We start from the raw sequence: 57,671 nt of genomic DNA, 5'->3' as shown, positions 1-57,671 counted from the left end.
AAAATGGACATGACTCTGGAAATCGAACTGGGTTGCACCGGTGGTGAAGAAGACGGCGTGGACAACAGCCACATGGACGCTTCTGCACTGTACACCCAGCCAGAAGACGTTGATTACGCTTACACCGAGCTGAGCAAAATCAGCCCACGCTTCACCATCGCAGCGTCCTTCGGTAACGTACACGGCGTTTACAAACCAGGTAACGTGGTTCTGACCCCGACCATCCTGCGTGATTCTCAGGAATATGTTTCCAAGAAACACAACCTGCCGCACAACAGCCTGAACTTCGTCTTCCACGGAGGTTCCGGTTCTTCTGCTCAGGAAATCAAAGACTCCGTAAGCTACGGCGTAGTGAAAATGAACATCGATACCGACACCCAGTGGGCAACATGGGACGGTATCCTGCAGTACTACAAAACCAACGAAGCTTACCTGCAGGGTCAGCTGGGCAACCCGAAAGGCGAAGACCAGCCGAACAAGAAATACTACGATCCACGCGTATGGCTGCGCGCTGCCCAGACTTCAATGATTACTCGTCTGGAGCAGGCATTCAAAGAACTGAACGCGGTAGACGTTCTGTAATTTGAGCTGCTAACAGCATCAGAAGGCCCGCAAATGCGGGCCTTTTTTTATGCTTTTTCAATACTCTGCCAGGCCGGTTTTTGTGATCTGTTTGGCAAACCCGGCGCTTTTTGTTTACCCTTTACGGACCTGCCTGTCTCCATGGGGGATGGATTTTGTGTTTTGGTTTAACAAAAGGAAGAATAAATGGAACAACTCGATGTTGTAGACAGCATCAATAACGCCGGTAACTGGCTGGTGCGCAACCAGGCGCTGTTGCTGAGCTATGCCGTCAATATCGTCGCGGCGATTGCCATCATCATCGTCGGGATGATCGTGGCGCGCATTGTATCGAACACGGTTAACCGCGTAATGCTGGCCCGTAACATTGACGCCACGGTGGCTGACTTCCTCTCCGCGCTGGTGCGCTACGGCATTATCGCCTTTACGCTGATTGCGGCGCTGGGCCGTGTGGGCGTGCAGACCGCTTCCGTCATTGCCGTTCTCGGTGCCGCCGGTCTGGCTATTGGTCTGGCGCTGCAGGGTTCGCTGTCAAACCTGGCGGCTGGCGTTCTGCTGGTCACCTTCCGTCCGTTCCGCTCCGGCGAATACGTTGACCTTGGCGGCATTGCCGGAACCGTGCTGCAGGTGCAGATTTTCTCAACGACCATGCGTACCGTCGATGGCCGCATCGTGGTCGTGCCGAACGGGAAAATCATCGCGGGCAACATCATTAACTTCTCCCGTGAACCTGTGCGTCGTAACGAGCTGATTATCAGCGTGGCGTACGACTCCGACATCGATCAGGTGAAGTCGCTGATTAGCAACATCATTGCTTCAGACGATCGCATTCTGAAAGACAAAGAGCAGACGGTTCGCCTGAACGAGCTGGGCGCTTCCTCCATTAACTTCGTGGTGCGTATCTGGAGCAAAAGCAGCGATCTGCAAAACGTGTACTGGGACGTGCTTGAGCGCATTAAGCGCGACTTCGATGCCAACGGCATCAGCTTCCCGTACCCTCAGATGGACGTAAACGTCAAAAAAGTCAAAGAAGCCGAATAACTTCTTGCAGGCCCGGTAAGCGCTAGCGCCACCGGGCTTTATTTTCATAAGCGCTGCTAATCCCCAATTAATATTATCAATTTCCTCTAATGTAATTCGCGCAGTATAGTCTCCTTCCAGAACAACACTGTGAGAATTTCGTCATGTTATCTTATTACTTTCAAGGGCTTGCCTTAGGTGCGGCCATGATCCTTCCCCTTGGCCCGCAAAATGCGTTTGTGATGAACCAGGGCATTCGCCGCCAGTATCATCTGATGATTGCCCTGCTGTGCGCGGTAAGCGATTTACTGCTGATCTGTGCCGGAATTTTTGGCGGCAGCGCATTGCTCATGCAGTCTCCCTGGCTGCTGGCGCTGGTCACCTGGGGCGGCGTGGCGTTTTTGCTCTGGTACGGTTTTGGTGCCCTGAAAACGGCGATGAGCAGCAACCTCGAACTGGCGAGCGCGGAAGTCATGAAGCAGGGCCGCTGGAAGATTATCGTCACCATGCTGGCGGTCACCTGGCTTAATCCGCATGTTTATCTGGACACCTTCGTGGTGCTGGGCAGCCTGGGCGGGCAGCTGGACGTTGAGCCGAAACGCTGGTTTGCGCTGGGAACGGTCAGCGCCTCTTTCCTCTGGTTCTTTGGTCTCGCCATTCTGGCCGCATGGCTGGCTCCTCGTCTGCGTACGGCCAAAGCCCAGCGCATCATTAATACGCTGGTGGGGCTGGTGATGTGGTTTATTGCTTTTCAGCTGGCAAAAGAGGGGATTCACCACGTTCAGGAATTGTTCAACTAATCCTTGTCTTATGGACAACTGAACAAGACCCGCTAAGCTTGCTGGCATGCGCCCTGTTAATGGGCACTCTTCGCAACATGGAGGAATAACAGTGAAGTTTAAGGTGATGGCCCTGGCGGCATTAGTAAGTTTTGGTGCGGTGTCGGTGCAGGCAAGTGAACTGCCGGATGGCCCGCACATCGTCACTTCAGGCACCGCAAGCGTGGACGCGGTACCCGATGTCGCAACGCTGGCAATTGAAGTCAATGTATCTGCGAAAGATGCGGCATCTGCCAAGAAGCAGGCTGACGATCGTGTTGCGCAATACCTCTCTTTCCTCGAGCAGAACGGTGTCGGTAAAAAAGATATCAACTCCGCGAACCTGCGTACTCAACCCGATTACGACTACCAGAATGGTAAAAGCATCCTGAAAGGCTACCGTGCCGTGCGTACCGTCGAAGTGACCGTGCGTCAGCTGGATAAGCTTAACTCGCTGCTGGATGGCGCGCTGAAGGCGGGTCTGAACGAAATTCGTTCCGTGTCGCTGGGCGTTGCGCAACCGGAGAAATACAAAGACGAAGCGCGTAAAGCGGCGATTGATGATGCCATTCACCAGGCGGAACAGCTGGCTTCTGGCTTTAAGAGCAAGCTCGGCCCGGTTTACAGCGTGCGTTACCACGTCTCTAACTACCAGCCAAGCCCGATGGTGCGGATGATGAAGGCTGATGCAGCCCCGGTGTCTGCTCAGGAAACTTACGAGCAGCCAACCATCCAGTTTGACGATCAGGTGGATGTGGTGTTCCAGCTGGAGCCAACTCAAACTCAGCAAACTGAGGCGGCTAAGGCGCAGTAATTTGCCCTCACCCTAACCCTCTCCCGCAGGGAGAGGGAATTCAATCGATTAATCCTGTCTCAACACCTTGTGCCCGTAGGCCAGCAGCGCGTCGGTGACGTTGCGCATCATGCGGCTTTCTGGCGCAAACCGGTGCCAGTAGAGCATCCGGCGCTGATATAGCCCCGGCGTGAGGTCAATCAGCTCACCGCTTTTCAACTCTTTCTCAATCTGCAGATGCGGGATCATGCAGCAGGTGGTGCCCTGACGCGCAAGCTGCACAAAGGCTTCAGACGAGTTGACGATATGGCACGGCACGCTGCCCGGCGGCAGATCGAAGTTTTGCTGCAGGAACGCCTGATGCATATCGTCCAGATGGTCGAACGCCACGGCAGGGGCTTTCAGCAGCGCGGCGCGGGTGACGCCGTTCGGGAAGTAGCGCTCGGCAAAGGCTTTTGAACCCACAAACAGGTAGTCCAGCGCGCCCAGCTGATCGACAAGACAGCTTGGCAGCGCCTGAGGCTGAATACTGACCGCCCCAACCACTTCACCGCGACGCAGGCGTTCCTGGGTACGGGTTTCATCTTCCACCTGGAGATTCAGGCGGATAGGGGAGTCCGCTAATACCGGCGCAAGGGCCGGCAGCAGCCAGGTTGCCAGGCTGTCGGCGTTGACCGCCAGAGAGAGCAGCAGCGGCGTAGAGCCCGTTTGTTCGTCACCCAGCCACTCGTCTTCCAGCAGTTCAACCTGGCGCAGCAGGGCGAGAAGCTTTTGCCCTTGCTCGGTTGGACGTGGCGGCACGGTACGCACCAGCAGCGGCTGGCCGAACATGTTTTCAAGCTGTTTGATACGCTGTGATACGGCGGACTGGGTGATGCAAAGCTTTTGCGCCGCGCGCTCAAAACCGCGTTCACGAATAACTGCATCAAGTGCCTGTAGTGTTCTGTAGTCCGGACGTTTCATTGCTCTGGCTGGCTCCTTAATTTTGCTTATTCTGCACTATGACACAATTTTCCCTTCGTGGCAGACGAATTCCATTCGACGTGTTCTATAATGCGCCCTGAGTTTTCACACCACAGGCAAAACGATCATGACGCAGGATGAACTGAAAAAAGCAGTAGGATGGGCCGCTCTCCAGTACGTGCAGCCGGGTACCATTGTTGGTGTCGGTACGGGATCAACCGCGGCACACTTTATCGATGCGCTGGGCACGATGAAGGGGCAAATCGAGGGCGCGGTTTCCAGCTCTGATGCTTCCACGGAAAAGCTGAAAAGCCTCGGCATTACCGTTTTCGATCTCAACGAAGTGGATCGTCTGGGGATTTACGTTGATGGTGCGGATGAAATCAACGGCCACATGCAGATGATCAAAGGCGGCGGCGCGGCGCTGACGCGCGAGAAGATCATCGCCTCCGTTGCGGACAAGTTCATCTGCATCGCGGATGCCTCCAAGCAGGTCGACATTCTGGGTAATTTCCCACTGCCGGTCGAAGTGATCCCAATGGCGCGTAGCGCGGTTGCCCGTCAGCTGGTGAAGCTGGGCGGTCGTCCGGAATACCGTCAGGGCGTAGTCACCGATAACGGTAACGTGATCCTCGACGTTCACGGTCTGGAAATTCTTGACGCGATTGCGCTGGAAAATGCCATCAACGCTATCCCAGGCGTAGTGACCGTAGGGCTATTCGCCAACCGTGGCGCGGATGTGGCGCTGATCGGCACCGCTGACGGCGTGAAAACCATCGTAAAATGATCTGACGGGGGGAGTCCTCCCCCCGCTAAAAAATTTTTGAAAAGCTAAATTCGGTGACTTGTGTCACGTTTTTACGCCTCATTTGCCGATCCTGCCGCGTTTGTAAATTTCCATAGCATTTTCCTCTGACATTTTGCTCTGTATGACTTTTCTTCAGAGTGCCGACGCAAACGTTCATATTGCTGCAATAGTTTTTTTTGATATGTTGGCTACAGCGGATTCATATCCAGCACAACATCAGTTCAGACAAAAACAGGGTCGGGTAAATGGCAAAGGTATCACTGGAGAAAGACAAGATTAAATTCCTGCTGGTCGAGGGCGTGCATCAAAAAGCAATCGATAGCCTTCGTGCGGCAGGTTACACCAACATCGAATTTCACAAAGGCGCGCTCGATACCGAAGAGCTGAAAGCGTCCATCCGTGATGCCCACTTCATTGGCCTGCGATCCCGTACTCACCTGACTGAAGAGGTTATTGCCGCGGCGGAAAAGCTGGTGGCTATCGGCTGCTTCTGTATCGGTACCAACCAGGTTGACCTGAATGCTGCCGCCAAACGTGGTATTCCCGTCTTCAACGCCCCGTTCTCCAACACCCGTTCCGTGGCGGAGCTGGTGATTGGCGAACTGCTGCTGCTGCTGCGCGGCATTCCTGAAGCGAACGCCAAGGCGCACCGCGGCGTGTGGAACAAGCTGGCGTCTGGCTCTTTCGAAGCGCGTGGTAAAAAGCTGGGGATTATCGGCTACGGCCACATCGGTACGCAGCTCGGTATTCTGGCGGAATCCCTGGGCATGCACGTGTTTTTCTACGATATCGAAAGCAAGCTGCCGCTGGGCAATGCGACCCAGGTTCAACACCTGTCTGACCTGCTGAACATGAGCGATGTGGTGAGCCTGCACGTTCCGGAAAATGCGTCCACCAAGAACATGATGGGCGCGGAAGAGCTGGCGCTGATGAAGCCGGGCTCACTGCTGATCAACGCCGCGCGCGGTACGGTTGTCGATATCCCGGCCCTGGCGGATGCGCTGAAGCGTAAGCACCTGGCGGGCGCGGCCATCGACGTCTTCCCGACGGAGCCAGCGACCAACAGCGATCCGTTTACCTCTCCGCTGTGCGAATTCGACAACGTGATCCTGACGCCGCACATCGGCGGCTCTACCCAGGAAGCGCAGGAGAATATCGGCCTGGAAGTAGCGGGTAAGCTGAGCAAATATTCCGACAACGGTTCTACGCTCTCTGCCGTGAACTTCCCGGAAGTGTCTCTGCCGCTGCACGGTGGTCGTCGTCTGCTCCACATCCACGAGAACCGTCCTGGCGTGCTGACCGCCATCAACCAGATCTTTGCAGAGCAGGGCGTCAACATTGCCGCGCAGTATCTGCAAACGAACTCGCAGATGGGCTACGTGGTCATTGATATCGAAGCGGATGACGATGTTGCTGAGAAAGCGCTGCAGAGCATGAAGGCGATTCAAGGGACGATTCGCGCGCGTCTGCTGTACTGATGGTGCGAGATAAATGCAAAACGGTAACGATAGTTACCGTTTTTTATGTTTTCACCCTCTCCCTGTGGGAGAGGGCTGGGGTGAGGGCATCACGCCGCACGTTTGATTCACCACTCCCACAACTTTGATGGCGTCACTACCGCCGGCAACGGCACATCCCATTTCTCCACCGGCAACGCCTCTACGCCCTGACAATCATGCGCATAACCCACCGGCTGCAACCCGTACTGCTGCCAGTTTTGCAGCGTCCGGTCGTAAAAACCGCCGCCCATCCCTAAACGCTGGCCCTGTTCATCAAACGCCACCAGCGGCGTGATCAGCACATCCAGCTGTGACAGCGGGAGCACGTCGCGCACGTCGAGTTTCGGCTCGGTGATTTTCAGGCGATTCACCACCAGCTCGCTGTGGGGGTGATAGTGCAGAAACAGCAAATTACCTTCGCTGAACGGGTGCAGCACCGGCAGATAGACCTTCTTCCCGGCGCGCCAGAGCTGCTCTATCAGCGGTTGGGTATCCAGCTCTCCATCAAATGACAGAAACAGCGCAACGGTGTGCGCCATCACTACAGGGGGATACGCCATCATACGGGCGGCGGCCTGCTGGGCAAAATGCGCTTGCTGATCGGCGGTTAACGCACGGCGGCGCTGACGAATTAACTGACGGATGTCCTGGCGTGAAGCAGAAACTTCAGGGAATTGGGTCATGGTAGTCGGTAGAAGAAAAGAGAGGGAATCTCCGAGATGCCGCCGCAGGCTGTAACCCTTGAACCCTTGGTTCAAGGTGAATGTGTCGTCATAGTTTTAAGGCTTCTCGGACGGACCGAGCATGCTCACCAACCATGGAGCGCCACATTCTTGTGGTATGAAATATCGGCTCAGGGGACTGGCCCGCTTGCGAACATCTCAGAGAAATTTTGTCTTCACAGTTACTCTACCATAGTCAACTGAGAAGTGTTATTCAAACTTTGGTCCCGGTCTTTCGGGATTGCGACCTTGATCAAGCAATGCCTGTTCTATGGTCTGCTGGAGCATTTTAATGCGCTGCTCCATGCTTGCCGCGTAGTCGCGGGTCTTTGCTTTTTCCTGAGCCAGTTCATAGCTGATGTTCAACGCGGCGATGAAAACCAGCTGCTCAGTATTTGTGACTCTAGTGCGTTCTTTTAGATCTTGCAACCGCTGATTCAAATCGTCCGCTGCCTGATTCAAAGCATCCCTTTGTTCAGGCGGACAATTCACTCGCAGTGAACGGCCAAAAATCTGGAGATCGACGGGTTGTGCAGACATGCCACCTTCCTGCTGATTGACTGCGCTGCCTTCGCTTATTGCCCCGGGGGCTGCGAAGGGGCGACACTATAGCTACCCTGATGTGAAGATACAAGCCCTTTTCTGGTATCACCAGGGTCCAAAGTGGTAGCATATCATGAAACTTCCCCCCTTTGATGACGAATGCTCATGTCTATACAGAACGAAATGCCTGGTTACAAGGATTTAAACCAGTTACTGAACCAGCAGGGAGTTGGTTTAACCCCTGCCGAAATGCACGGTCTGATCAGTGGCATGCTGTGCGGCGGAAACAGCGACAGCTCATGGCAGCCGCTGATCCACGACCTCACGAATGAAGGGCTGGCGTTTGGTCACGAGCTGGCGGAAGCGCTGCGTAAAATGCACGCCGCAACCAGCGATTCGCTGGAAGACGATGGCTTCCTTTTTCAGCTTTATCTGCCTGAAGGCGACGACGTCAGCGTGTTCGATCGCGCCGATGCGCTGGCCGGCTGGGTAAACCACTATCTGCTGGGGCTCGGCGTGACGCAGCCTAAACTGGATAAAGTGACCGGCGAAGCGGGTGAAGCGATCGACGACCTGCGTAACATCGCCCAGCTCGGTTACGATGAAGACGAAGACCAGGAAGAGCTGGAAATGTCTCTTGAAGAGATTATCGAGTACGTGCGCGTGGCGGCACTGCTGTGCCACGATAACTTCACGCGCTCTCAGCCGACCGCGCCGGAAGTCCGCAAGCCAACCTTACATTAAGAAAAATAACGCACAGGAGGGTGTCATGGTTATCTCGAGTCAAGAGTATTCGCGCCGCCGTCAGGCGCTGCTGGCAACAATGCAGCCGGGCAGCGCCGCGCTGATTTTTGCTGCGCCCGAAGTCACGCGCAGCGCCGACAGCGAATACCCCTATCGCCAGAGCAGCGATTTCTGGTACTTCACCGGCTTTAACGAGCCGGAAGCGGTGCTGGTGCTGATTAAGAGCAATGACACCCACAACCACAGCGTGATTTTCAACCGCGTGCGCGATCTGACGGCCGAAATCTGGTTTGGCCGCCGCCTGGGCCAGGAGGCCGCACCGACGAAGCTGGGCGTTGACCGCGCGCTGGCGTTTAGCGAAATCAACCAGCAGCTCTATCAGCTGCTTAACGGCCTCGACGTGCTCTATCACGCGCAGGGTGAATATGCCTACGCCGATGAGATTGTTTTCACCGCGCTGGATAAGCTGCGCAAAGGCTCGCGGCAGAACCTGTCCGCGCCGGCCACGCTGACGGACTGGCGTCCGGTGGTGCATGAAATGCGCCTGTTCAAGTCTGAAGAAGAGCTGAATTTGATGCGTCGAGCGGGCGAAATCAGCGCCCTGGCGCACACCCGCGCCATGGAAAAGTGCCGTCCCGGGATGTTCGAATACCAGCTGGAGGGCGAAATACATCACGAATTTAACCGCCACGGCGCGCGTTATCCCTCCTACAACACCATTGTTGGCGGCGGAGAAAACGGCTGCATTCTGCACTACACCGAAAACGAAAGCGCGCTGCGCGACGGCGATCTGGTCCTGATTGACGCCGGTTGCGAATACCAGGGCTACGCGGGAGACATCACCCGTACTTTCCCGGTGAACGGTAAATTCTCACCGGCACAGCGCGCCATTTACGACATCGTTCTCGAGTCGCTTGAGACGGCGCTCAGGCTGTATCGTCCCGGTACCTCCATGCAGGAAGTGACCGGCGAAGTGGTGCGCATCATGATTACCGGCCTGGTCAGGCTCGGGATCCTGAAAGGGGAGGTCGACACCCTGATCGCTGATAATGCGCATCGACCGTATTTCATGCACGGCCTGAGCCACTGGCTGGGGCTGGATGTGCATGACGTTGGCGCGTACGGCACCGACCGTTCGCGCGTGCTGGAGCCGGGCATGGTGTTAACCGTGGAGCCAGGCCTGTATATCGCGCCGGATGCCGACGTGCCTGAGGAGTACCGCGGGATTGGCATTCGTATTGAAGATGACATCGTCATTACCGAAACCGGTAACGAAAACCTGACCGCGAGCGTCGTGAAAAACGCTGACGATATCGAGGCGCTGATGGCAGCGGCACGCGCATGAGCGTGATTATCGTTGGCGGCGGCATGACCGGGGCCACGCTGGCGCTGGCCATTTCGCATTTGACGAAGGGGCAGCTTGCGGTGCACCTGGTGGAAGCCATCGCGCCGCAGGCAAAGAATCATCCCGGTTTTGATTCCCGCGCTATTGCCCTGGCGCAGGGTACCTGCCAGCAGCTGTCCCGCATTGGCATCTGGCAGGCCATCGCCGATTGCGCGACGGCAATTAAAACCGTTCACGTAAGCGATCGAGGCCATGCTGGCTTTGTCACGCTGGACGCGCAGGATTACCGCATTGACGCGCTGGGTCAGGTTGTTGAACTCCACGACGTCGGATTGCGTCTGTTCCGTCTGCTCCAGGATGCGCCGGGCGTCACGCTGCATTGTCCGGCGCGCGTGGCCGGCGTGAGCCGCAGTGAGGCGTCGGTCAGCGTGACGCTGGAAAACGGCACCGTGCTTGAAGGCCAGCTTCTGGTCGCCGCGGACGGCTCGCGTTCGGCGCTCGGCACGCAGTGTGGCGTCGAGTGGCGTCAGCAGCCCTACGGGCAGGTTGCGGTCATTGCGAACGTCTCTACCGCAGCAGAACACCACGGCAGGGCGTTTGAACGCTTTACGCAGCATGGCCCGCTGGCGATGCTGCCGATGTCGGACGGGCGCTGTTCGCTTGTCTGGTGTCATCCGCAGGATAAGGCTGAAGAGGTTAAAGCCTGGTCCGATGAACGTTTTTGTACCGAGCTGCAAAAAGCCTTTGGCTGGCGGCTGGGGCGTATTACCCATGCTGGCCAGCGGGCGGTCTACCCGCTTTCCCTGACGACAGCGTCTCAGTCCATCTCCCATCGTCTGGCGCTTGTCGGTAATGCCGCGCAGACGCTGCACCCCATCGCTGGGCAGGGGTTCAACCTTGGCCTGCGTGATGTCATGAGCCTGGCGGAAACCCTTGCTCAGGCATGGGGTGAGCAAAAAGACTGTGGCGCATACCCGGTGCTCAGCCATTACCAGAAGCGCCGCCAGGTGGATAAAGAGGCGACGATTGGCGTCACCGACGGCTTAGTCCATCTCTTTGCCAATCGCTGGGCGCCGCTGGTTGCAGGCCGCAACCTCGGGCTGATGGCGATGGAATTATTCATTCCGGCACGTGACGTGCTGGCGCAGCGGACTCTTGGTTGGGTCGCGCGTTAAGGAGTTATCACCGTGCAAAATGTTGATGTTGCCATCGTTGGCGGCGGTATGGTCGGACTGGCTCTGGCCTGTGGTTTACAGGGCAGCGGCCTGCGCGTGGCGGTGCTGGAGCAAAAGCAGCCTCAGCCCGTTGCGCCAGATGCCCCGCCGGAACTCCGCGTCTCGGCGATCAATGCCGCCAGCGAGAAATTGCTGACGCACCTTGGCGTCTGGGCAGATATTGTGGCGCAGCGCGCCAGCTGCTACCACGGCATGGAAGTGTGGGATAAAGACAGCTTTGGTCATATTGCTTTTGATGATGAAAGCATGGGCTACAGCCATCTGGGTCATATCGTCGAAAACGCGGTGATCCACCACGCGCTGTGGCAGAAAGCGCAGCAGTGCAGCGACGTGACGCTGATTGCGCCTGCGCAGATCCAGCAGGTGGCGTGGGGTGAAAACGAGGCGTTTATCACCTTACAGAGCGGCGACATGCTGACCGCGCGTCTGGTGGTCGGTGCTGACGGTGCGAACTCCTGGCTGCGGAATAAAGCCGATATCCCGCTGACCTTTTGGGACTATCGTCATCACGCTCTGGTTGCCACGATCCGTACCGAGGAGCCGCACGGCGGCATGGCGCGGCAGATTTTCCACAACGACGGCATTCTGGCGTTCCTGCCGCTTGCCGATCCGCACCTGTGCTCGATTGTCTGGTCCCTGGTGCCTGAAAAAGCCCAGCTGATGGAGGAGGCGACGCCGGATGCCTTTAACCAGGCGCTGTGCATGGCGTTTGATAACCGCCTTGGCTTGTGCACCCTTGAAAGCGAGCGGCAGGTGTTCCCGTTAACCGGCCGCTACGCGCGTCAGTTTGCGGCGCACCGTCTGGCGCTGGTGGGGGATGCGGCGCATACCATTCATCCGCTGGCCGGGCAGGGCGTTAACCTTGGCTTTATGGACGCGGCGGAGCTGGTTGAGGAACTGCGTCGCCTGCACCGCGAAGGCAAAGATATCGGCCAGCATCTCTACCTGCGTCGCTACGAGCGCAGCCGTAAGCACAGTGCGGCGATGATGCTGGCGGGCATGCAGGGCTTCCGCGAGCTGTTTGCCGGCGCAAATCCGGCGAAAAAATTGCTGCGCGATATTGGTCTTAAACTGGCCGATACGCTTCCTGGCGTCAAACCTCAACTCCTCCGTCAGGCGATGGGTCTTAACGACCTGCCGGACTGGCTACGTTAATTTAGACCCCTGTCACACTTTATTTTCCCGGCCTCTGCGCCGGGGAAATTCCCTCGTTTGAAATATTCTAATTTCACGTCATTTTTCGCATTAGAAAATCTAATCTACGGGATTTTATGTTACGGAAATTCGGCCCGTTTTTCCGCATGAAATATCACCATGTGCTAAATCCTGTTAGATTATTGTTAATTTTGTGCGGGGTTAATCGCATTTTTCCAGTGAATAACTCTGTAGGCTTTTTAGCGTTTTTTGGTCATAAGCTAATGTGATGACCCGTTTTACCTTATGGTTAACCGCCGGTTTCGGTGGTAAGTTCGGGTAAAAGAGAACGTTTGCGTCGGCGCCAGGTGACGGGGCCGATACCGGGTTTCACGGTGAATTTTTCAACGAGGACAAGATGGCTCAACAGACTCCTTTGTACGAACAACACGTGTTATGCGGCGCCCGCATGGTGGACTTCCATGGCTGGATGATGCCGCTGCACTACGGCTCGCAGATTGATGAGCACCACGCGGTGCGCACCGATGCCGGTATGTTCGACGTGTCCCACATGACGATTGTCGATCTGCGCGGTAGCCGCACCCGGGAGTTTTTGCGTTATCTGCTGGCAAATGACGTTGCCAAACTGAAGACGCCGGGTAAAGCGCTCTATACCGGCATGCTGAACGCCTCGGGCGGCGTGATTGATGATCTTATCGTCTACTACTTCACTGAAGATTTCTTCCGCCTCGTTGTCAACTCCGCCACCCGTGAAAAAGACCTCTCCTGGATCACCCAACACGCCGAACCTTATGCCATCGACATCACCGTCCGTGACGATCTGTCGCTGATCGCCGTACAGGGGCCGAACGCGCAGGCGAAAGCCGCATCTCTGTTTAACGACGAGCAGCGCAAAGCAACCGAAGGCATGAAGCCGTTCTTCGGCGTGCAGGCGGGCGATCTGTTTATCGCCACCACCGGCTACACCGGTGAAGCGGGCTACGAAATTGCGATGCCGAACGAGAAGGCCGCTGATTTCTGGCGCGCGCTGGTGGAAGCGGGCGTGAAGCCTGCGGGTCTGGGCGCGCGCGATACTCTGCGTCTGGAAGCGGGGATGAACCTCTACGGTCAGGAGATGGATGAAGGCGTCTCTCCGCTGGCCGCCAACATGGGCTGGACCATCGCATGGGAACCGGCTGACCGTGACTTTATTGGCCGCGAAGCGCTGGAGATGCAGCGCGAGAAGGGTACTGAACAGCTGGTGGGTCTGGTGATGACCGAGAAGGGCGTGCTGCGCGGTGAACTGCCGGTGCGCTTTACCGATGCTGACGGCAATCCTCGCGAAGGCGTGATCACCAGCGGTACCTTCTCCCCGACGCTGGGCTACAGTATTGCACTGGCACGCGTGCCGGCGGGCATTGGCGAAACGGCGGTGGTGCAAATCCGCAACCGCGAAATGCCGGTCAACGTGACCAAACCGATTTTTGTTCGCGCCGGTAAGCCGGTCGCCTAATCATTTTTATCAGGAGAACTTCAATGAGCAATGTGCCAGCAGAACTGAAATACAGCAAAGAACACGAGTGGCTGCGCAAAGAGGCGGACGGCACTTACACCGTAGGGATCACCGAGCACGCGCAAGAGCTGCTGGGCGACATGGTGTTTGTTGACCTGCCTGACGTGGGCACGACCGTTAGCGCGGGCGACGACTGCGCCGTGGCGGAGTCCGTAAAAGCGGCATCTGACATCTATGCTCCTGTGAGCGGCGAAATCGTTGCCGTCAACGACGCGCTGAGCGATTCGCCAGAGCTGGTGAACAGCGAGCCTTATGAAGGCGGCTGGATCTTCAAGATCAAAGCCAGCGACGAATCTCAGGTTGCCGCGCTGCTGGATGCGACCGCGTACGAAGCACTGTTAGAAGACGAGTAATCGTTTATCCCCCTCTCCTTTCGGGAGAGGGCAGGGGCGAGGGTGCCCATCTTCCCCTCACCCTAACCCTCTCCCAGAGGGAGAGGGAACTTAAATTCACTGCACGTTTCAGGAACCATCGCTCATGACACAGACTTTAAGCCAGCTTGAAAACCGTGGCGCCTTCATTGAACGTCACATTGGGCCGGATGCTCAGCAACAGCAGGAGATGCTGAAGACAGTTGGCGCGGATTCATTAAACGCACTTATCGGCCAGATTGTGCCAAAAGACATCCAGCTTGCCACGCCGCCTCAGGTGGGGGAAGCCACCACGGAATTCGCCGCGCTGGCGGAGCTGAAGGCTATCGCAGGCCTGAACAAGCGCTATAAGTCTTACATTGGCATGGGCTACACCAACGTGCAGTTACCGCCGGTTATCCTGCGCAACATGCTGGAAAACCCGGGCTGGTACACCGCTTACACCCCGTATCAGCCGGAAGTCTCTCAGGGCCGTCTGGAAGCGCTGCTGAACTTCCAGCAGGTGACGCTGGATCTGACCGGTATGGATATCGCCTCCGCCTCGCTGCTGGATGAAGCGACCGCCGCCGCCGAAGCAATGGCGATGGCAAAACGCGTGAGCAAGCTGAAAAATGCCAACCGCTTCTTCGTGGCGGCGGACGTGCATCCGCAGACGCTGGACGTGGTGCGCACCCGTGCGGAAACCTTCGGCTTTGACGTGATTGTCGACGACGCCGACAAAGTGCTGGATCACCAGGACGTCTTCGGCGTGCTGCTGCAGCAGGTGGGGACAACGGGCGAAGTACACGACTACGGCGCGCTGATTGCCGAGCTGAAAACCCGCAAAGTGGTTGTCAGCGTTGCCGCCGATTTTATGGCGCTGGTGCTGCTGACGGCGCCGGGTAAACAGGGCGCGGATATCGTATTCGGTTCAGCGCAACGCTTCGGCGTGCCGATGGGCTACGGCGGCCCGCACGCGGCGTTCTTCGGCGCGAAAGATGAATTCAAACGCTCTATGCCAGGCCGCATCATCGGCGTCTCAAAAGACGCTGCCGGTAACACCGCGCTGCGCATGGCGATGCAAACCCGCGAGCAGCACATCCGCCGCGAGAAAGCGAACTCCAACATCTGTACCTCCCAGGTGCTGCTGGCAAACATCGCCAGCCTGTACGCCGTGTTCCACGGCCCGGCTGGTCTGAAATGCATTGCCAGCCGCATTCACCGTCTGGCTGATATTCTGGCCTGCGGTCTGCAGCAGAAAGGCCTTAAGCTGCGCCACGCTCACTACTTCGACACCCTGTGTGTGGAAGTGGCGGACAAAGCGGCCGTGCTGGCGCGCGCGAATGCAGCAGAGATCAACCTGCGCAGCGACATCCACAACGCCGTCGGCATTACGCTGGATGAAAGCACCACCCGCGACGATATCCTGAACCTGTTCAGCGTGTTGCTGGGTGACGCGCACGGTCTGGACATTGATGCGCTCGACAAAGAGGTCGCGCTCGACAGCCGCTCCATTCAGGAAAGCATGCTGCGTAACGATGCGATCCTGACGCATCCGGTGTTTAACCGCTACCACAGCGAAACCGAGATGATGCGCTATATGCACTCTCTGGAGCGCAAGGATCTGGCGCTGAACCAGGCGATGATCCCGCTGGGCTCCTGCACCATGAAGCTGAACGCCGCGGCGGAGATGATCCCGATCACCTGGCCTGAATTCTCCGAGCTGCACCCGTTCTGCCCGCCAGAGCAGGCGGAAGGTTATCATATGATGATCAACCAGCTTTCCGACTGGCTGGTGAAATTGACCGGTTATGACGCGCTCTGCATGCAGCCGAACTCCGGCGCGCAGGGCGAATACGCGGGTCTGCTGGCGATCCGTCACTATCACGAAAGCCGCAACGAAGGTCACCGCGATATCTGCCTGATCCCAAGCTCCGCCCACGGTACCAACCCGGCCTCTGCCCAAATGGCGGGCATGGAAGTGGTGGTGGTGGCGTGCGATAAGAACGGCAACATCGATCTGGTCGACCTGCGTGCGAAAGCCGAGCAGGCGGGCGACAAGCTCTCCTGCATCATGGTGACCTACCCGTCTACCCACGGCGTGTACGAAGAGACCATCCGTGAAGTGTGCGAAGTGGTGCACCAGTTCGGCGGTCAGGTTTACCTCGACGGCGCAAACATGAACGCTCAGGTGGGCATTACCTCTCCGGGCTTTATCGGCGCGGACGTGTCGCACCTGAACCTGCACAAAACCTTCTGCATCCCGCACGGCGGTGGCGGCCCGGGCATGGGCCCAATCGGCGTGAAAGCGCACCTGGCACCGTTTGTACCGGGCCACAGCGTAGTGCAGATTGAAGGCATGCTGACCCGTCAGGGCGCGGTCTCTGCGGCACCGTTCGGTAGCGCCTCTATCCTGCCAATCAGCTGGATGTACATCCGCATGATGGGCGCGGAAGGGCTGAAGCAGGCGAGCCAGGTGGCGATCCTGAATGCCAACTATATTGCGACTCGCCTGAAGTCTGCCTTCCCGGTGCTCTATACCGGCCGCGACGGTCGCGTGGCGCACGAGTGCATCCTGGATATTCGTCCTCTGAAAGAAGCGACGGGCATCAGCGAGCTGGATATCGCCAAGCGTTTGATCGACTACGGCTTCCACGCGCCAACCATGTCGTTCCCGGTTGCGGGTACGCTGATGGTTGAGCCGACCGAGTCTGAAAGCAAGGCCGAGCTGGACCGCTTTATCGACGCGATGCTGGCGATCCGCATGGAGATCGACCGCGTGCAGGACGGCGAATGGACGCTGGAAGATAACCCGCTGGTCAACGCTCCGCATACCCAGCATGAGATGGTCTCCGAGTGGAACCACGGTTATTCCCGCGAGCTGGCCGTCTTCCCGGCAGGCGTGGCAAACAAATACTGGCCGACCGTGAAGCGTCTTGATGACGTCTACGGCGACCGTAATCTGTTCTGCTCCTGCGTGCCGATGAGCGAATACCAGTAATATTATTGGTGTAGTCATAAAGGCCGGGTAAGGCGAAGCCGCCACCCGGCTTTTTTATTGGGAGAAGAAAATGGCAATAGCACTGGTCACCGGCGCCAGCCGGGGCATTGGGAAAGCCACCGCGCTGCAGCTGGCGCGCGAAGGCTACACCGTGGCGGTGAACTATCATCACAACATTAGAGCCGCGACGGATGTGATCAACCAGATCGTTGAAGCGGGCGGTAAAGCCTTTGCCGTCCGCGCGGATATCAGTGATGAAGCCCAGGTGCTGGCGATGTTTGACAGCCTCGATCGTGAAGGCGAGCCGCTTCGTGCGCTGGTCAATAATGCGGGCATTCTGTTTGAGCAATCCACTATCGAGAACCTCTCCGCTGAGCGCATTAACCGCGTCCTGGCGACCAACGTCACGGGCTACTTTCTCTGCTGCCGGGAAGCGGTAAAACGCATGTCCTTCAGGCATGGCGGCAAGGGTGGGGCGATAGTGAACGTCTCTTCCGCCGCGTCGCGCCTGGGCGCGCCGGGTGAATATGTGGATTATGCCGCGTCCAAGGGGGCGGTCGATTCGCTGACAACCGGGCTATCGCTGGAGGTGGCGGCGCAGGGCATTCGCGTCAACTGCGTGCGTCCGGGTCTGATTTATACCGATATTCATGCGTCCGGCGGAGAGCCGGGGCGAGTGGATCGCGTGAAATCGTTGCTGCCGATGCAGCGCGGCGGCCAGCCGGAAGAGGTGGCGCAGGCGATTGTCTGGCTGCTGAGCGAGAAGGCGTCGTACGTAACGGGCAGTTTTATTGAGTTGGCGGGCGGGAAGTAAACCCCTCACCCTAACCCTCTCCCAAAGGGAGAGGGGATCAAGCGTAGCGCCGCCCGGCGTTAAAGATTCTCGCCGTTGCTGGCAATCACTTCCTTATACCAGTTAAAGCTCTTCTTGCGGGAACGCGACATGTCGCCCGTGCCGTCGTCGTGCTTGTTCACGTAGATAAAGCCGTAGCGCTTGCTGTACTGGCCGGTGGTGAACGACACGCAGTCGATGCAGCCCCATGGCGTATAGCCCATCAGATCCACGCCGTCGTGCGTCACGGCTTTGATCATCTCTTCCACGTGGGCACGCAGGTAGTCGATGCGATAGTCGTCGTTGATGCTGCCGTCTTCTTCCACCTTATCGTAGGCGCCGAACCCGTTTTCCACGATAAACAGCGGTTTCTGATAACGTTCGTACAGTTCGCACAGGGAATAGCGCAGGCCTACCGGATCGATCTGCCAGCCCCAGTCGGATGCTTTCACGTGCGGATTCGGCACGCTGCCTTCGAAGCCGGAAATCGCATCGCCGGTACCGCCTTCCGCTTTCACCGCGTTGGTCATGTAGTAGCTGAAACCTAAGTAGTCGCAGGTACCTTCACGCAGGATCTGCTCGTCGCCTGCCTCCATTTTGATGGAGAAGCCGCGGCGCTCCCACTCGTTCAGCACGTAGGACGGGTAGTAACCACGCAGCTGGACGTCGGTAAAGACATAGCGCTCGCGCATGGATTCCTGGGCGAACATCACGTCTTCCGGTTTGCAGGAGAACGGATAGAGCGCCACCATCGCCAGCATGCAGCCGACCTTCATCTCCGGGTTGATGCGGCGCGCGGCTTTCACCGCCAGGGCGCTGGCCACAAACTGGTGGTGCAGGACCTGGTACATGGTCTCTTCCGGATTGTCATGTTCGGTATAGACCACGCCCGAGCAGCAGTAACCGAACAGCGGCGCGCGCCAGTTACGCTGGTTATTGATTTCGTTGAAGGTCATCCAGTATTTGACCTTGTTTTTGTAGCGCTCAAAAACCACTTCCGCGAAGCGCACGAAGAAATCGACCACTTTACGGTTGGTCCAGCTACCGTACTCCTGCACCAGGTGCAGCGGCATTTCGAAGTGGGAAAGGGTGATCACTGGTTCGATGTTGTATTTCAGCAGCTCGTCGAACATGTCGTCGTAGAACTTCAGCCCCTCTTCGTTTGGCTGCGTTTCGTCACCTTTCGGGAAGATGCGCGTCCAGGCGATAGAGGTGCGGAAGCACTTGAAACCCATCTCGGCAAACAGCTTGATGTCTTCTTTATAGTGGCCGTGGAAGTCGATGGCCTCGTGGTTTGGGTAGTATTTACCCGGCACTACTTCCTGGGTGATTTCGCGCGGGACGCCGTGCGCACCGCCGGTCAATACGTCACAAATGCTTGGCCCTTTTCCGCCTTTGTTCCAGCCGCCTTCAACCTGGTGAGCGGCAACCGCGCCGCCCCATAAAAAATCTTTTGGTAAGGTTAATTTTTTCATCGCTGCTCTTCTCAATAAATGGCTTATTGGCATCGAGTCTAGCAAAGCGAAATTGAATGTCACGATATAACAATTCACAGTAAATGTGATTTGTCACATCAAAAAAACAGGGTGTTTTATTCTGTGAGTTTCTTCGCCAGTTTACGTCCGAGAGACTCCAGAATATAAATGACGGGAATTTGCGTGGTGATGTCGTAGACGCCTGCAATACGCGTCTGAGGAACATGCCAGGAGAGATTAAAGTCCGCCAGTTTTGCGAGACGCGAGTGCTCATGGCTGGTTATCGAGAGCACCTTGCAGTGATGCAGGCTGAACTGGCTGGCGAAGCGCAGGATCTCCTCGGTCTCGCCCGAGACGGAAAGCACAATCGCCAGCGCATTTTTCGCCATATCATTGGTGACCGGGAAATAAGGGTCATCAATATGGTTACTGAATTTCCCGATATTAGAAAAGAAGCGTGCGCCATATTTTGCCAGCGAACCCGATGTTCCGGCACCGACAAATATAATTCGCTCTGACGATAAAATAATATCAACCGCCTTATCTAATAACGCATCGAACTCTTCATTATTCACGCTTTTAAAAAAGCTGATAATTTCGCTGGCACCGAAGTTCGCCTGCTGGGGCTCGTTCTGTTCAAGATAAAGCTTAAAGCGCACCCGAAATTCAGAATACCCTTCGCAGTTAAGCTTGCGGCAAAAGCGCAGGATAGTCGTGGTTGAGACGTCTGCCGCATCCGCCAGCTCGCGGATGGTCATGTACATCACTTTGTCACGATTTTTTATGACATAGTTGTAGACCATCATCTCCAGGTTATTGAGACTGGCAATGGCGGAATGGGAGAACATGCTCACAATGGCTACACTCACTCATCAGACTTTTCTTCAGGGAATAATAACATGCAGCCAAACGACATCACTTTTTTTTCAGCGCTTTCAGGACGACATCCTGGCCGGGCGTAAAACCATCACTATCCGGGATAAAAGTGAATCCCATTTCAAAACCGGCGATATCCTGCGGGTGGGGCGTTATGAGGATGATGGTTATTTTTGCGCCATTGAAGTAACAGGAACGTCAACCGTTACGTTCGACACATTGACGCAAAAACATGCTGAACAGGAGAACATGACCCTGGATGCATTGAAAAGCGTGATCGCAGAGATCTACCCCAGGCAGAACCAGTTTTATGTAATTGATTTTAAATGTTTATAATTGAAATCGAAACGCACGTTCGCTGAAATTAAAGTGTAACTGTCTGATTGTAATTTAGAAACGTTATGTTTAACTTTATTTTAGCTAACAGGTGTTCACTGGAATCATTCTCAGTTAGCATAGTTATGCGATGAATAATCATCTTTTGTTTTCCCGGAGTTTTGTATGGTGAGCAGACCATTAATCGCACAGGGATATTCGCTGGCTGAGGAAGTAGCCAACAGCATCAGCCACGGCATTGGCCTGGTGTTTGGGATTGTCGGTTTAGTGTTATTGCTGGTGCAGGCGGTGGACGCCAATGCCAGCGCGATGGCCATTACCAGCTACAGCCTGTATGGCGGGAGTATGATCCTGCTGTTCCTGGCGTCGACGCTGTATCACGCGATCCCGCATCAGCGGGCCAAGATGTGGCTCAAGAAATTTGACCACTGCGCTATCTATCTTCTGATTGCAGGCACTTACACACCGTTTTTGCTGGTGGGGCTCAACTCACCGCTGTCGCGCGGCCTGATGATTGTTATCTGGAGCCTGGCACTGCTGGGGATCCTGTTTAAGCTGACCATCGCGCACCGGTTTAAGGTGCTGTCACTGGTCACCTATCTGACAATGGGCTGGCTGTCGCTGATTGTGGTGTATCAACTGGCGGTCAAACTGTCGGTAGGGGGCGTAACGCTTCTGGCCTTAGGCGGCGTGGTGTACTCGCTCGGTGTAATTTTCTACGTCTGCAAGCGTATCCCGTACAACCATGCCATCTGGCACGGCTTTGTGCTGGGCGGCAGCGTATGCCACTTTTTGGCGATCTATTTGTACGTGGGGCAGGTGTAGTTTTTTCCACCGTGCGGGCGGTTGCCCTCACCCCGGCCCTCTCCCACAGGGAGAGGGAGGGCACCTGGATACGATTACTCTTCTAACGAATATGGCAACGGCTCGATGCTCAGCGTGTTCGCATCGTCACGCACGCGGAACACGCTATCGGCTTCCATGTCGTTGTTCATGACGGCCTGTACCAAAAGACGTCCATCATCGAGTTGTACGGCGGCTAACACGGTGCCGGTGCGGCGCCAGTTATCACCCATCTTCAGCTCTAAGTCTTCACCCGCTTCAGGTACACGGCTGGCATGGCCCGCCAGCGTCCACAGCGCTCGTTTGTTAGCTCCGCGGAATTTTGCACGCGCCACCATCTCCTGGCCGGTATAACAGCCCTTTTTAAAGCTGATACCCCCCAGCGCCTGCAGGTTCGTTGCCTGAGGAATGAACTGCGCGCTGTTTGCGGCGTCAATCACCGGCAGACCCGCTTCGATATTCAGCGCCAGCCACTGCTGACTGTTGTTGAGCTGCGCTTCGCCGCGCAGCGCTTCTGTCACGCGTTCGGCCGTTGCCGCATCCGTGACTAACAGGAAACGCTCCGCAGGGTGTTCAAACCACAGGATGGAGGTCGCGCCTTCGCTGACCACCTGCTTTTCTGCATCCGGCAGCTCGCTGAAGAGATTTTTCAGCGCCGCACGCGCCTGAAAACCGGCCACTCCCAGCAGGACATGTTCGTCGTCCGGGGCGATAGTGACTTTGGAGAAGACCGCGTATTTCTTCAGCTCTTTGAGCTGGGCCTCTTGCAGGCTGCGGCGCTCAATAAAAGCAAAGCCGTCCTGACGGCGGAAGAGTCGCAGGTTGCTCCACATTTTGCCTTTTGGGTCGCAATGCGCGGCCAGCAGGTGCTGGTGTTCGGTCATCTGGCTGACGTCGGCGGTCACCTGGCCCTGCAGATATTTTTCGGCGTCGGCACCGGAGAGCGTTGCCAGCGCCCAGTCATCAAGAGAAATAAGCGTCAGCGGCAGACGCGCAGAGGCGGCGGGCTGGCGAGGAGAAAATGGTGTAAATGCCATAACGATATCCTGAATTGCTTAACGCTTTGATAATGCCTAATGGTAAAAGAGCCTGCAGGCAATGCAAGCGCTTTCAACAGACCATTTGTGCCCTAAACCGGTTATGCGTAGCGCTACGCAAAATAATGTAATCCGCTGTCTTTGTAGGGATTATTCTGGAAGCCTGCTCGGCGATCGCAATATTCCAGTAATGAAACGGTCAAAAACACGTTACACTAGCTGGTGTCCCCGTAGAGAAATAAAGAACACTGAACGGGGTACCGACTGTGCCAAACGTAATGCAGGAAACTGAACATGGATATTAACAACAAGGCCCGTATTCACTGGGCGTGCCGTCGCGGCATGCGTGAACTTGATATTTCCATCATGCCTTTCTTCGAATATGAGTATGACAGCTTAAGCGATGATGATAAGCGTCTGTTTGTTCGCCTGCTTGAGTCTGACGATCCGGATTTATTCAACTGGCTGATGAACCACGGCAAACCCGCCGACACCGAGTTGCAACGGATGGTGCAATTAATTCAAACACGGAATCGGGAACGTGGTCCTGTGGCAATCTGATCTTCGCGTCTCGTGGCGCTCGCAGTGGATGTCTTTATTGCTCCACGGCCTGGTCGCGGCCTTTGTTTTACTGATGCCGTGGCCGCTGAGCTATACGCCGCTGTGGCTGCTGTTACTGTCGTTTGTCGTTTTTGACAGCGTACGCAGCCAGCGTCGCATTAATGCCCGTCAGGGAGAGATTAAATTACTGATGGATTCCCGCCTGCGCTGGCAGGGTAAAGAGTGGGATATTCTCGGTATGCCCTGGATGCTCAACTGCGGCATGATGTTACGGTTACGCAAGGTGGACGGCGGGCGTTGCCAGCATCTGTGGCTGGCGGCTGACAGTATGGATGCTGCCGAGTGGCGGGACCTGCGCCGGATGCTGTTGCAACAGACGACGCAGGGGTAATGCGCGTTAGCTAAACTTTTCAGCCATTTCGCCCAGAATCTGCTCGCACCAGCTTTGCAGGCGCTCATCGCTGAGATCGTACTGGTTGGTTTCATCCAGCGCGAGTCCAACAAACAGCTCGCCGTCGGCAATAATCGGTTTTTTACTGGTGAACTCGTAACCTTCGGTTGGCCAGTAGCCGATAAACGACACTCCTTTCGGCGCCAGCTTGTCATGCAGCATGCCGAGCGCGTCCAGGAACCATTCCCCGTAACCCAACTGATCCCCCATGCCGTACATGGCAATGATTTTGCCGTCGAGATTGACCGAATCGAGTTGATCCCAGATGGCTTCCCAGTCTTCCTGTATCTCACCAAAATCCCAGGTTGGGATGCCAAGGATCAGGACATCGTACTGTTCCATCAGCGCGACCGCGTCATCTTTCAGGTTATGCAACGTCACCAGTTCCGGGCCAATGATGTCGCGAATTTTCTCTGCCGCCATTTCGGTGTAGCAGGTGCTGGAACCATAGAACAGACCAATATTCATCGCGTAACTATCTCAATTCTTGCTTTGACTTTGCGCGTAGTGTACCAGAAACCGGTCGCAATCAGGCATAATGGCCTGACTGCAGAATCAAAGGGGCTGATGTGGAAAAGGATCTCGCACTGATCGAACAGTTTCTCGACGCGCTGTGGCTGGAGAAAAATCTGGCCGAGAATACCCTCAGCGCCTACCGTCGCGATCTCACCATGCTGGTGGAGTGGCTTGCGCACCGGGGGTTATCCCTTGCGAGCGCGCAGCGTGACGACCTGCAGGCGCTGCTGGGGGAACGTATCGCTGGGGGCTACAAAGCCACCAGTTCCGCGCGTTTGCTCAGCGCCATGCGTCGGCTGTTCCAGCACCTCTACCGTGAGAAGATTCGCGAAGACGATCCCAGCGCGCTGCTGGCATCTCCTAAGCTTCCGCAGCGGCTCCCAAAAGATCTCAGCGAAGCACAAGTTGAGAGATTATTACAGTCACCGGCTGTTGACCTGCCGCTGGAGTTACGCGATAAAGCCATGCTTGAGCTATTGTATGCTACCGGCTTGCGCGTTTCGGAACTGGTTGGTCTGACGATGAGCGACATCAGCCTGCGTCAGGGCGTGGTGCGCGTCATTGGTAAAGGCAACAAGGAAAGGCTGGTTCCGCTGGGTGAAGAGGCGGTTTACTGGCTGGAAACGTACCTGGAGCACGGTCGTCCGTGGCTGCTCAATGGTACGTCTATCGACGTCCTGTTTCCGAGCCAGCGCGCCCAGCAGATGACGCGGCAAACGTTCTGGCATCGCATCAAGCATTACGCCACACTGGCGGGTATCGATAGTGAAAAGCTTTCGCCGCACGTATTGCGTCACGCCTTCGCGACGCATCTGTTAAACCACGGCGCTGATTTACGCGTGGTGCAGATGCTGCTGGGCCACAGCGATCTTTCCACGACGCAAATTTATACCCATGTCGCGACGGAACGCCTGCGGCAGCTACACCAACAGCACCACCCTCGTGCGTGAGTGCCGACGAATTGTAACAGGATCACATATGAAAAAGACTTTCGCGCTGTTCACCCTGCTGGCAGCCTCATTTACCGGTTTCGCCCATGCGGACGATGCCGCCATCAAACAGTCGCTGGCTAAGCTTGGCGTCACCGGCAGCGATATTCAGCCTGCACCGGTTGCCGGAATGAAAACGGTACTGACCAACAGCGGCGTGCTGTACGTCACCGAAGACGGCAAACACATTATTCAGGGGCCAATGTACGACGTGAGCGGCGCGCAGCCGGTGAACGTCACCAACCAGCTGCTGATGAAAAACCTGAACGCGCTCGAAAAAGAGATGATCGTCTATAAAGCGGCGCAGGAAAAACACGTTATTACCGTCTTCACCGACATCACCTGCGGCTACTGCCACAAGCTGCATGAAGAGATGAAAGACTACAACGCGCTGGGCATCACCGTGCGTTACCTGGCCTTCCCGCGCGCGGGCGTGCAGAGCCAGCCAGAGCAGGACATGAAGGCGATCTGGTGTGCGAAAGACCGCAACAAAGCGTTTGACGACGCGATGAACGGCAAAGGCGTTAAGCCGGCCTCCTGCGACATTGATATCGCTAACCACTACGCGCTCGGCGTGCAGTTTGGCGTGAGCGGTACGCCAGCGATTGTCCTGAGCAACGGCTATGTTGTTCCGGGCTATCAGGGACCAAAAGAGATGAAAGAGTTCCTCGACGCGCACCAGAAACAGTTTGGTGGTAAATAATCCGCGTGAAAGCCCCGATAAAATTGCGCCGCCGCGAGGCGGTTGAACCCGTTGATTTACCGGACGATCTCCCGGCGCTGCTTAAGCGTCTCTACGCCAGCCGCGGCGTGCGTCGCGCTGAGGATCTTGAACGCAGCGTGAAAGGGATGCTGCCCTGGCAGCAGCTGAGCGGTATCGAAAAAGCCACCGAAATGCTCTACAACGCGCTTCGAGAGGGAACGCGGATTGTGGTGGTGGGCGATTTCGACGCCGACGGCGCAACCAGCACCGCGCTGAGCGTGCTCAGCCTGCGCGCGTTGGGCTGCGATAACGTCACGTATCTGGTGCCGAACCGTTTTGAAGACGGCTATGGCCTCAGCCCGGAAGTGGTCGATCAGGCCCACGCCCGTGGTGCACAGATGATCATGACCGTCGATAACGGGATCTCCTCCCATGCGGGCGTCGATCATGCTCACGCGTTGGGGATCCCGGTGCTGGTCACCGATCACCACCTGCCGGGCGAAACGCTGCCGGATGCGGAAGCGATTATTAACCCCAACCTGCGCGACTGCGATTTCCCGTCGAAATCCCTCGCAGGCGTGGGCGTAGCGTTTTATCTGATGCTGGCGTTACGGACCCTGCTGCGTGATAAGGGCTGGTTCGACTCTCGCGGCATTGCCGTACCGAACCTTGCCGAATATCTCGATCTGGTGGCTCTGGGCACCGTCGCGGATGTGGTGCCCCTCGATACCAATAACCGCATTTTGACCTGGCAGGGCCTAAGCCGCATTCGGGCGGGCAAGTGCCGTCCGGGGATCAAGGCGCTGCTGGAGATTGCCAACCGCGATCCGCTCAAGCTGGCGGCCAGCGACCTGGGCTTTGCTCTCGGGCCGCGTCTTAACGCAGCCGGAAGGCTGGACGATATGTCCGTCGGCGTGGCGTTGCTGCTGTGCGACAACATCGGTGAAGCGCGCGTGCTGGCCAACGAGCTGGACGCGCTGAACCAGACACGCAAAGAGATTGAGCAGGGGATGCAGGCCGAAGCGCTGACCCTGTGCGAAAAGCTTGAACGCAGCGGCGATACGCTGCCGGGCGGCCTGGCGATGTACCATCCCGAGTGGCATCAGGGCGTGGTGGGCATTCTGGCGTCGCGTATTAAAGAACGTTTCCACCGGCCGGTGATCGCGTTCGCCCCCGCAGGTGACGGCACGCTGAAAGGCTCGGGCCGCTCAATCCAGGGGCTGCACATGCGCGATGCGCTGGAGCGTCTCGATACGCTGTATCCGGGTCTGATGATCAAGTTCGGCGGCCATGCGATGGCGGCTGGCCTGTCTCTGGAAGAGGCGAAATTCGACGAGTTTCAGCGTCTGTTTGGTGAACTGGTCACCGACTGGATTGACCCGGCCCTGCTGCAGGGGGAAGTGGTTTCCGATGGCGAGCTCTCACCGCTTGAAATGACGATGGACGTGGCGCAAATGCTCCGCGATGCCGGCCCGTGGGGGCAGATGTTCCCGGAACCGCTGTTTGACGGTCGTTTCCGTCTGCTGCAGCAGCGCATCGTCGGCGAACGTCATCTGAAAGTGATGGTCGAGCCCATGGGCGGTGGACCGCTGCTGGACGGCATTGCCTTCAACGTTGACACGGCGGTATGGCCGGACAACGGCGTGCGCGAGGTCGAGCTGGCGTACAAACTGGACATCAACGAGTTTCGCGGTAACCGCACCCTGCAGATCATCATCGACAATATCTGGCCAATTTAGCGGCAGTAATCTCTATAAAAAAGGGCGTGGATTCGGTACAATCCCGCTCTTATCACCGCATTTTGACAAGTCCATAAAAGAAAACAGACCATGTTTGAAATTAATCCGGTAAAAAACCGTATTCAGGACCTCACGGAGCGCTCTGACGTTCTTAGGGGGTATCTTTGACTACGATGCCAAGAAAGAGCGTCTTGAAGAAGTAAACGCCGAGCTGGAACAGCCGGACGTCTGGAACGAACCTGAACGCGCACAGGCGCTGGGTAAAGAGCGTTCCTCTCTCGAAGCTATCGTAGATACGCTGGATCAAATGGCTCAGGGGCTGGAAGATGTTTCCGGTTTGCTGGAGCTGGCCGTCGAAGCCGACGACGAAGAAACCTTTAACGAAGCCGTGGCAGAACTCGACGTGCTGGAAGAGAAGCTGGCGCAGCTTGAGTTCCGTCGTATGTTCTCCGGCGAATACGACAGCGCTGACTGCTATCTCGATATTCAGGCAGGTTCTGGCGGCACCGAAGCGCAGGACTGGGCCAGCATGCTGACGCGTATGTACCTGCGCTGGGCAGAAGCGCGCGGCTTCAAAACCGAAATTATCGAAGAGTCTGAAGGTGAAGTTGCGGGTCTGAAATCCGTCACCATCAAGATCATTGGCGATTACGCCTACGGCTGGCTGCGTACTGAAACCGGCGTTCACCGCCTGGTGCGTAAGAGCCCGTTCGACTCCGGTGGCCGTCGTCATACCTCCTTCAGCTCCGCGTTTGTTTATCCGGAAGTTGACGAAGATATTGATATCGAAATTAACCCGGCGGATCTGCGTATCGACGTTTATCGCGCATCCGGCGCGGGTGGTCAGCACGTTAACCGTACGGAATCAGCGGTGCGTATTACCCACATTCCAACCGGGCTGGTAACACAGTGCCAGAACGACCGTTCCCAGCATAAGAACAAAGACCAGGCCATGAAGCAGATGAAAGCAAAGCTTTATGAGCTGGAGATGCAGAAGAAAAATGCTGAGAAACAGGCGATGGAAGACAACAAGTCCGACATCGGTTGGGGCAGCCAGATCCGTTCTTACGTCCTTGATGACTCCCGCATCAAAGACCTGCGTACCGGGGTTGAAACCCGCAACACGCAGGCGGTGCTGGACGGCAGCCTGGACCAATTTATCGAAGCAAGTTTGAAAGCAGGGTTATGAGGAACCAACATGTCTGAACAACAAGCACAGGGCGCTGACGCGGTAGTCGATCTTAACAACGAACTGAAAACCCGCCGCGAGAAGCTGGCAGCGCTGCGCGAGCAGGGCGTGCCGTTCCCGAACGATTTTCGTCGTGACCATACCTCAGACCAACTGCACGCTGACTTCGACGCGAAAGAGAACGAAGAGCTGGAAGCGCTGAACATCGAAGTGGCCGTTGCAGGCCGCATGATGACCCGTCGTATCATGGGTAAAGCCTCCTTCGTGACCTTGCAGGACGTTGGTGGCCGTATTCAGCTGTACGTTTCCCGTGACGACCTGCCGGAAGGCATCTACAACGAGCAGTTCAAGAAGTGGGACCTGGGCGATATCCTGGGCGCGAAAGGTAAACTGTTCAAAACCAAAACCGGTGAACTGTCTATCCACTGCACCGAGCTGCGTCTGCTGACCAAAGCCCTGCGCCCGCTGCCGGACAAATTCCACGGCCTGCAGGATCAGGAAGCGCGCTATCGTCAGCGCTACCTGGATCTCATCTCTAACGATGACTCCCGCAAAACCTTCAAAATTCGCTCCCAGATCATGGCCGGTATCCGCCAGTTCATGGTGAACCGCGACTTTATGGAAGTGGAAACCCCAATGATGCAGGTGATCCCAGGCGGCGCGTCTGCGCGTCCGTTCATCACCCATCACAACGCCCTGGACCTGGACATGTACCTGCGTATCGCGCCGGAACTGTACCTGAAGCGTCTGGTGGTCGGTGGTTTCGACCGTGTGTTCGAAATCAACCGTAACTTCCGTAACGAAGGTATCTCCGTTCGTCATAACCCAGAGTTCACCATGATGGAACTCTATATGGCGTATGCGGATTACAAAGATCTGATCGAGCTGACCGAATCCCTGTTCCGCACTCTGGCGCAGGACATTCTGGGCACCACGCAGGTTCCTTACGGTGAAGAAGTCTTCGACTTCGGCAAGCCGTTCGAAAAACTGACCATGCGCGAAGCGATCAAGAAATACCGTCCGGAAACCAATATGGCGGACCTGGATAACTTCGATTCTGCGAAAGCGATCGCGGAAAGCATCGGTATCAAGGTTGAGAAGAGCTGGGGTCTGGGCCGTATCGTGACCGAGATCTTCGAAGAAGTGGCCGAAGCGCACCTGATTCAGCCGACCTTCATCACCGAATACCCGGCTGAAGTCTCTCCGCTGGCGCGTCGTAATGACGAGAACCCGGAAATCACCGATCGCTTCGAATTCTTCATCGGCGGCCGCGAAATCGGCAACGGCTTTAGCGAGCTGAACGATGCGGAAGACCAGGCTCAGCGCTTCCAGGATCAGGTTGACGCGAAAGCGGCAGGCGACGACGAAGCGATGTTCTTCGACGAAGACTACGTGACCGCGCTGGAGCACGGTCTGCCACCAACGGCGGGCCTGGGGATTGGTATCGACCGTATGGTCATGCTGTTCACCAACAGCCACACCATCCGCGACGTGATCCTGTTCCCGGCGATGCGCCCGGTGAAATAAGGCGTTAAGATGTAAAAAAAGCCCCGAAAGGGGCTTTTTTATTGCGCCGCGAAGGCTTTGAGTTTTTCGCGGGCGGTCGTCGCTTCCATAACCATCCACGGACTAAAGGCCCAGGGCGTCGCGTCCAGCGCGCGGAATAACGCGTCCAGCTCAACCCACTGATAGTCCATCACTTCATCTTCGTTTATCGTCACGTCATTGGTGATGCGGGCCGCGAATACAGGGCAAATTTCGTTTTCCACGATCCCCGACGGGTCGGTTTCCCGATAGCGAAATTCAGGGGCGACGGCGGTGATATCGGTTAGCTCAGCGCCCACTTCAAAGCGGCAGCGGCGGATTATCGCCTGTATCGTCTCTTCGCCGGACTGCGGGTGGCCGCAGACGGAGTTGGTCCAGACGCCGGGCCAGGCTTTTTTGGTTAAGGCGCGCCGGGTGATCAGACATTCGCCGTTTGCGTTAAAAAGCCAGGAGGAGAAAGCCAGATGCAGCGGGGTATGTAAGGTGTGCGCGGCATATTTTTCCTGAGTGCCAATCACCATTCCCTGGTCGTTTACCAAAATAACGTGTTCTTGAATACTCATTGATGCTCCAGTGCCAAAATGCCGAGTGGTTCAGCACCATCAGCCGGGACATTATACTGCATTCTTATACGAACGGTTTGGCGCGTAGAGCGGAAAAGGGCATGACCCATATTCGTTTTGGCTGTTATCATAGTGCGCCATTCACGCTGACCGAGGATCTGTTTTGTTTGCAGGAAGCCTGACGAGAAACCCCATCACCGCCATTTTTTGCCTGACGCTGACGCTATTGCTGGCGGGCTGTTCAGGGAGCAAATCTTCGGATATGGGCAGCTATTCCGGTTCGGTCTATACCGTTAAGCGCGGGGATACGCTGTACCGGATTTCGCGCGCAACGGGGACCAGCGTGAAGGATCTGGCGCGGCTGAATAACCTCTCTCCGCCCTACACCATCGAGGTGGGGCAGCAGCTGAAGGTTAGCGGCGGATCGTCCTCGGGCAAAAAATCCTCTTCGAAAGGCAAAACCGCCAAAGTGACGCCGTCCTATCAGGTGCCGCAATCATCATGGCCGCCGGTTGGACAGCGCTGCTGGATTTGGCCTGCCAGCGGTAAAGTGGTCGCCCCTTACTCACTTTCTGAAGGTGGCAACAAGGGTATTGATATCGCCGCTGCACGCGGTACGCCGGTTTATGCCTCCGGGGCCGGGAAGGTGGTTTACGTGGGTAACCAGCTGCGCGGCTACGGTAACCTGATCATGATTAAGCATGGCGAAGACTACATCACGGCCTATGCGCACAACGACACGATGCTGGTCAACAACGGGCAGAACGTAAAAGCCGGGCAGAAAATTGCCACCATGGGCAGCACCGGTACGGACGCGGTGAAGCTGCATTTCCAGATTCGCTATAAGGCGACGGCCATCGATCCGCAGCGTTATCTGCCTGTGCCCGGCAGCAAACCGAAGTGCTAAGTGATTATTTTATCGCCGGTTAGTTGTTAAGAGGCTTGTATGAAGGTGCGTAAGGTCTATAATGCCATACGCACCTCAAAGCGGGCGTAGTTCAATGGTAGAACGAGAGCTTCCCAAGCTCTATACGAGGGTTCGATTCCCTTCGCCCGCTCCAGCTTTTCCTGATGTTATCTTCCTTTGCCTGTTTTTATCCTGTCCACGCTTTCCCATACAGATATCGTCATGCTGTTGATTGATAACTTCAAAGACGTTATCGCGCGAGCCCCATATTCAGCACTGAAATATCAGACTCCATCAGAGTTCGCAGCACGATGAGTGTAACGGGTAATTTAATCAGCACTACTCGCTGACGTTTACATCTCATTATTGGGAAGGTTAGTTAATATTTTGTGAAAGAAGGAACCATGATCGAATAATAAAACTTTCAGAAATTACACTCTTCTTTATCACGGCTTTTTATTTTTTTTAGACTTAACGCAAATACTACTACCAATTATAGTAGCCCTCTTTTTGAGACTATTCTCTATTGCGTCAGAGCTGGCATAATTAAGAAAACCAAAAAAATATTATCCTTTATATGCGCTATTACAGCAAAGCCGTCTTTTTTTGCTCGTTATTTTTTTGCTCTCTGAGCCATGCAGCCCCCCTTACTCCTGCTGACCGGGACACCGTGCGTCAGCAGCAGGAGGAACTGTTATTAAAGAACCAGCAACAGCGTGAAGAGCTGGAGCGGAGTATTCCTCGTCCCGCGCCTGACAGGCCTCTGCCTGCAGCCGGCGCCGGGCCCTGCTTCACCATTGATACCATTACCCTTTCCGGCGCGACCCTCATTTCCCCGAAAACGCAGCAGGCCCTGGTTGCGCCGTGGCAGGGCCGGTGTCTGGATATGGCGAAAATAACGGAGCTTCTCGCCCGTATTTCTGACTGGTATATCAGCCGGGGATATATCACCAGCCGCGCCTTTCTTACCGAGCAGGATCTCTCCGGCGGCCAGCTGAATATTGTGGTGCTGGAAGGACGGCTGGAAGCGATCCGTCTGGAAGGTGAAACGCCGCGCATGCTGAAAATGGCGTTTCCGGGACGGACAGGCGGCATCCTTAATTTACGCGATATCGAACAGGGGATGGAGCAAATTAACCGTTTGCGCGCCGAACCGGTTCAGATTGAAATTCTGCCGGGAACGCAGGCCGGATATTCCATCGTTAATCTCACGGGCAAGCCGGAATTTCCGTTAAGTGCATCCGTGAGCCTGGATAATAGCGGCCAGAAGAGCACCGGTGAAAACCAGCTTAACGGCGTGCTCACCGCCAATAATATGCTGGGGCTGGCGGATAAATGGTTTGTCAGCGGCGGGCGCAGCAGCGATTTTGCCAGCGCGTACGATGCGCAGAATTTCCAGGCGGGCGTCAGCGTGCCGTCTGGCTACGGACTGCTGGACTACAGCTACGCCTGGAGTAACTACCGGACCACCATCAGTAACCAGGGCTTCAACTGGCTCTCCACGGGCGATACGAAAACCCACCGCCTTAACGCGTCCTGGGTGGTTTTCCGCAACGGGGATGTCAAAACCGGCATTGCGGCGGGCGTGGTCCAGCGCTCCAGCCGCAACTGGCTCAACGACGCGCCGCTTAAGAGCAGCACGCGCAACCTTTCCAGCCTGGTCCTGGGAATTACCCACACGCAAAAAATGCTGGGCGGCGTGGCGACCTTCAACCCGACCTGGAGCCACGGCATGCCGTGGTTCAATGCCGAAACCGATGAAAATAAATCCGGGGATATGCCGCGGGCGGAATTCCGTAAATGGAGCCTGAACGCCAGCTTCCAGCGTCCTGTTGCCCGTAACGCGTGGTGGCTGACCAGCGCCTACGGCCAGTGGTCGCCCGACCGGCTGTACGGCGCCGAGCGCCTGACGCTCGGCGGGGAAAGCTCCGTGCGCGGTTTTAAAGAGCAGTACCTGTCCGGGGACAACGGCGGCTACTGGCGTAACGAGCTGGGGTATTCCCTCTTCACCCTCCCGGTGATTGGCGCGGTAAGCGCAACGGTCGCCGTTGACGGCGGCTGGCTGGAAAAAGACCGTCAGGACCGCTTTGCCTCCGGCACGCTGTGGGGCGGTTCGGTGGGGCTGAGCAGCGCAGGACGCGGGTACAGCAGCCAGATTTCGGTCGGCACGCCCCTGCGCTACCCCGACTGGCTCGGCCCGGATCATGTGAGCGTTAACTGGCGCATTGCCTTCATGCTTTAAGAGACTCTACGACTATGGATACCCGTCACCCACCCGTTCGTTTCTCGCAGCGTCTGATCAGCTGGATTGTCTGCGGCCTGATGGTCTGGCAGCCGGTGGCACCCGCCGTCGCGGCGGCGCTCACGCCGGCCGGGCAGACCACGGTCGACCGGGCCGGGAACGGGGTGCCGGTCGTCAACATTGCCACCCCGAACGGGGCGGGCATCTCGCATAACCAGTTCGGTGAATATAACGTCGGCAACGAGGGGCTTATCCTCAATAACGGCACGGACCGTTTAACCCAAACCCAGCTGGGCGGGCTTATCCAGAACAACCCCAACCTGCAGGCCGGGCGGGAAGCGAAAGGCATCATCAACGAAGTCACGGGCGCCAGCCGCTCGCAGCTGCAGGGCTACACGGAAGTCGCCGGTAAGGCGGCAAACGTCATGGTGGCCAACCCGTACGGCATTACCTGTAACGGGTGCGGATTTATCAACACCCCGAACGTCACCCTGACCACCGGCAAGCCGCAGTTTGACGCCAGCGGTAACCTGCTGGCGCTGGAGGTAACGAAAGGGGCCATCACGGTTGAAGGCCAGGGGCTGGACGCCAGCAAGAGCGACGCGCTGTCGATTATTGCGCGCGCGACGGAAGTGAACGCCGCGATACATGCGAACGACCTGACGGTGACCGCAGGGGCGAACCGCGTGGGCGCCGACGGCAGCGTCAGGCCGGTTGCCGGCGAGGGCGCCGCGCCCGTGGTGGCGGTGGATACCGGCGCGCTCGGCGGGATGTATGCGAACCGTATCCGCCTGGTCTCCAGCGAGGCGGGCGTCGGGGTGAACCTCGGCAACCTCACCGCGCGCCAGGGCGACATTCAGCTGGATGCGGGCGGGAAACTGACGGTCAGGAACAGCCTCGCCAGCGGCTCGATTAGCGCGAAGGGCGCGGGGGTGGCCCTCAGCGGCAGCCATCAGGCCGGGGGCGCGCTGAACGTGGCCAGCTCGCAGGATGTGGAGCTCAGTAACAGCACGCTCGCCAGCCAGGGCGACATGCGCCTTTCCGCGGCGGGGAAAGTGCAGATGACGGGCGGCGGGACAAACAGCGCGGGCGCGCTGGCGGTCAGCAGCGGGCAGGCGATGACGCTCAGCAATACCTCCCTTATCTCCCGCGGCGCGGCGACGCTGAACAGTCAGGACACCCTTACCGTCAACGGTGGCGGCGTGTCGGCACAGGGCGGGGCGCTGACCGTCGCGGGCGGGCAGGGAGTGGCACTTTCGGATGCCACGCTGACGGGCCAGGGCGACACCACGCTGTCCACCGGCGGCAGCCTGACGCAGCGCGGCGGCAGCGTCACCGGCAGGGGCGAGCTCAGCGTGGCGGCCGGGAAGGATATCACCCTGACGAATACCCGCAGCGGAAGCGATACCCGCGCGACGCTCAGCAGCGGCGGCACGCTGTCATCCACGGGCAGTGCGGTCTCGGCAGGGGAGAGCCTGGCGCTGAGCGGCGGGCAGCTGGTGCTGGACGGCCAGAGCCGGGCCGATGCCGCGGCCGATATCCGCCTGACGGGCAGCACCGTCAGTAACCAGGGGCAGGTGAATGCGGGGCGCGACATTGCGCTCTCCGGCGACAGGGTGTCCAGCAGCGGCCTGCTGGCGGCGAAAGGCCGTCTGGACGTGAACGCCGGAGAGCTGACGAACGGCGGCACGGCGCAGGGCAGCGACGTCACCCTGAAGGGGCAGACGGTGACCAATAACGGCACCCTGCAGAGCGCCGGCAACCTGACGTTAAGCGCCGGAACCCTGGCGCAGCGGGGCACGCTGAGCGCGAAAGGCAATGCGAACGTCACGGCGCAGCAGACCCTGCGTAACGACGGCAGCCTGCTGGCTGACGGCGCGATGAACGTGACCGCAGGCGCGCTTGAGCAGAACGGCACCCTGTCCGGCGCGACGGCGCTGACGGCGCAGGCCGGCACCCTGACCAGCGGTCAGGCGTCCCGCACGACCAGCCAGGGCAATATACAGATTACCGCGACCCGCAGCGCCAGCCTGAACGGGCAGACGGACGCGGCGGGGGCGGTCACCGTCAGCGCCGGCGACCTGACCACCGGCCGGGACGCGCACCTGCAGAGCGGGCAGGGGCTCACCCTGCAGGCGCAGAACGCCGCGCTGAACGGCACCCAGGCGGCGAAAGGCGCCCTGTCGGTGACGGCGGGCACGATTGCGCACGCCGGGAAATCCACCGGTGACGCGCTGAGTTTTAACGCGACCGGCGACCTGACCAGCGGCGGGGAGCTCACCGCCGGCGCCATTACTCTCAGCGGACAGAACATCCTCCAGTCCGGCGCCGCAAAAGCGGACCGCATGACCCTGACGGCCCCCGGGCGCATCACCAGCAGCGGCTCGCTGATTGCCGGTATCCTCTCGCTGGACGCTGCCTCGGTGGAGAACGGCGGGCTGCTGCAGGGGACCACCCTGCTCGGCCTGAAGACCGGGTCACTCGCGAACCTCGCGGGCGGGTCGGTCTACAGCGCGCAGGATTTAACGCTGAACGTTCCGGTGCTGGCCAACGGCGGGCTTATCACCACCGACGGCACGCTGCGCATTAAAGGCGACACGCTGACCAACCAGGGTGAAATCAACGGCGTCAGCCTGAGCAGCGACTACCTCAGCCTGACCAGCAGCGGACGCCTGCTGGCGGACGACCGGCTCACCCTGAACGGCACTACTCTGGTTAACGCGGGCAGTATTGCCGCCGGCGACCTGCACATCACGGCGGACAGCCTGGAGAACCAGGGCACCGTCGAGGGGGACGCGGCCCTGACGCTCGGCGTGGCAGACATTACTAACCGCGGCGCGCTGCGCAGCGGCGGAACGCTGACGCTCAGCGGCGACACCCTTACCAGCAGCGGCGAGCTCAGCGCCACCGCGCTGCTGCTGAACCTGACCCGTCAGGTCAGCAACGAGGCGGGCGGCCGGGTGATTGCCCGGGACGGCCTGACGCTGACCGCCGCCAGCCTGACCAACAGCGGGCTGATGGCCGGTGCCGACGCGCAGTTTAACAGCGCGTCGGTGACCAACGGCGGCACGCTGCAGGGAACCCGCTCGCTGACGGCGACGGGGGCACAGCTCAGCAACCTGCAGGCGGGCATGCTGCTCTCCGGTGGCGCGCTCGGCCTGCACCACACCACCCTTAACAACGCCGGGCTCATGCAGGGCAACACCCTGAACCTGGCCACCGGCGAGTGGATGAACACCGGTAACGCGCTGGGGGAAGCGGGCGTGACGGCGGCGGTGACCGGCGCGCTGACCAACAGCGGTAAGGTGCTCAGCCAGCAGGCGCTGGACGTTCAGGCCGGCAATACCGATAACCGGGGCCAGCTGCTGGCGAAAGTGCTGACCCTGCGGGGCGACCTGCAGAACAGCGGCCTGCTTCAGGGCGGCAGCACGCTGGCCTGGTCCGGCAACACCTTCGCGAACCAGGCTCAGGGGCAGGTGACGGGCGGTGAGACCCTCACCCTGAGCGGACACACGCTCAGCAATGCGGGCAGCCTGCAGGGGCGCAGCGCCACGCTGGATGCCGCAGGCCTGAATAACCAGGGCAGCGTTCAGGCGCTGGACGCCCTGACGCTTGCCGCGACCGGCAGGCTGGACAACACGGGCGCCCTGCTCAGCCAGAACCTGTTCACGCTGACGGCGGCGCAGCTGTTTAACGACGGCCGGCTGGCGGGGAAAGCGCTGACGGTGAACGCCGCGCAGCTGACCAACACCGGCATGCTGCAGGGCAACGACACGCTGGCGCTGACCACCCGCGCGCTGAGCAACGGCGCCACCGGGCAGCTGGTGAGCGGAAGCGGCCTGAATCTGTCCCTGGACACGCTCGATAACGCCGGTCTGCTGCTGGTGAACGGCGGGCTCACCCTCCGGGGCAGCGACCTGACGAACCGGGGCGATATTCAGGCGCAGGACCTGGATTTGGGTCTGGGCAACGCCCTGAGCAATACCGGGAACATCGTGGCCACCGGCGATGCCGCGCTTCACGCGACGACGCTGACCAGCAGCGGCACGGTGGCGGGCAGAACGCTGACCGCAGGCGCGACGGAGCTGCGCAACAGCGGCCTGATGCAGGGCAGCAGCGCGGTTAACGCCGCCGCTGACCGCTTTATCAACGCGCTGAACGGCAAATGGCTCTCCGGCGGCGGCTTCACGCTGAAGGGCGGACAGCTGACCAACGCCGGTACGCTGCAGGGCACCACGCTGGGCATGACCGGCACCACCCTCACCAACAGCGGCACGGTGAACGGGCTGACGGGGCTCAGCGGCACGCTCGGCGGGGCGTTAACCAATACCGGGCTGCTGCAGAGCGGCGGCGCAACCACCTTCACCGCGGACACCCTGGCGAACCCGGGGCGCATCACCGGCGGCACGCTCTCCCTGACCGCCCGCGAGATGAGCAACGACGGGCTGATGCAGGGAACGAACGGCCTGGCGCTCACCGGCACCGCGCTGACCACGGGCGCGGCCTCGCGCACCCTCTCCGGCGGCATGCTGACGCTGGACGCAGGCCAGCTGGTTACGCAGGGCACGCTGCAGGGGAACGGCGCGGACATCCGCGCCACCGGCGACTGGACGCACGGCGGGTCCCTGCTCAGCCAGGGGGCGCTGACGGCCGCGACCGGCGGCACGCTGACCTCGTCCGGCTCGCTGATGAGCCAGGGGCGGGCGGATATCACCGCACAGACGCTGGATAACCGCGGGCAGCTCCTCAGCGAAGGGGACGTGACGCTCGGCGGCAGCACCCTTAAAAACAGCGGCACCGTGCAGGGGAACACCCTCGCGCTGCGCCAGGACAGCATTAACAACCAGGGTACCCTGACCGGCCTGCAGAGCCTGACCGTTCAGGGGCAGCAGCGGCTGATGGCGCGCATGGCGATGGCCGCGCCGCAGCAGGCGCTGATTAACGGCGCTGGCGGCAGGCTTCTCACTCAGGGCGCGCTGACCATTGCCTCCGGGGCGGTGACCAACGCCGGCAGCTGGCAGGCGCAGAACATCCTGCTTAACGCGCAGTCGCTCACCAACAGCGGCACGGTGCAGAGCGCCGACGGGCTGCAGATGACGCTGGCCGACACGCTCACCGGAACCACGGGCAGTAAGATCACCGCGCTGGGCAGCGCCACGCTGCAGGCCGCGACGCTGGTGAACCAGGGGCAGTGGGCGGCGAAAAACCTGACGCTGACCGGCGGCACGCTCAGCAACAGCGGCGCCATCAGCGGGGTGAATGGCCTGACCCTCAGCCAGACCGGCGCGGTCAGCCAGCAGTCGACCGGGACCCTGCTCTCCGGCGGGGCGCTGAACGTCACGGCGGCCTCCGTCACCAGCGACGGCAGAATGCAGGGGAGCACGCTCGGCATCACCACCGGGGCGCTCACCAACGGCGGACGTCTGCAGGGCGATAACGGCGCGACGCTGGCCCTCAGCGGCACGCTGACCAACAGCAGCGGGGGCGAAATCGTCAGCCGCGATGGCCTGACGCTGACCACGCCCGCGCTGTTTAACTACGGCCTGATTCAGGGCGGCGGCGAGACGCGCGTGACCGCCTCCTCCCAGGCGCGTAACGACGGAAGGCTGCTCTCCGGCGCGCGCCTGACGCTCGGCACGCCGCAGTTCACCGGCACCGGCTGGCTGCAGGCCACCGACCTGATCCTGAATGCGGCAAACGCCACTAACGGCGGCACGTGGGTGGCCGATCGCGCCACCCTGACCGGCACCAATTTCGCCAGCCAGGGCACCACCCAGGCGGGACAGCTGACGGTTAACTACGGCCAGCTGAACAACAGCGGCACGCTGCTCGGCAACGCGCAGCTGAATATCGACGCGGACCAGGTGACCCAGAGCGCGGGCGGCAGGCTGCTGAGCGGCGGCAACCTGTGGCTGCAGAGCCGGGGGCTGGACCTGACCGGCCAGCTGGTCTCCCTGGGGGACTTAACGCTGCAGCTGACGAACGCGTTTACCAGCCGGACCGCCGTGGCGGCAGGCCGAACCCTGACCATCAGCAGCGGCGGCGACATCGATAACCGCAGCGTGCTGCAGGGGCAGACGGTTAACCTCAGCGCGGGCGGGCAGCTCAGCAACAACGGACAAATCACCACCGGCGGCGGCACCAGCACGCTCTCCGGCAGCAGCGTGGCGCTGAACGCCGCGGGCACGGTGCAGGGCGGGGGCGACATCACCGTCGCCAGCCGGAGCAACATTACCGTCGACGGCTTCACCGGCACGCGCGGCTCGCTGACCCTGAGCGCACCGGGTTCCATCGTCAACACCGCGCTGCTGTACGCGGCGAATAACCTGGCGCTTTATGCCGACAGCATCACCAACCGGCGCGGCGACATCATGGCGGGGAACAACCTGTGGATGCAGCGTGATGCGGCGGGGAATGCGAACAGCCAGGTGGTGAACACGTCGGGGAATATTGAGACGCAGGGTGGGGATATTACGATCAAAACAGCATATCTGCGCAATGAAGCAGAGGGGCTGGTCGTTAATCAGCGTGAGCAGCAATACCCGGATGCCATTCCGAAGCAGTCACCTTATTTGCATGGTTCCTATTACGGTAAGCAGAAACCCGATATTGAAATCAGCCTGGAAGAGTGGAAGCACAACGGCACTAACGTGGTGTTTGATGAATATGAAGAATGTCGGGCAGGTGGGGGCAATAACAGCGGGCAGTGTACACGTGGGATTGTATATCGTCTTCTCGGAGAAGATATCAGGCAGTTTATCCTCAGCGAGTCAGTCGTAGAGGCTTCAGCTACAGGAGGTGCGGCTCGTATCACCGCTGGACGTGATATCACTGTTAATGCCGGAACCCTGGATAACCGCGCGAGTAATATTCTGGCGGGGCGTAATATCTCCCTTTCTGGTGGGACATTAAACAATTTCTCAGCCGAAGCCGGTCGACGTATTACCTACGTGCAGGCAGAGTATCATTGCGAGTGGTTTTTCTCAGATTGTGCTGACCCTAAATGGACACCGTTGTCGTCATACGGTGAGGGTAAATGGTACTGGTGGGATGATGACCAGCGAAAATATCGTAGCTGGGTACCCTATAAACTAGGCGAACAAAAAACGGAATATACTGGTGAAAGTAGTACGTACCGCGCCGTCATCCAGGCGGGCGGCAACGTCACCGCGAACTTCACCAGCAACATCAGCAACACCAGTACCACCGCCAACGCAGGCGGCGTCAGCAACGTTATCTCCACCCCGTCGCTGAACACCCTCAGCAACCAGACCATCGGCAGCGGTGTGCAAAAACAGGGGCTGAGCGCTGCCGGAACCGTGGCGGTGACCTCGCCGCAGTGGAACGATCGGCTCCAGGGGGCGCTGCAGCAGCTTAACGGCGGCGGCGCGCTGGAAAACGGCGGCGCGTCCGGCACGCCTCTCAGCAACGTTGCCACCACGCAGAAAGGCGATGCGAACCTCGGCCAGCTGGGCACGCTGGCGAACGCCGGGGTCACCACCGCCGATCTCCGAACCGCTCAGGGCGGCGCCGTCGGGCACTATCAGGGCCAGCGCGTCGATACCAGCGCTTACCCGCTGCCGTCGGGCAACAACGGCTATTTTGTCTTCTCCGACAACCCGAAAAGCCCGTACCTGATCGGCATCAACCCGAAACTGAACGGTCTCGGACAGCTTGATCCCGCCCTGTTTGCCGACCTGAACGCGATGCTCGGGATCAAACCGTCGTCCACGGCGCCGCAGGAGACGCGGCTGGCGTTTACCGACGAGAAGCAGTTCCTCGGCTCGTCCTATATGCTGGGCCGCCTCAACCTGAACCCGGACTACGACTACCGCTTCCTCGGCGATGCGGCGTTCGATACCCGCTATGTTTCCAACGTGGTACTCAACCAGACCGGTAACCGCTACCTGAACGGCATCGGCTCCGATCTGGATCAGATGCGCTACCTGATGGACAACGCCGCGGCGGCGCAGCAGTCGCTGGGCCTGCAGTTTGGCGTCTTGCTGACCGCCGATCAGATTGCCGCGCTCGACCACAGCCTGCTGTGGTGGGAGAAAGCCACCGTCAACGGCGAAACGGTGATGGTGCCGAAACTCTACCTGTCGCCGAAGGACGTCACCGTCAACAACGGCAGCGTGATCGCGGGCAACAACGTCACCCTGAAGGGCGGCAGCATCACCAACGGCGGCAGCTCGCTGCTGGCGAAAAACAGCCTGACGCTCGACAGCCAGAACAGCATCAGCAACCTCAGTAACGGCCTGATGAAAGCGGGCGGCGACCTGAACCTGAGCGCCATCGGCGATATCAATAACATCAGCTCCACCATCAGCGGCAAAACGGTCGCGCTGGAGAGCCTGGACGGCAGCATCAACAACCTGACGCAGGTTGAGCAGATTGATATCAACGCCGGCGGGAAGTACGGCAACATCGGCCTGAAGGACACCCTGCTGGGCAACACGGCGTCGATTACCGCGCAGGATGGCCTGTCGCTTGAGGCGGGAAAAAACATCACCGTCACCGGGGCGAACCTGGCCTCCGGCGGGGATATGCTGCTGAACGCGTGGGGCGATATTGCCGTCAACGCGAATCAGATCAACGACGCATTCAGCTCCAGCCGGGAGAAAACCAGCCGTTCCTCCGTCACGTATCAGGGAAGTAACGTCAGTGCGGGCGGCAACCTGCTGGTGAATGCCGGGCACAACCTTGACGTGACCGCCAGCGACCTGAAGGCGGGCGGCAGCGCGGGGCTGAGTGCGGGCAACGATCTGAACCTGAACGCGGCACAGACCAGCGAAAGCAGCCGGAAAGGGAAAAGCGAGTCCCACAGCACCGGACTTGACCGCACCACGATTTCCGCAGGCGATAACCTGGTCCTGAAGGCCGGGCAGGATATCAACGCCCGGGCCGCCGCGCTGGCGGCGGAGAAAAGCGTCGGGCTGCAGGCGGGTCGCGACGTGAATCTGGCTGCGGAAGAGACCACGCAGGGCGACAGCTATAAATCAGGCCGTAAAAAAGTGATTAACGAGTCGGTTCGCCAGTCGGGAACCGACATCACTGCGGGCGGGAATGTGACTGTTATCGCCGGACGGGATGTAACGGCACAGGCTGCAGATGTCTATGCCGCAGGCGATACAGCCGTGGCCGCCGGGCGGGATATCACCCTTTCCACTGCGACGGAAAGTGACTATGCGTACCGGGAGGAGAAAAAGACGTCCGGTGGGTTCCTCAGCAAGAAAACCACTCACACCATCCACGAAGAGACGCATACGCGTGAGAAAGGTACGCAGCTTTCCGGCGACAACGTTGCTCTCCGGGCTGGTAACAACCTGACGGTGCAGGGCTCATCAGTTGCCGCTGAGCGCGATGTGGCCCTGAAGGCTGGAAATGATCTGACCGTGGAGGCAGCAACCAACACCGACACGTACTACGACATGAAGAAGACGAAGAAATCCGGCGTTTTCTCCAGCGGGTCGGGATTGGGTATCACCATCGGGTCGCAGTCTTCAAAAAGCACCCGACAGGGGGCAAATACAACGCAGAGCGATGCCCGCAGCACGGTGGGCACTGCTGGCGGTAATGTCATCATCAGCGCCGGAAATGACGTCCAGTTGAGCGCGGCAGATGTGGTTGCCGGAAGAGCGAAGGATGATTCCTCCCGCAAAACCGGCCATATCGATATCACTGGCGACAGCATTGCCATCCTTCCTGGACGGGATACGACCACTGAGTCCATGAAGCAGGAGTCCAAATCGTCTGGCGTCACGGTCAGTGTGAAAGCGCCATTTGAAGACACTGTGCGTAACGTGCGCGATATCGTTCGTGGTAAGGGCAACAGTGGCAACAGCACCGTCGATAAAGTGAAGGGGCTGGGGGCGGAAGGCGGTGCGCTCGCGCTTGACGGACCAGGCCAGATGATGGCTATTTCCGCTGGAAGCACCCGCTCTTCCTCTGAGTCGCACTACGAGGGCGAGTTTAACAGCGGCAGCCATCTTGCCGCCGCAGGCAATATCCAGATGACTGCCACCGGTAAACAGGGAGGCAGCAACAGCGGCAATATCCTGATTGCCGGAAGCCAGGCTAAGGCCGGTGAAACGGTGATCCTCGATGCGAAACGCGACGTTGATATCACCACCTCCACAGACAGCGAAAAATACGGCAGCAGCACTAAAAATAGCGGCTGGAATCTTTCGAGCGACCTGAGTGCCGGAAGTGCTGTTCGCGCCATCTCGGGTGGAGGTTCCCACGGCAATCAGCTCCTGCCGGGCGGGATGAGCAAGGCGGAGAGCAACAGTAGCGGCAACCGAACCACACAAAACGCGTCGGTCATTCAGGGCTCAGATATTTACGTTAACAGTCGTGACGGCAGCGTGAATATCAACGGCAGCTTGATGACCGCCACGGACGATCTTCTGCTGTCAGCCACACATGGGGATATATCCGTTTCTGCCGGACGCGATACATCGCGCAGTGAGAGCAGCGGCAGCAGAAAATTGCTGGGAACGCTGGACGGCGATGGTTACAGCGCCACGGCAGGCTACCGTCATGAAAAAAACAGCAGTCGGGAAGATAGCAGCCTCGAAAACGGATTGCGCAGCCAGCTAAGCAGCAAAAACGGTAGCGTTGTCGCGCAGGCCGGTAACGATCTCTCCCTGTCAGGTACGGATATCCGTGCCGGTAAATCGGTCTCACTCAGTGGCGAAAATGTCCTCATGGGGGTGAGCCGGGATACCCGTGACGGTGAAAACCACAGCAGCAGCGCCCAGTATGGTGTGACGGCATCTGCTGGCGGCTGGGCTGTTGAGGCTGCTAAAGCCGCTGAGACGGCTGCCCGCAGCGCAGAAAACGGCGATGATCCACGGCTGACCGCCATCAGAACAGGCCAGTCGGCGGCAACCGCGGCGCAGGGCGCTATGTCGGACTCGTCGCTCATCAAGGCTAAAGTGTCTTTAACGGCGGGGACGTCATCTCAGGACAGTCGTTACCACAGTACGGACACGCAGGGCACCACCATTAATGCCGGCGAGAATGTCTCTGTTCGTGCCGGAAATGACATTGCCGGTATGGGGGTACAGATCGCGGGTAAACACGTGGCGCTGGATGCGGGGCGGGATATTCTGCTGTCTGCCTCCCAGAACACAACCCACTCTGAGAGTAAAAACAGCGGCAGCCAGTTCAGCGTCGGTGTCGGTGTGAGCCTGATTGGTGCGCAAAACGGCATCTCGGTGGAACTGGGAGCGTCACAGCATAAGGGTAAGGAAAACAGCCAGTCGCAGCGCAATACGAACAGCGTTGTCCATGCTGATGAACAGCTTACTGTGAACAGCGGGCGCGACACCACCCTGAAAGGTGCGGAGCTGGAAGGTAACCGTGTGGTGGTCAACACCGGGCGCGATCTCACCATCAGCAGCGTGCAGGATACGGCCAGTTATGACAGCAAGCAGTCTTCGTCAGGCGCGTCCCTCAGCCTGTGCATACCGCCGCTGTGTTATGGTGCCTCTTCCGGTAGCGTCAGTGCATCGGGTGAGAATATCACCCAGAATGGTAAGAGCGTTGCTGAACAGAGCGGGATATTCGCAGGCAAGGGCGGCTTTGCTGTCACCACCGGAAATCATACCCAGCTTGACGGCGCGGTGATTGCATCCACGGCGTCTGCAGATAAAAATAGCCTCGACACGGGTACGCTGGGTTTCAGTAATCTCCACAACGAGAGCCAGACCAGCGGCAACGGCTATACGGTGGCGCTTTCCGGCAGCGCGGGCGGCAGCGGAAACGGTGAAAACCGCAACCTGGCACCGGCCATCGGTACGGGCCAGGCAGAAGAGAGCCACACCGGCACGACCTCATCAGCGGTGAGTGGCGGTAGCATTGTCATTCGCAACCCGGCGGGACAGAAACAGGATATTGCTGACCTGAGCCGTGATACGGCTGACGCCCACCACGGCGTGGACGTGAACGGTGATGTGCAGAAGGTCAGGGATAACCTGGCGGTCCAGAGCGAAGGCGCGGCGCTGGCCACCTCTGCGCTGGATGCTTACGGCAAGTATGCGGAGCAGAAAGCGCGGGAATCCAATGCGGCGCTGGGCGCGAAGCTGGCATCTGAAGGAAAACTGCGGGGCGATACGCCGCAGGAGCAGGAAGCGTTCCTGAAGACGCAGCCCGGATATCAGAATACCGAGTACGGCCCGGGGAGTGCCTTCTGGACGAAGGGCAGCGCAGCGGCAGGATTACTGGCAGGTGCGCTTGGCGGTAACCTGAAGGCAGGCGCGGCAGCAGGGGCGGCCCCTCTGCTGGCGACCCTGGTCAAGGAGCAGAAAGACCCGACAGCCCGTGCCGCGCTGCACGGTATTGTGGCGGCGGCGCTGACGCAGCTGAGTGGCGGGAGCAGTACGGATGGCCTGAAGGCCGGTGCTATAGGGGCCATCACGGCCTCGGCGATGACCGACCATCTGGTCAGTGCGCTGTATGGAGATAAAAAATCCAGTGACCTGACGCCAGAGGAGAAACGGCTGGTCAGTAGTCTCGTGAGTATCGCGGGTGGTCTGGCGGGCGCTGCGGTGACGGATGGTAGCGTCTCCATGGCGGCGATGGCGTCGGAAACGGCGAAGGTGGAGGTTGAGAATAACTCGCTGAGTGTCGTTATACAGGGCGGTAAACTGGCTGCACAGGGATGTCTGAAAATTTCTGCTTGCCGTGATCGCCTGGTTGCCAGTGGTCTGGGTGCTTTACTGGGGATTGGTGCATCCACATCAGCAATGGATACATTGTCACAAGATGAGCAGTTGCATCTGATCTATGTGGCCTCGCTCAATGATCCTTCCCAGCTCAGTCAGTTAAATGATGCTCAGAAAGCGGCCTATGAGTCCCTGACAGGTAAGACGATCACCAGTACTGGTGGTACGCAGGTCATCAACCCGGGACCATCAAACACTGGTGGAGACCAGACTGTAACCGGAAATACGCCCTCCAACACAGGGAATGATAGTGTAGCAACCGGAGGGATAAATCATACTGGTAATACCAACGGTGATGGAGCGTCAAACAATAATGGCTGGACGACAACTACGCCGGTTCCGGATTCTCCTTCAATGGATGATCTTTTCTATCAGAACGAGAAGATCCCCGGCCTTGAAAATGTTCGCCCTGAAAATCCCGGTTATCCAGCCAATCAGAGTGTTATTGAAAAAATGAACGAACCTAAGTTTATTGCCTGGATAGGCAATACAGATTGTACGGATTGCTCAGATATCGCACCTAAGCTTCTCGATGCAGCTGGCGGGCACGGGAAAATTATTGAAGCAAGGCCGACGACTCCGTACAATTTAAATGTGTATGAAAATGGAAAAATTGTACATGAACAAGCTTTCCATCAGGTTTATACCGATGGTCAGTATGTTTACGATCCAAGAGTGTCCTTAAAACCGATTCCTAAAGGAGATTGGGAAAAACATATCAAATCTATAAATCAGGGAAGTGTTACGATCTCTGATAAATTACAGGGGTTAAAATAATGTTTCCGATAGGTAAGAAAGAAACTATCTTGTTGGACTTCATTGGTTCTCTTGGAAAACTGGAGTGGTTACATTATCAGAGCCGTATCGAAGATGAATGGATAAATGACCATTTTGAAAAAATTGATCGCTCTAAGTACCCTCCTTATACCAGTTTTCGATTTGAAAAAGAGGTTCCAGAAGTTATTACCTTACTGGAAGATGCGATTCAATCATATAAAGGTAAAGTTGAGTGGTGTATGACCCATCATCCGAAAGAATATGGTACTGGTGTTAATCATCGTATTTTGCCTACATTTGTTAAGAATCTCAGAGTCAGTGAAGGTATGGAAGATGTTAACGAGTATATTGAAAACCATTATCCTGATTTTGGCCCAATCGCCTATGAAGATCTTGTTGGACTGACGGAGCATGTTCAATCAGTTTTCAAAAATGCTGGATATGATGCATAAATTTTCTTTATATGCTCTGTAATAACATTTTGATATGGAGCCTTAACCCGTTATGCGTAGGAATGGAAAGAAGGGTCAGGTGAATATTTAAGTCGGAATGCATTAACAATAATAACTGGCGCCACCAATCCTGGCATCTGTGCATTTCTTTGTTTTGTAGACCCGGTAAGCGAAGCGCCACCGGGCCATGGCAGATTAATATTGACTCATCACCCTTTCGGGAACACCCAAACATGCTTCTCAGGCAACGAAAGATGGCAGTGCTGCGGATCCCGAACCTCATGTCCATACGCGCGGATCACAAAATCATCTCCCACCGTGCGGAACAGGTACTCCCAGCGGTCGCCGAGATACATGCTGGTGAGCAGCGGCAGCTCAAGCTGATTTTCCCCTGGTCCCTCGACCACCGCCACGCGCTCGACGCGGATCACAGCCGTCGCTTCTTCACCGCTCTGCACCCCTTCACCGGCCTGGCCCCACAGCACCCAACCTTTTCCTTCGATACGCGCTTTGCCGTCGCGCACTTCGGTGACTTTGCCGTGCAGGCGGTTGTTGCTGCCCATAAACTCGGCGGTAAAAAGCGTTTTCGGCGAGCCGTACATCTCCTGCGGCGTGCCCTGTTGCTCAATTTTGCCGTTGTTAAGCAGCAGGATGCGGTCGGAAATCGACATCGCTTCGTTCTGGTCGTGCGTCACCATCAGCGCGGATAACCCGAGCTTGATAATCAGCTCGCGCAGGAACACGCGGGCCTCTTCGCGCAGCTTGGCGTCGAGGTTGGAAAGCGGCTCGTCCAGCAAAATTACCGGCGGGTTGTACACCAGCGCCCGGCCAATCGCCACGCGCTGCTGCTGCCCGCCGGAGAGCTGGTGCGGGTGACGTTTGCCAAGATGGCCCAGACCAAGCTGGTCCAGCACGTCCTGCACGCGCTGCTGGATCTCTTTGGCCGGGACTTTGCGAAGCTTGAGCGGATAGGCCACGTTCTCAAACACGGTCTTGTGCGGCCACAGGGCATAGGACTGGAACACCAGCCCAAGGTTACGCTCTTCCGCCGGGACCTCGCTGCGCGGCGTGCCGTCGTAAACTTTATTATTGCCAATGACAATGGACCCCTGCGTCGGTTTTTCCAGACCCGCAACGGCGCGCAGGAGGGTGGTTTTACCGCTGCCGGAGGGGCCTAACAGTGAGACCACTTCGCCGCGCTTCAGGTTCATGGAGACACCTTTTAAAACAGGATTGTCGCCGTAGGTTAAGTGCAGATCGTCAACCGCTAATTCAATCATGTATTTTCACTCCGAAACGAAGGGCAATGCCCAGACCTACCACGACCAGCAGGATGTTAATGAAAGAGAGCGCCGCCACGATATCGATGGCACCCGCGGCCCAGAGGGAAACCAGCATCGAGCCGATGGTCTCCGTGCCGGGTGAAAGCAGGTACACACCCGTTGAATATTCGCGCTCAAAGATCAGGAACATCAGCAGCCACGAACCGATAAGACCGTAGCGGGAGAGCGGGATGGTGACGTGGCGGGTGATCTGCCCGCGCGTCGCCCCGGTGCTGCGCGCCGCTTCCTCAAGCTCTGGCCCTACCTGCAGCAGCGTGGAAGAGATCAGCCTCAGCCCGTAAGCCATCCACACCACGGTATAGGCCAGCCAGACGCTGAAAATGGTGCTGCGCAGCGAACGCAGCCAGACGATGACGTTTTCACGCATCCAGTCGGTCCAGGCGAACCCGGAAAGCCAGCCGGATTTCAGCGAGTTATCCAGCCACATCGGCAGGAACAGGAACACCCACAGGAACGCCAGACCCGCCAGCAGGCCAGGCACGGCGCGCGGCACCAGCACGCTGTAGTCCAGAAAACGCGTGGTGTTGTCCGGTTTACGGTGCATGGCAATGCCGACAAACAGGTAGCACGCCACGGCCAGCGCGCCGCCAATCACGCCAATCGCCATGGAGTTGACGATGGCGCGCAGCAGGTTGGGCTGCGCCCAGATGGTGCGGAAGGTGTTCAGAGAAAGCTCGTCCCACAGCGAAACGCCCACGCCCCAGTTGGAGATAAACGCGCGCAATACCACGCCGAGCAGCGGAACGCCGATGGTGACGGTGAGCCAGAAGGCAATCACTCCGCCAGCCACCCAGCGCCATTTACCCAGCGGCAGCGCGCGGGCCTGCGAAGCCTTGCCCTTCATGGTGACGAAGCGGTTGGCGGTGCGCATCAGGCGACGCTGGAGCATCACCAGCGGGATGGTGATGCAGATCAGCACCACGGCAACCGCCGCCATCAGGTTATAGGATGGGGTGCCCATCTTGTTCGTCAGCTTATAGAGATAGGTCGCCAGCACCATGTTGCCTTCCGGGTCGCCGAGGACCAGCATCAGGCCGAACACTTCCAGCCCGAGGAAGAACAGCAGTACGGTAGCGTACAGAATGGACGGGCGCACCATCGGCAGGCTGACGGAGGTCATCACCTGCCAGGGCGACGCGCCCGCGGTGCGCGCGGCTTCTTCCACATCGGAGCCCACGCTGCGCAGCGCAGACGAGATATACAGATAGGCGTGCGGGACGTGCGTCAGGCCGGCGATGACCACAATGCTCGACATGTCGTAGATATTCCACGGCACAAAGCCAATCAGCGCCTGAGCCCACTGGGAGAGAAAGCCCACCGGACCGGCGGCCACCACGTAGCCGAAGCCCAGCACCATCGGTGAAACGAAAATCGGGACCAGGATCAGCGGCTCAATCAGCCGGCGGCCGGGCAGGTCGGTACGCACCATCAGAAACGCCAGCACGCCACCCAGCGGAATGGAGATAAAGACCAGCCCGAAAGCAAGAATAAAGCCGCTTTTCAGGGCCTTATAAAAATCAGGGTCGGTGAAAATAAACTCAAATGATTCAAAGCTCCACTCTTTTGACGGCGAAAAGAACGGGGCGGACAGGAAGCTCTGTATCACGATAAACGACAGCGGCGTATAGATAACCAGGGCGGTTATCAGCACGACGATGCCTCGCGGCAGGCTTTGCCACTTTCTGCGTAATGTATTCATGGGGTATCCCTGGTGTTGCGGCCCAGAAAAACGAACTCAGTCGATAAGGGAGCGCGGCGACCTGCGCCGCGCTCAGACGCTTATTTACCGGCGGCGGTACGCCACTCTTTGATGTACTCCAGGCGTTTTTTCGGCTGCAGGTATTCCAGCAGCGTTTCATCAACCGGAATTGGCTTCAGCGCGTTGCCGAGGATTTTGGTCAGGCCGTCGATATCGTTTTTCCCTTCGATATCGTTACGAATGGAGGGAATATCCGCCTGATTGGCCAGAATGTTTTGCCCTTGTTCAGACAGCACATAGTCCAGCCACAGCTTCGCGGCGTTGCTGTTTTGCGATTGCTGGCTGATGAACGACACGCGCGACAGCACCAGGGTGTAATCTTTTGGATAGGAAATGCCGAGCGAAGGATCGTTCTTCGCGCGCGCTTCCGCGTAGGAACCGAGGATGTTGAAGCCGATCAGGTTTTCACCGGAGGAGACGCGCTCCATCATGGTGCCGGTAGACGACTGCACTGATAAGCCACCTTTGGCGACGTCGGCCAGGGTTTTGAAGTAATTAGGATCGGCGTTGTGATCCTGAACCGAGAGCATAAAGCCCAGACCCGATTTTTCGATGTCGTAGGTGGTGACTTTGCCCTTGAATTTGTCCGTCTGGCTGGCAATCAGTTTCGCCAGCGCGGCGTGAGAATCCGGCACGTCGCCAGCCGGGATCAGGCGCTTGTTGTAGATAAAGACCACCGGCTCATAGGTAGTGCCATAAGCCTTATCCTTCCAGACCGCCCATTTCGGCAGCTGGCTTTGCTCCGGCGATTTATACTCCATGGCGTAGTCGGTGGCGAGCTTCAGGCCGGTGTCCATAGAGGAGCTCCAGACCACGTCGCCGCTCACGCCACCGGAGGCCTGTTCGCTGATGAAGCGGTTGTACAGCTCGGTGCTGTTCATGTCGTTGTATTCGACTTTAATGCCCGGGTAGGTTTTTTCGAAGCCCTGGATCAGCGGTCCCGCGGCCTTGATGTCGGTGGTGGAGTAAATAACAACCTTGCCCTCTTTCGTTGCGGCATCAACAACTTTTTGATACTCAGCAGGATAGCCCTGCGGCAGGGCAGAGAGTGCAGAAGCAGAGAACAGTACAGTAGCGGTAAGCAGAGAAATTCGGAACGTGTTCGACATTATAGTTAACCTTTTAGTTACATTTGAGGAACTAATTGTCAACATAGCGTATCGGGCTCCACCCACAAGAGGGTGAAGCGGGCAATGATTCCGAAGTGTGATTGTCGCCGTCGTTTCAGCAATTAACACCATAAAATCCGCGAACGTTAGCCTGTGAACGATTCTGGATTACGGTTTATCGGGCGCTTTGCGGTATAACCTTCGCGGATGACCTATATTGCCATACAGCATTTCGACGCTGATTAACCCGCTCTCCACGCAGTATTCAAGGTAGCGACGCCCCGTGGTTTTGCTGATCCCCACGTTTTCCACCACCTCTTCAACCGACATCGCGGTATCGGGATGCTCGGCGAACAGGTTTTTAATCCGTTCCAGCGTTTGGGGTTCAATGCCCTTCGTCGACGGCGTAATGGAGGCTTCCGCGGCGGGAAGATTAAACAGGCGATCCAGCGCATGCTGGTCGACCACCTTCACCTGCTGCACGGTGTGGATGAAACGCATAAACCGCTCCAGCGAGGCGTGCAGGCGCTGGAAAAAGACGGGCTTAATCAGGTAGTCAAACGCGCCGCTGCGCATGGCGTGGCTGCAGGTCTGCATATCGCTGGCGGCGGTGATGAAAATCACCGAGCATTCGTAGCTTTTCAGAAGGGGGTTATCAATTAACTCCACGCCTTTACCGTCCGGGAGATAGTTGTCCAGCAGGATAAGTCGCGGCTGGTGCTGACGAATCAGGCTGCATGCCTGCTCAATCGACGCGGCGATGCCCACCACGCGCAGATGGAAATTCTGCTCGATATACTCGCGATGCAGCTCCGCCAGGTGCGGCTCATCTTCAACTATCACAACGTCAAGTGGTCGGGTCATGCTGTCGCCCATTCGGAATAAACACAGAAAAAATAGTGCCCTGCGGCGTGTTGTCGGCAATCTCAATGCTGCCGCCGGCCTTGTCGATATATCCTGCCACCAGGAACAGGCCAATACCGTGCTCGGTACCCACAATGTCGTTTTCGCTGTCCGGCTTGCTGCTGAATCCCTGGCGGAAAATGTGCGGCTTCAACGCATCGTCCACCCCGCAGCCCCGGTCAGCCACCTCGATCAGCAGCTCCTGGTTACGGTCAGAAATGTAGAGTTCTACCGGCGCGTGGACCGGCGCGTTGAGTGTCGCCTCCACGGCGTTGTCCAGCAGGTTACCAATAATGGACATCAGCTCCGTTTCACTCAGCGCTGCAGGCATCCGGGTGAGCTGGCAGGCGGGGTCAAACAGCAGCTCGATGCCTTTTTCGCGCGCGCTGACGTATTTTCCGAGCAGCAGCCCGCACAGCGCCGGGGAGACAAAATGGGCTGAGACAAAGTCCAGCACGCGCTGCGCGCCTTCTGACTGCACCTGAATGTAACGGATCGCCTCGTCATAATGTTTCATCTGCAGTAGCCCGACCAGAGTGGCGGTCCAGTTCAGCTGTTCGTGGCGCATAATGCGCAGGTTATCCGCATAGCGTTTGATCTGACTGAGCTGGCTGCTGAGCGTGTTGATGTCATTTTTGTCGCGAAAGCTGTATACCCAACCGCTTTCAACGCCCGGTTCGACCTCAATGGCTACCCGGTTGACGATCACCTCGCGCTGGTTCAGCACCGCAATCTGGTCGTGGCTGCCAGCGCTCACCGAGGCGTAGCGCTGGGATAAAAATCCCGGCGCCGTCTGCAGAATGTCTTCCAGCGGTTTCCCGATAAGTTCATTCTCACTTTGCCGAATATCCAGCATTTCGCGTGCCGCGCGGTTAATTAAAATCAGCTGCTTCTCGCCATTAACGGCAAATACCCCTTCGTACATGGCATCTAATAGCGCGCGCTGCTGCAAAACCAACTGAGCGATATCTTTCGGCTCCAGCCGGAACATCTGTTTTTTTAAATTGCGGGTAAACAGCCAGGAGAAAATAAAAAGCAGCAGCAGAAGCGCTGCGCCGTATAGTCCGGACTGCCAGAGAATGCGGGCGTTAATATTGGCAATATACGAGGTCAGATAGCCGACCGAGACAATACCAATCACCTGATGCTGCGCGTTGAAGATGGGCGCTTTGCTGCGTAGCGACACGCCAATCCCGCCCTGACGCACGGAAATAATGGTTTTGCCCTTTAACACCTCGGCATTATCCCCGCCGATCATCGGTAAATTAATACGCTCCGGGGATTCCGAATGATAAAGGTGCTGCTCCTCGGTATCGCCAATCACAATGTAGCTGGCATCGCTTTCGGCGCGCAGCGGCTGAATTAACCGGGCTATTCCCGGAATATCTCTGGCCGCTACCATTGTCGCCAGACCCGGCATCAGCGCGATCTGGCTGGCCTGAACCCGGGCGCGCTGGCCGAGATCGTGATGGAGCTGTCGGTCAATAAAATGGAACAGGATTGTTCCCAGCAGAACTAACAGCAGGCAGGAGAAGCACACCAGCGCTAAAAACAGCTTTACCTGAAAAGAGAGTCTGCGTTTCATTCAACCTGCGGAAGTTATGTAAAAGTGACATTTGCCGAGCCTGACATGGGCCAATAGCGGACGCAATCTGGCGAGAAAAGAGTTGTGACCTGGCTTTTCGTTTTCGGCGTTATAGCCATCATGATCCCGTAAGGCTATGCTTCATTCAGCACGATAATAATTACAGAGGCAATGTCATGGATAAAGAACTACTGGATGCGGGTTACCGGGCCTATACCGGCGAGAAAATTGACGTTTACTTCAATACCGGGATCTGCAAACACTCAGGTAACTGCGTGCGTGGGAGCGCAAAGCTGTTTAATCTGAAACGTAAGCCGTGGATCATTCCCGATGAAGTGGACGTTGAAACGGTTGTACGCGTGATTGATACCTGCCCGAGCGGTGCGCTGAAGTATCGCCAAAAATAAGCGAGGAACCATGGATATTCTGGAAGGCCATAACAAGTTTTACGTCAATGATGCGAACGGCAACCAGGTTGCGGAGATTGTCTTTGTACCGACCGGCGAGCACCTGAGCATTATCGAGCACACCGATGTGGATGAGAGCCTGAAAGGGCAGGGCGTCGGTAAACAGCTGGTGGCGAAAGTGGTGGAGAAGATGCGCGGTGAGAACCGTAAAATTATCCCGCTGTGCCCGTTCGCGAAGCATGAGTTTGATAAAACGCGGGAATATGACGATATTCGGGCGTAAATAACACCGGCGATGGCCGGTGTTTTTTCATCGCGCCTGCTCAAACAGCAATACCATTGCGATCAGCACCATTATCCCTCCTGACGCCATGCTCACCCTACGCGCCGCCTGTGGCCGGGTCGCCAGTACCGCTTTCGAACCATACCCCACCAGCAGATAGACCAGCGTACAGGTGATAAGGTGCATCACGCCAAGCGCGGACATTTGCATCGCTAGCGACCAGCTTCCGGTCGGGTCGGTAAACTGCGGAAGCAGCGCCAAAAACAGTAAAAACACTTTCGGGTTAAGGCCGCTAATGCAGAGTCCTTTCATCGCCCACTGTCTCCAGTTTCCCGCATGGTGGGTGGCCTTTTCCGGTGCGGCCGGGTGACGCAACAGTCCGATGCCAAGCCAGAGGAGATACACGGCCCCCGCAACGGTCAGCCCGGTTAACGCCAGCGGATGCTGAGCAATCACTACGCCCACGCCAGCCACCACAATCAGCGTAGCTAACAGATGCCCGGACATTAACCCCATCACCGCCGGTACCACACGTCGCCCGTTAATCCCGGCGCTAATGGCGTAGGCCCAGTCGGCGCCCGGCGTCATGATGAGCAGAAAAGAAACCACCCAAAAGCCGGCCACAATACTCATTTCCATCGTCGTGAAAACTCCCGCAGTGCGTCAAACATTGAGAAAAAGAATATCGCTAACCCTGCGAAATAGGCTTTCAATGTTATGCTCATAACACCGTGAAAATGAGAAAATCTTCCACATGGATAGCATCGATCGAAAAATTCTTGCTGAGCTACAGTCTGATGGCCGTTTATCCCTGACCGAGCTGGCAGAAAGAGTGAATCTGAGCCTCTCGCCGTGCCATCGTCGCGTGCGGGCGCTGGAGCAAAGCGGGGCGATAACGGGATACCGTGCCAGCCTCGACCCCGCCAAAATGGGATTCAACTTCCTGGCGATAGTGTTTGCGACGCTGAAGGAGGGTGACAGAAAGGCGGTTAGCGCGTTTGAAGCGGCGGTGGAGGAAATCCCGCAGATCGTGCTGGCACAGCGTCTGTTTGGCGATCCCGATTATCTGATGCACGTCGTGACCCGCGACCTGTCCGCTTTCCAGAAACTCTACGACGAGAAGCTCTCCGCCATGCCCGGCGTGCAGCACCTTCGCTCTACGCTTGTGATGAAAACGGTCGTGCAGGACAGACCTTTTCCGCTGTAATCAGCAGGGCGAGACTGAGAGGCATGCCCGGCAGAACGCCGGGCATGCAGGGCGTTTAGCCGACAAACATCACCGACACGCACAGCACGCCGACGATCAGCGTCAGCAGGTTGCCAATGGAGCGGTACTGTTTCAGTGACGGGATCAGATACGTCGACAGCGTCGGCATGATAAACAGGATCATGGCGATAAGCGGGCCGCTGATGGCGTAAATCATCGAAATGGCGTTCGGGTTAATGCAGCAGACGGCAAAGGTGATTAACGACACCCCCATAATGGAAATCGCGCGGTTAAAGGCGCGGCTCTTTTTCACGCCCACCTGATTGAGCGACGACTTCACGATCTCCGTCGCCCCTTCAATCACCCCAAAATAGGTGCCGAGGAACGATTTCGACATCGCAATAATCGCCACGATAATCCCGGAAATGCCCAGCCACGCCGGTGAAGAAGGCATCATCGACAGCGCGGACAGGATCGTTACCCCTTGCTCTTTGGCGGCCACAATGTACGACGGCGGAATTGAGAGCAGGCAGCTGAAGACAAAAAACAGCACGCTCAGGCAGATGATCAGGTACGCCACCTTCATGATTTTCTTGCATTTATCCATGGCGCCGTTAGCAAATTTCTCGCGACGGTCAACGGCAAACGTTGAGATAATCGGGGTATGGCTGAAAGCAAACACCATCACCGGAATCGAAATCCATACCTGATGCAGCGTATGACGATCGAACGCCATCTGGCTGGTCAGCAGCGAAGGTTGCCAGCTTCCGGTCAGGTAGAGCGAGACAAACAGAAAATAGGCAATCAGCGGAAACACCAGGAAGCCCATCACTTTTATCGTGATATGGCGCCCCATCAGGAAGATCAGATTCAGAACCAGCACCACCCCCAGGCTGACCAGCACGCGAACGGCGGTATCCACCGTCAGGTGTTTCGCCAGCTGCTCCGTGAGCGAGTTGGTGATGGCCACCGCATAAATCTGCACCACCACAAAGAAGGCGATGAAATAGAGCGTGGTGATCAGGTTGCCAATCTTCCTGCCGTAATAGTGCGAGACGGCGCCGGTGATCCCTTCGTTGCCTTTTGTTTTCGACGACAGGATAAATTGCGCCAGCGCCCGGTGCGGCCAGTAGGTTAAGGGATAGGCCACGAGGGCGGTAATAAACAGGACGATAGCGCCT

44 protein-coding genes, 1 tRNA gene, 1 other RNA gene and 1 pseudogene (2 of these 47 cut by a window edge) are annotated in these 57,671 nt (G+C 57.7%); 31 read left to right on the top strand and 16 right to left on the bottom strand.

Annotated features, from left to right (window positions below; all coding sequences use genetic code 11):
• From fbaA to EnteroDNA1_RS10160, 4 genes are all read left to right on the top strand, one after another.
• Window positions 1–582: the 3' portion of a class II fructose-bisphosphate aldolase gene (gene fbaA, locus EnteroDNA1_RS10175; protein WP_032660076.1), read on the top strand. It extends 498 nt beyond the left edge of the window; the window shows 582 of its 1,080 coding nt (coding positions 499–1,080); its start codon lies off the left edge, out of view; it ends in the stop codon at window positions 580–582.
• 186 nt (window positions 583–768) lie between these two features.
• A complete protein-coding gene (gene mscS / locus EnteroDNA1_RS10170) occupies window positions 769–1,623 on the top strand; it encodes a small-conductance mechanosensitive channel MscS (RefSeq protein ID WP_033146600.1) in 855 nt (284 codons plus the stop codon).
• A gap of 143 nt (window positions 1,624–1,766) precedes the next feature.
• Window positions 1,767–2,402: an arginine exporter ArgO gene (argO, locus tag EnteroDNA1_RS10165; RefSeq protein WP_021242063.1), complete on the top strand. Its 636-nt coding sequence runs from the start codon at window positions 1,767–1,769 to the stop codon at window positions 2,400–2,402.
• Between the two features lie 91 nt (window positions 2,403–2,493).
• Window positions 2,494–3,234, top strand: a complete 741-nt coding sequence (locus EnteroDNA1_RS10160; protein WP_023309114.1) for an oxidative stress defense protein — start codon at window positions 2,494–2,496, stop codon at window positions 3,232–3,234.
• Window positions 3,235–3,282: 48 nt separating this feature from the next.
• Here EnteroDNA1_RS10160 and argP read toward each other — a convergent pair whose 3' ends face one another.
• Window positions 3,283–4,176 (bottom strand): DNA-binding transcriptional regulator ArgP, encoded by an 894-nt coding sequence (gene argP, locus EnteroDNA1_RS10155; RefSeq protein WP_008499727.1) that lies wholly within the window; start codon window positions 4,174–4,176, stop codon window positions 3,283–3,285.
• Window positions 4,177–4,303: 127 nt separating this feature from the next.
• Between argP and rpiA the strand changes: the two genes are divergently transcribed.
• A complete protein-coding gene (rpiA, locus tag EnteroDNA1_RS10150; RefSeq protein WP_014885151.1) occupies window positions 4,304–4,963 on the top strand; it encodes a ribose-5-phosphate isomerase RpiA in 660 nt (219 codons plus the stop codon).
• Window positions 4,964–5,229: 266 nt separating this feature from the next.
• Window positions 5,230–6,462 carry a phosphoglycerate dehydrogenase gene (gene serA, locus EnteroDNA1_RS10145; protein ID WP_023333318.1) on the top strand — a complete coding sequence of 411 codons (1,233 nt, stop codon included), beginning with the start codon at window positions 5,230–5,232 and terminating at the stop codon, window positions 6,460–6,462.
• 107 nt (window positions 6,463–6,569) lie between these two features.
• Here the strand turns inward: serA and EnteroDNA1_RS10140 are convergent, their stop codons facing one another.
• The 3 genes from EnteroDNA1_RS10140 to zapA form a co-directional block, all read right to left on the bottom strand.
• On the bottom strand, window positions 6,570–7,166 hold the full coding sequence (locus tag EnteroDNA1_RS10140) for a 5-formyltetrahydrofolate cyclo-ligase (protein ID WP_032660084.1): 597 nt from the start codon (window positions 7,164–7,166) through the stop codon (window positions 6,570–6,572).
• Window positions 7,167–7,190: 24 nt separating this feature from the next.
• A non-coding RNA gene (gene ssrS / locus EnteroDNA1_RS10135) (6S RNA) lies at window positions 7,191–7,374 on the bottom strand.
• Window positions 7,375–7,415: 41 nt separating this feature from the next.
• Complete coding sequence (zapA, locus tag EnteroDNA1_RS10130) at window positions 7,416–7,745, bottom strand: cell division protein ZapA (RefSeq protein WP_020883720.1); 330 nt, start codon at window positions 7,743–7,745, stop codon at window positions 7,416–7,418.
• Window positions 7,746–7,913: 168 nt separating this feature from the next.
• On the opposite strand from zapA, the gene EnteroDNA1_RS10125 reads away from it, so the two are divergent.
• The 8 genes from EnteroDNA1_RS10125 (at window position 7,914) to EnteroDNA1_RS10090 (ending at window position 17,944) form a co-directional block, all read left to right on the top strand.
• Entirely contained in the window at window positions 7,914–8,492 is a 579-nt protein-coding gene (locus EnteroDNA1_RS10125; RefSeq protein WP_029739212.1) for a YecA/YgfB family protein, read from the top strand.
• 31 nt (window positions 8,493–8,523) lie between these two features.
• Window positions 8,524–9,837: a Xaa-Pro aminopeptidase gene (gene pepP / locus EnteroDNA1_RS10120; protein ID WP_134211486.1), complete on the top strand. Its 1,314-nt coding sequence runs from the start codon at window positions 8,524–8,526 to the stop codon at window positions 9,835–9,837.
• Window positions 9,834–11,012 carry a 2-octaprenyl-6-methoxyphenyl hydroxylase gene (ubiH, locus tag EnteroDNA1_RS10115; RefSeq protein ID WP_069303279.1) on the top strand — a complete coding sequence of 393 codons (1,179 nt, stop codon included), beginning with the start codon at window positions 9,834–9,836 and terminating at the stop codon, window positions 11,010–11,012. The genes pepP and ubiH overlap by 4 nt, the downstream gene beginning before the upstream one ends.
• A gap of 12 nt (window positions 11,013–11,024) precedes the next feature.
• Window positions 11,025–12,227, top strand: coding sequence for an FAD-dependent 2-octaprenylphenol hydroxylase (ubiI, locus tag EnteroDNA1_RS10110; RefSeq protein ID WP_069303278.1), 1,203 nt, complete (start codon window positions 11,025–11,027; stop codon window positions 12,225–12,227).
• A 397-nt stretch (window positions 12,228–12,624) separates the two neighbouring features.
• Window positions 12,625–13,719 (top strand): glycine cleavage system aminomethyltransferase GcvT, encoded by a 1,095-nt coding sequence (gene gcvT / locus EnteroDNA1_RS10105; protein ID WP_029739208.1) that lies wholly within the window; start codon window positions 12,625–12,627, stop codon window positions 13,717–13,719.
• Window positions 13,720–13,742: 23 nt separating this feature from the next.
• On the top strand, window positions 13,743–14,132 hold the full coding sequence (gcvH, locus tag EnteroDNA1_RS10100) for a glycine cleavage system protein GcvH (RefSeq protein ID WP_008499718.1): 390 nt from the start codon (window positions 13,743–13,745) through the stop codon (window positions 14,130–14,132).
• A 124-nt stretch (window positions 14,133–14,256) separates the two neighbouring features.
• On the top strand, window positions 14,257–17,130 hold the full coding sequence (gene gcvP / locus EnteroDNA1_RS10095) for an aminomethyl-transferring glycine dehydrogenase (RefSeq protein WP_069303277.1): 2,874 nt from the start codon (window positions 14,257–14,259) through the stop codon (window positions 17,128–17,130).
• Window positions 17,131–17,200: 70 nt separating this feature from the next.
• Window positions 17,201–17,944 (top strand): SDR family oxidoreductase, encoded by a 744-nt coding sequence (locus tag EnteroDNA1_RS10090; protein WP_069303276.1) that lies wholly within the window; start codon window positions 17,201–17,203, stop codon window positions 17,942–17,944.
• Between the two features lie 59 nt (window positions 17,945–18,003).
• On the opposite strand, the gene bglA is transcribed toward EnteroDNA1_RS10090, so the two are convergent.
• Together bglA and EnteroDNA1_RS10080 are read right to left on the bottom strand one after the other, a co-directional pair.
• Window positions 18,004–19,437, bottom strand: coding sequence for a 6-phospho-beta-glucosidase BglA (gene bglA / locus EnteroDNA1_RS10085; protein WP_069303275.1), 1,434 nt, complete (start codon window positions 19,435–19,437; stop codon window positions 18,004–18,006).
• A 116-nt stretch (window positions 19,438–19,553) separates the two neighbouring features.
• Window positions 19,554–20,285 carry a MurR/RpiR family transcriptional regulator gene (locus EnteroDNA1_RS10080; protein WP_032660101.1) on the bottom strand — a complete coding sequence of 244 codons (732 nt, stop codon included), beginning with the start codon at window positions 20,283–20,285 and terminating at the stop codon, window positions 19,554–19,556.
• A 51-nt stretch (window positions 20,286–20,336) separates the two neighbouring features.
• Between EnteroDNA1_RS10080 and yqfB the strand changes: the two are divergent.
• A pseudogene (gene yqfB, locus EnteroDNA1_RS10075) lies at window positions 20,337–20,649 on the top strand (N(4)-acetylcytidine aminohydrolase).
• Between the two features lie 165 nt (window positions 20,650–20,814).
• Entirely contained in the window at window positions 20,815–21,474 is a 660-nt protein-coding gene (gene trhA / locus EnteroDNA1_RS10065; protein ID WP_023309101.1) for a PAQR family membrane homeostasis protein TrhA, read from the top strand.
• Between the two features lie 74 nt (window positions 21,475–21,548).
• Here trhA and ygfZ read toward each other — a convergent pair whose 3' ends face one another.
• Window positions 21,549–22,529, bottom strand: a complete 981-nt coding sequence (gene ygfZ, locus EnteroDNA1_RS10060; RefSeq protein WP_033146590.1) for a tRNA-modifying protein YgfZ — start codon at window positions 22,527–22,529, stop codon at window positions 21,549–21,551.
• 294 nt (window positions 22,530–22,823) lie between these two features.
• Between ygfZ and sdhE the strand changes: the two genes are divergently transcribed.
• The gene (gene sdhE, locus EnteroDNA1_RS10055) at window positions 22,824–23,090 is read left to right on the top strand and encodes an FAD assembly factor SdhE (protein ID WP_010435322.1); all 267 of its coding nucleotides are present in this window, start codon (window positions 22,824–22,826) and stop codon (window positions 23,088–23,090) included.
• Window positions 23,071–23,481, top strand: a complete 411-nt coding sequence (locus EnteroDNA1_RS10050) for a protein YgfX (protein ID WP_021242050.1) — start codon at window positions 23,071–23,073, stop codon at window positions 23,479–23,481. The genes sdhE and EnteroDNA1_RS10050 overlap by 20 nt, the downstream gene beginning before the upstream one ends.
• Window positions 23,482–23,487: 6 nt before the next feature.
• Here EnteroDNA1_RS10050 and fldB read toward each other — a convergent pair whose 3' ends face one another.
• Window positions 23,488–24,009: a flavodoxin FldB gene (gene fldB / locus EnteroDNA1_RS10045; protein WP_023309099.1), complete on the bottom strand. Its 522-nt coding sequence runs from the start codon at window positions 24,007–24,009 to the stop codon at window positions 23,488–23,490.
• Between the two features lie 101 nt (window positions 24,010–24,110).
• Here fldB and xerD point away from each other — a divergent pair, with 101 nt between their 5' ends.
• The 5 genes from xerD to lysS all read left to right on the top strand — a co-directional run bounded on the left by xerD (window position 24,111) and on the right by lysS (window position 30,204).
• Window positions 24,111–25,007, top strand: a complete 897-nt coding sequence (gene xerD, locus EnteroDNA1_RS10040; protein ID WP_023309098.1) for a site-specific tyrosine recombinase XerD — start codon at window positions 24,111–24,113, stop codon at window positions 25,005–25,007.
• A gap of 28 nt (window positions 25,008–25,035) precedes the next feature.
• Window positions 25,036–25,749 carry a bifunctional protein-disulfide isomerase/oxidoreductase DsbC gene (gene dsbC, locus EnteroDNA1_RS10035; protein WP_023309097.1) on the top strand — a complete coding sequence of 238 codons (714 nt, stop codon included), beginning with the start codon at window positions 25,036–25,038 and terminating at the stop codon, window positions 25,747–25,749.
• A gap of 5 nt (window positions 25,750–25,754) precedes the next feature.
• On the top strand, window positions 25,755–27,488 hold the full coding sequence (gene recJ / locus EnteroDNA1_RS10030) for a single-stranded-DNA-specific exonuclease RecJ (protein ID WP_069303274.1): 1,734 nt from the start codon (window positions 25,755–25,757) through the stop codon (window positions 27,486–27,488).
• Between the two features lie 90 nt (window positions 27,489–27,578).
• A protein-coding gene (gene prfB, locus EnteroDNA1_RS10025; protein WP_096151315.1) for a peptide chain release factor 2 occupies window positions 27,579–28,677 on the top strand; the annotation gives its coding sequence in 2 pieces (ribosomal slippage) (window positions 27,579–27,653 and window positions 27,655–28,677; 1,098 coding nt in all).
• Between the two features lie 9 nt (window positions 28,678–28,686).
• Window positions 28,687–30,204: a lysine--tRNA ligase gene (lysS, locus tag EnteroDNA1_RS10020; RefSeq protein ID WP_023333300.1), complete on the top strand. Its 1,518-nt coding sequence runs from the start codon at window positions 28,687–28,689 to the stop codon at window positions 30,202–30,204.
• A gap of 38 nt (window positions 30,205–30,242) precedes the next feature.
• On the opposite strand, the gene idi is transcribed toward lysS, so the two are convergent.
• Window positions 30,243–30,785, bottom strand: coding sequence for an isopentenyl-diphosphate Delta-isomerase (idi, locus tag EnteroDNA1_RS10015; protein WP_033146588.1), 543 nt, complete (start codon window positions 30,783–30,785; stop codon window positions 30,243–30,245).
• 163 nt (window positions 30,786–30,948) lie between these two features.
• Here idi and actS point away from each other — a divergent pair, with 163 nt between their 5' ends.
• The 5 genes from actS (at window position 30,949) to EnteroDNA1_RS09990 (ending at window position 47,894) form a co-directional block, all read left to right on the top strand.
• On the top strand, window positions 30,949–31,692 hold the full coding sequence (gene actS, locus EnteroDNA1_RS10010; RefSeq protein ID WP_064673270.1) for an amidase activator ActS: 744 nt from the start codon (window positions 30,949–30,951) through the stop codon (window positions 31,690–31,692).
• A gap of 80 nt (window positions 31,693–31,772) precedes the next feature.
• Window positions 31,773–31,846: transfer RNA gene (locus EnteroDNA1_RS10005), tRNA-Gly, on the top strand.
• A 423-nt stretch (window positions 31,847–32,269) separates the two neighbouring features.
• Window positions 32,270–33,934 (top strand): ShlB/FhaC/HecB family hemolysin secretion/activation protein, encoded by a 1,665-nt coding sequence (locus EnteroDNA1_RS10000; protein ID WP_069303273.1) that lies wholly within the window; start codon window positions 32,270–32,272, stop codon window positions 33,932–33,934.
• 14 nt (window positions 33,935–33,948) lie between these two features.
• Window positions 33,949–47,442: a hemagglutinin repeat-containing protein gene (locus EnteroDNA1_RS09995; RefSeq protein WP_083239551.1), complete on the top strand. Its 13,494-nt coding sequence runs from the start codon at window positions 33,949–33,951 to the stop codon at window positions 47,440–47,442.
• Window positions 47,442–47,894, top strand: coding sequence for a hypothetical protein (locus EnteroDNA1_RS09990; RefSeq protein WP_033146464.1), 453 nt, complete (start codon window positions 47,442–47,444; stop codon window positions 47,892–47,894). Before EnteroDNA1_RS09995 ends, EnteroDNA1_RS09990 begins: the two co-directional genes overlap by 1 nt.
• 209 nt (window positions 47,895–48,103) lie before the next feature.
• On the opposite strand, the gene EnteroDNA1_RS09985 is transcribed toward EnteroDNA1_RS09990, so the two are convergent.
• The 5 genes from EnteroDNA1_RS09985 to EnteroDNA1_RS09965 all read right to left on the bottom strand — a co-directional run bounded on the left by EnteroDNA1_RS09985 (window position 48,104) and on the right by EnteroDNA1_RS09965 (window position 54,593).
• The gene (locus EnteroDNA1_RS09985) at window positions 48,104–49,174 is read right to left on the bottom strand and encodes an ABC transporter ATP-binding protein (RefSeq protein WP_023333294.1); all 1,071 of its coding nucleotides are present in this window, start codon (window positions 49,172–49,174) and stop codon (window positions 48,104–48,106) included.
• The gene (locus EnteroDNA1_RS09980) at window positions 49,167–50,936 is read right to left on the bottom strand and encodes an ABC transporter permease (protein WP_064673492.1); all 1,770 of its coding nucleotides are present in this window, start codon (window positions 50,934–50,936) and stop codon (window positions 49,167–49,169) included. Before EnteroDNA1_RS09980 ends, EnteroDNA1_RS09985 begins: the two co-directional genes overlap by 8 nt.
• Before the next feature lie 80 nt (window positions 50,937–51,016).
• Window positions 51,017–52,105 (bottom strand): ABC transporter substrate-binding protein, encoded by a 1,089-nt coding sequence (locus EnteroDNA1_RS09975; RefSeq protein WP_023309072.1) that lies wholly within the window; start codon window positions 52,103–52,105, stop codon window positions 51,017–51,019.
• A gap of 168 nt (window positions 52,106–52,273) precedes the next feature.
• Window positions 52,274–52,969, bottom strand: coding sequence for a response regulator (locus EnteroDNA1_RS09970; RefSeq protein ID WP_075202213.1), 696 nt, complete (start codon window positions 52,967–52,969; stop codon window positions 52,274–52,276).
• Window positions 52,953–54,593 carry an ATP-binding protein gene (locus tag EnteroDNA1_RS09965; RefSeq protein ID WP_069303272.1) on the bottom strand — a complete coding sequence of 547 codons (1,641 nt, stop codon included), beginning with the start codon at window positions 54,591–54,593 and terminating at the stop codon, window positions 52,953–52,955. Before EnteroDNA1_RS09965 ends, EnteroDNA1_RS09970 begins: the two co-directional genes overlap by 17 nt.
• 176 nt (window positions 54,594–54,769) lie before the next feature.
• On the opposite strand from EnteroDNA1_RS09965, the gene yjdI reads away from it, so the two are divergent.
• Entirely contained in the window at window positions 54,770–55,000 is a 231-nt protein-coding gene (gene yjdI / locus EnteroDNA1_RS09960) for a 4Fe-4S mono-cluster protein YjdI (RefSeq protein WP_008499689.1), read from the top strand.
• 10 nt (window positions 55,001–55,010) lie between these two features.
• Window positions 55,011–55,283 (top strand): GNAT family N-acetyltransferase, encoded by a 273-nt coding sequence (locus tag EnteroDNA1_RS09955; RefSeq protein ID WP_008499687.1) that lies wholly within the window; start codon window positions 55,011–55,013, stop codon window positions 55,281–55,283.
• 27 nt (window positions 55,284–55,310) lie between these two features.
• On the opposite strand, the gene EnteroDNA1_RS09950 is transcribed toward EnteroDNA1_RS09955, so the two are convergent.
• Window positions 55,311–55,922, bottom strand: coding sequence for a LysE family translocator (locus tag EnteroDNA1_RS09950; RefSeq protein ID WP_069303271.1), 612 nt, complete (start codon window positions 55,920–55,922; stop codon window positions 55,311–55,313).
• Window positions 55,923–56,037: 115 nt separating this feature from the next.
• Here EnteroDNA1_RS09950 and EnteroDNA1_RS09945 point away from each other — a divergent pair, with 115 nt between their 5' ends.
• The gene (locus EnteroDNA1_RS09945) at window positions 56,038–56,490 is read left to right on the top strand and encodes an Lrp/AsnC family transcriptional regulator (protein ID WP_029742214.1); all 453 of its coding nucleotides are present in this window, start codon (window positions 56,038–56,040) and stop codon (window positions 56,488–56,490) included.
• Window positions 56,491–56,545: 55 nt separating this feature from the next.
• Here the strand turns inward: EnteroDNA1_RS09945 and EnteroDNA1_RS09940 are convergent, their stop codons facing one another.
• Window positions 56,546–57,671, bottom strand: the 3' portion of a protein-coding gene (locus EnteroDNA1_RS09940) for an amino acid permease (RefSeq protein ID WP_047060044.1). Its footprint extends 104 nt past the window's final position; the window shows 1,126 of its 1,230 coding nt (coding positions 105–1,230); its start codon lies beyond the right edge, outside the window; the stop codon is at window positions 56,546–56,548.

The organism is Enterobacter sp. HK169 (genome assembly GCF_001719105.1).
Classification (GTDB): Bacteria; Pseudomonadota; Gammaproteobacteria; order Enterobacterales; family Enterobacteriaceae; genus Enterobacter; species Enterobacter asburiae_B.
Note: the sequence above shows the minus strand (reverse complement) of the source record. Positions and strands in the feature narration are given on the sequence as shown.

Excerpts from the sequence above, each read along its gene's own strand:
- mscS (WP_033146600.1), top strand. The coding sequence starts at position 769 with ATGGAACAACTCGATGTTGTAGACAGCATCAATAACGCCGGTAACTGG.
- argO (WP_021242063.1), top strand. The coding sequence starts at position 1,767 with ATGTTATCTTATTACTTTCAAGGGCTTGCCTTAGGTGCGGCCATGATC.
- argP (WP_008499727.1), bottom strand. The coding sequence starts at position 4,176 with ATGAAACGTCCGGACTACAGAACACTACAGGCACTTGATGCAGTTATT.
- rpiA (WP_014885151.1), top strand. The coding sequence starts at position 4,304 with ATGACGCAGGATGAACTGAAAAAAGCAGTAGGATGGGCCGCTCTCCAG.
- serA (WP_023333318.1), top strand. The coding sequence starts at position 5,230 with ATGGCAAAGGTATCACTGGAGAAAGACAAGATTAAATTCCTGCTGGTC.
- EnteroDNA1_RS10140 (WP_032660084.1), bottom strand. The coding sequence starts at position 7,166 with ATGACCCAATTCCCTGAAGTTTCTGCTTCACGCCAGGACATCCGTCAG.
- zapA (WP_020883720.1), bottom strand. The coding sequence starts at position 7,745 with ATGTCTGCACAACCCGTCGATCTCCAGATTTTTGGCCGTTCACTGCGA.
- EnteroDNA1_RS10125 (WP_029739212.1), top strand. The coding sequence starts at position 7,914 with ATGTCTATACAGAACGAAATGCCTGGTTACAAGGATTTAAACCAGTTA.
- ubiH (WP_069303279.1), top strand. The coding sequence starts at position 9,834 with ATGAGCGTGATTATCGTTGGCGGCGGCATGACCGGGGCCACGCTGGCG.
- gcvT (WP_029739208.1), top strand. The coding sequence starts at position 12,625 with ATGGCTCAACAGACTCCTTTGTACGAACAACACGTGTTATGCGGCGCC.
- gcvH (WP_008499718.1), top strand. The coding sequence starts at position 13,743 with ATGAGCAATGTGCCAGCAGAACTGAAATACAGCAAAGAACACGAGTGG.
- gcvP (WP_069303277.1), top strand. The coding sequence starts at position 14,257 with ATGACACAGACTTTAAGCCAGCTTGAAAACCGTGGCGCCTTCATTGAA.
- EnteroDNA1_RS10090 (WP_069303276.1), top strand. The coding sequence starts at position 17,201 with ATGGCAATAGCACTGGTCACCGGCGCCAGCCGGGGCATTGGGAAAGCC.
- bglA (WP_069303275.1), bottom strand. The coding sequence starts at position 19,437 with ATGAAAAAATTAACCTTACCAAAAGATTTTTTATGGGGCGGCGCGGTT.
- EnteroDNA1_RS10080 (WP_032660101.1), bottom strand. The coding sequence starts at position 20,285 with ATGTTCTCCCATTCCGCCATTGCCAGTCTCAATAACCTGGAGATGATG.
- trhA (WP_023309101.1), top strand. The coding sequence starts at position 20,815 with ATGGTGAGCAGACCATTAATCGCACAGGGATATTCGCTGGCTGAGGAA.
- ygfZ (WP_033146590.1), bottom strand. The coding sequence starts at position 22,529 with ATGGCATTTACACCATTTTCTCCTCGCCAGCCCGCCGCCTCTGCGCGT.
- sdhE (WP_010435322.1), top strand. The coding sequence starts at position 22,824 with ATGGATATTAACAACAAGGCCCGTATTCACTGGGCGTGCCGTCGCGGC.
- fldB (WP_023309099.1), bottom strand. The coding sequence starts at position 24,009 with ATGAATATTGGTCTGTTCTATGGTTCCAGCACCTGCTACACCGAAATG.
- dsbC (WP_023309097.1), top strand. The coding sequence starts at position 25,036 with ATGAAAAAGACTTTCGCGCTGTTCACCCTGCTGGCAGCCTCATTTACC.
- lysS (WP_023333300.1), top strand. The coding sequence starts at position 28,687 with ATGTCTGAACAACAAGCACAGGGCGCTGACGCGGTAGTCGATCTTAAC.
- idi (WP_033146588.1), bottom strand. The coding sequence starts at position 30,785 with ATGAGTATTCAAGAACACGTTATTTTGGTAAACGACCAGGGAATGGTG.
- EnteroDNA1_RS10000 (WP_069303273.1), top strand. The coding sequence starts at position 32,270 with ATGCGCTATTACAGCAAAGCCGTCTTTTTTTGCTCGTTATTTTTTTGC.
- EnteroDNA1_RS09995 (WP_083239551.1), top strand. The coding sequence starts at position 33,949 with ATGGATACCCGTCACCCACCCGTTCGTTTCTCGCAGCGTCTGATCAGC.
- EnteroDNA1_RS09990 (WP_033146464.1), top strand. The coding sequence starts at position 47,442 with ATGTTTCCGATAGGTAAGAAAGAAACTATCTTGTTGGACTTCATTGGT.
- EnteroDNA1_RS09985 (WP_023333294.1), bottom strand. The coding sequence starts at position 49,174 with ATGATTGAATTAGCGGTTGACGATCTGCACTTAACCTACGGCGACAAT.
- EnteroDNA1_RS09980 (WP_064673492.1), bottom strand. The coding sequence starts at position 50,936 with ATGAATACATTACGCAGAAAGTGGCAAAGCCTGCCGCGAGGCATCGTC.
- EnteroDNA1_RS09975 (WP_023309072.1), bottom strand. The coding sequence starts at position 52,105 with ATGTCGAACACGTTCCGAATTTCTCTGCTTACCGCTACTGTACTGTTC.
- EnteroDNA1_RS09970 (WP_075202213.1), bottom strand. The coding sequence starts at position 52,969 with ATGACCCGACCACTTGACGTTGTGATAGTTGAAGATGAGCCGCACCTG.
- EnteroDNA1_RS09965 (WP_069303272.1), bottom strand. The coding sequence starts at position 54,593 with ATGAAACGCAGACTCTCTTTTCAGGTAAAGCTGTTTTTAGCGCTGGTG.
- yjdI (WP_008499689.1), top strand. The coding sequence starts at position 54,770 with ATGGATAAAGAACTACTGGATGCGGGTTACCGGGCCTATACCGGCGAG.
- EnteroDNA1_RS09955 (WP_008499687.1), top strand. The coding sequence starts at position 55,011 with ATGGATATTCTGGAAGGCCATAACAAGTTTTACGTCAATGATGCGAAC.
- EnteroDNA1_RS09950 (WP_069303271.1), bottom strand. The coding sequence starts at position 55,922 with ATGGAAATGAGTATTGTGGCCGGCTTTTGGGTGGTTTCTTTTCTGCTC.
- EnteroDNA1_RS09945 (WP_029742214.1), top strand. The coding sequence starts at position 56,038 with ATGGATAGCATCGATCGAAAAATTCTTGCTGAGCTACAGTCTGATGGC.